Below are 57,671 nucleotides of genomic sequence, written 5' to 3' on the forward strand. Positions count from 1 at the left end.
TCAGTACATGGTTTCTGTGTTGGCGGCGGCTCTCCCAAACTCAACACAGGAGCTAGAATCCATCTGTCAATAGGGTTTGAGACGCGCTAACCCTGTGATTGGAAGAGCGATCGCTTTTACTTTCTTCGCGATTTACTAGTTAATTAAAGATAGTACAATATATCTCTTTTCTTCTCTCTGGTTCTCTGCGTCTTGGCGGTTAGTTAAAAAATAACTGAAGCGTGTAGACCTAGCTAAAGCCAGGAGATAATTAGCAGTAAACTCAAATATCAACTTACTCATCTGATTCTGCAAATAAAGATTCTAAATTTTGATAACCACTAACTACACGGACAATTTCAATTCCACTATTTATAAGTCGATAAAGAATAATATAATTATCCAAAGGAACGCCGCGCAAATCAGATTTAATATTTCCGTAGCTACGTCCCATATTGGGAAAATTGGCTAAATATTTACACTTTTTCTCAAACTTATTAATAAAATCCTCCCCAGCATCAATATTTATCTTGATAAAATAATCAATAATTTCTGATAAATCTTGACTGGCTTTTGGAGAGATAATATGTTGCTTCATCCTTGTAATTCTCTCGCTTTACGCAGTTTTTCTCGCAATTGTTCAACTACAACTCCTCCATCAATACCTTCCCCTCTATCCAGTTGATCGATAGCAACCTCAACTTTGTCGCGTGTTTCTTCAACCCATTGCTGATAACCTTTTTCCCACTCTAATAGTAACTTCAAGGCTTTACTAATAACTTCTTCGGGATTTGCATATCTACCTGTAGCAATTTGCGCTTGGATAATTTGCTCAAGTTCAGGTTTAATTTGGATATTCATGATTTATATTTCTGTTTATTGACAGTTTTAACCTTATTGTAACAATATTTAAAATCAAATAATTTGAATAGCGATCGATTGACCTATTAATTAAAGATAGTACAATATATCTTTTTTTTTCTCTCTGCGTTCTCTGCGTCTTGGCAGTTCGTTTAAAAATAACTGAAGTGCGTAGGCGTAGCCAGCCATAGGCATCGCATTTATCTTAAAGTTAAGATACAAGCCTGATAATTCACTAACCCCATTTTTTAATGCTGCTTTAATTTTAGTTTACAGGAAGATACAGGCGATCGCTTTTATCTTCTAAGCAATTTTACTAAAAAACTAGCAACAAAATATACTTTTTATTTATCTCTGTGCTTTCTCAAAAATACAGTATACTTAGCTTTCTTCTCCGTATGAGTATGCGGCTCTTTTCAAAATAACTAAAGTGCAGATTGCTTTGCAATTAATTCCTTCATGAATAATTAATACTATCTATTGACTTAATTTTATTTTATGAGAAGCAATAAAATCTTAGTTGTAGCCTATCACAAGGCATCGCAAGCTTTGATTTTTTCTCAGTAAATACTATTTGTGGTTATAAACTTTACAAAAAGTTCATACTTAGCCACTGTGTAGTTTCATTTACAGGCTTAGTACTGTCGAAGAAACACATTATACTTACTACACTGGTGTTCATTAATGATAAATCCCTAACAAGTTGAAAACTTAGGCAAGATGACCCATGTATTATCAAATTTGGAATTTCTTTCTTAAAGAAGATAAATACATCTATTGGAAAGAAAAAATAAAAGTTAACAAAAACTTTGACAAAGTGACATGGCAAAAGATTATTGATTTCTTGTCATTAGTAGAGCAAACTTTCCAGTTAAAAAGTCAACTAGCAGAAACAGATAGCCTTGAGCCATTTCTCAAATTAGCAAGAGAAAACGGTTACAATCTGACCGCAGAAGAACTCGCCTGGTTTCTAGTTACCAGAAGACAGATTTGGGATCTTTTTGATATTGCCCAAAAAACGCCATCTCTCAAAGAAGAATTACTAATAGCTAAAGAGCCACAGCAATTCATCGACATCGCTGCCGAAAATGGCTATTACTTTTCTGTAGATGAGTTAGCTTGGCTATTAATTGACATTAAATCATCATCAGATTTAGTATCTATTAACAACAGCGTTGGTGAGATTCTTACGGTCTCAAGCTACGGCAAAATTGAAACCGGATACTGGATTTGGCTAGCAGAACACTGGGGAATTGTGCCACCATTTTGTCATCGGGATAAACCCAGTACTTTCTTATCTCAAAATCTCAACAATCCTTTTTTACTCGATCGCTGTTTTTTACCCAAGAGTTACTTTAATCAACGCCTGATGGCACTTCATAATTAAAATAATTCGTAATTAGGCAAAGGAAAAGAAAAAAGCAATACTTATACCATTTTGGATTTTAGATTTTAGATTTTGGATTGTGAAACATCCATTGGATAAGTGTTTCAATTTTCCATCTGTCGCAATCATTTTTCAAATTGGTATTAGACGAAACGGTATTGAGTGATAAAACTTAATTACGAATTATACAGTGAAGCATCCTAGACAGAAGATATATCTTCTATTTAGGATGCTTCACAATAAAAAATTGTTGTTGAGACAACAATTCTGGACAAAATCTGAGATTTAGATTATGGCTATCAGCTAGCAGAAACGGTCAAACTACCGGGTTTCTGTAGATCGCCTTGTAAAACTACACCCCGCTGATTGGCATGGATGTGACGCAAAATCTTGTAAATTGCCTCAACTTGGTCTGATGCGCCTGCCTTCTCGGCGAGTTCGTCAAGAGTAAGGGGAGTTTTTTCTTTTTGTAGCACTGCTACCACTCGTGTTTGCAAATCGAGAATGGAGGCGGCAGCTTTTTTGCCAGCTTCTACACCTGGTTGATGGTAGGCGTTGATGTTGACCAAACTAGCATATAAACCAACAGCACGTTCGTACAAAGCAATTAATGCCCCTACAGTTCGGGGATTAACTTGGGGAATGGTGACTGTAATTGAATCGCGGTGATTTTCATAAAGCGCTTGTCGGGTTCCTTGGAGAAAACCGGAAAGATAATCGCCTGATGTAACTCCAGGATTTATTTCAGTAGATGGCCCTTGACGATCTTCCAACACTTCGATGAAGGTAGCAAAGAAATTCGCTACACCCTCGCGTAACTGCTGGACGTAAGCGTGTTGATCTGTTGAGCCTTTGTTGCCATAAACGGCGATACCTTGATGGACAACGTTGCCGTCTAAGTCTTTTTCCTTGCCCAAGGATTCCATCACCAACTGTTGCAAATAGCGACTGAATAAAAATAAGCTGTCCTTGTAAGGTAGAACAACCATATCTTTTTCGCCCTTTCCATTACCTGCAAAGTACCAAGACAAAGCAAGCAAGGCTGCTGGGTTATTTTTCACATCTGGGACGCGGGTAGCGTCATCCATCTCTTTGGCGCCATCTAGCATAGCGCGAACATCAATGCCTTGTAATGCCGCTGGTACTAGCCCTACAGCAGACATTTCTGAGGTGCGTCCACCTACCCAGTCATACATCGGAAATCTGGCCAGCCAACCTTCATCTTTGGCCAGCTTATCGAGGTTGCTATCAACGCTAGTAATTGCTACCGCATATTGGGCAAACTCCAAATTGTGTCCGGCATAAGCTTTTTTAACTTCAATCATGCCGTTGCGCGGTTCCGGCGTTCCCCCAGATTTGGAGATCACCAATACCAAAGTGCTGGCGAGGCTATTTCGGAGATGATTGAGAACGCGATCGATACCTGCGGGATCGTTGTTATCGATAAAGTGAATTTTCAGCGGCGGGAAATCAGGAGCGAGAGCTTCCGCAACGAATTGGGGACCGAGAGCGGAACCACCAATACCAATGGAGATAATATCCGTAAAGCGGCTTGCTCTAGGAGGATGAATAGCACCTGTTTGGACTTTTTCCGCAAAGGCTTCGATTTGTTCTAAAGTTTGAACTATTTCTTGTGTAAGTTCTGGAGCTGGCGCTAAATCAGGATTTCGCAGCCAGTAGTGTCCAACCATGCGGTTCTCGTCGGGATTTGCGATCGCACCCTTCTCTAGTTGAGCCATATCCGCAAACGCCTTGTCAAACTTCGGCCGCAACGAATCCACGAAGGCATCATCGAACCGCATCCGACTTATGTCTAAGTACAGTCCCAATCCCTCGTGGAAATATAACCAGTTTTGGTATCGTTGCCAAAGTGCCCTAGCATCCATAGGGAAATCTCAAATAAAGTGTTTTTCAAAAACCAGTTTAATGTAAGGTTATAGCGATCCCTGCCTAGCCTTATACAGTTTACAGTTTTAAGTGTTCCCTTGACTCTTGACTTTAAACATCTGGCATAGGGATGACACGCAGAAATTTCACAATTTCACCCCTAATTTCTATACCAATCAGGTAATTATCCAGGGTGAAGCGGTGAAAAATGCCTTCATTATCAAGCTGTCGCAGTTCTTTTAAATCAGTCAGTTGCCACTTTTGGGCTAACTCTATAAAAACAAAATCATGCACCCGCTCGTAGGCGGCAGGTTCTAAATTCTTCAGGTCTAGCAAAAAAGACCTGGCATAGCGCATTTCCAGACTCACTGGGCGTTACCTTCACCAAAACTTGAGGGGTCAAAGAGTGCTGAGTTGAAAGTGCTGAGTGCTGAGTCAAGAACCAGTACTAAGACTTACAATTCAGTATATGGATCTAAATCCTCTGACTTTAGTTCTAAATAATAAATAAATTTCTTCTTAATCCTAACTAATCCCTTAGTTGTAACTATGGGCTACTGCTGGGCACTCAGCACTCCTGACTCAGAAAAACATCAACAGTCTGACCGCTTCTTCATGGGTTAAGATATCCCACGGTTGCTGCGATCGCTTGACTTTTTGTATCGCTTTGAGCATATAAAAGTCATAATGTAAAGCTTCAAGAACATTCCAAATGTCTTGCAAATCGTCATCGCCTAATTGCTCGATTAAGTGATGCATTCTAAGTCGCAGCAAATTCATACGTCAATTATTCCCTACCACCAAACACCAACAATAAATAGTATTCCCATAAAATTAGCTACGCTCAAGCTACGCTAAAATTTATTCGCCCAGGGAAGAGGGCAGGGGGGCAGAGGGGCAGGGGGGCAGGGGAGAGGGAGAATTCGTAACTCCTAACTCTTCACTTAGCACTCCTCACTCAGCACTCAGCACTCCTCACTCAGCACTCGGAACTGTTTTGCCCAATTCCTAAATAATTTAATATGGTTGACTATCTAATTTTCTTAGCAATTTCTACGGCACTTTTTGCTCTATTCGCACTAGGACTGAATTTACAGTGGGGCTTTACGGGATTAATTAACTTTGGTCATATTGCTTTCATGACTCTGGGAGCATATACAACGGTATTGTTAAGCTTAAAGGGCGTACCCCTACTTGTATCAGCACTGGCTGGGGCAATTGTTGCTGCCTTATTGGGTTTGATAATTGGTTTTGTAACTCTCCGTTTACGAGAAGATTATCTAGGAATTGTCACCATTGGGACGGGCGAATTAATTCGTTTGGTGGTGAATAATCAGGAATTACCTGTGGGTGACACCTGGATTTCTGGTGCGTTTGGCGTACAAAGTTATCCCATACCCCTATCTACAGAGCCAAGTTTGTTTGTGAGATTAGTAATGATTGGGCTTTTAACGCTGCTGGCTGCTGTAACTTTCTTTACGTTGTGGCAATGGATTCGTACCACTCAAATATCTCGGACTACTGATTTAGGCAAAAGGACAACTAGCAAGCAAGAATTTATATCCCGCTTGGGTGTGGGAATTGTGTTAGCACTTTTGGCAGCAGCGATTTATATTTCTGGAGTTATTGGACTGTATAACTACAACCCAAAAGCGGGTTTAATGCTGGTGTTGCTGCTGGTTTTAGCATTTGTATACTGGCGCTTAGAAATTTTGGTGCGATCGCCTTGGGGTAGAATTCTCAAAGCCATCCGCGAAGATGAAGAAATTCCCAAGGCGCTAGGGAAAAATGTATTTTGGTATAAATTACAATCTCTCATGCTTGGAGGTGCGATCGCAGGTATCGCTGGTGCTTTCTTCGCTTGGCAACTCAGCGCCATTTACCCCGATAATTTTCAACCGCAGATAACCTTTGACACTTGGATTATGGTGATTTTAGGCGGTTCTGGGAATAATGTTGGCACAATCGTAGGTGCGGTAATTTTCTTTGCTTACGATGCGCTGACGCGAGAAGTCTTACCCAGAATCGTTTCTCTTGACGAAGCACGTTTGGGTGCATTTCGCATCATGGTAATCGGATTAATTTTGATGGTACTGATGATTTGGCGTCCTCAAGGTATCTTAGGGAAAAAAGAGGAACTCACCCTTGGTAAATAACTATTCATCCCCACTTCCCCTTTTGGCAGCCACTGGACTTTCTAAAAGCTTTGGTGGTGTCAAAGCAGTTAATGAGGCAAGAATCGAAGTTGCTAAAGGCAGTATTACGGGCTTGATTGGCCCCAATGGTGCTGGTAAAACTACTTTATTCAACTTACTCTCAAACTTCATTCGCCCTGATAAAGGAAGAGTAATTTTTGATGGCGAACCGATTCACAATTTACAACCATATCAAATCGCCCAGCAAGGAGTAATCCGCACTTTTCAGGTTGCACGGACTCTCTCGCGGTTGTCGGTGTTAGAAAATATGCTACTGGCGGCGCAAAAACAAACGGGTGAAAATTTTTGGCAGGTACAGTTGCAACCGCACATTGTTGCTAAGGAAGAAAAGCAACTGCAAGAGCGAGCAATGTACCTATTAGAATCAGTGGGCTTGGCAAAAAAAGCACACGATTACGCTGGTTGCTTGTCTGGTGGACAACGTAAGCTGCTGGAAATGGGACGAGCGTTGATGACGAATCCCAAGTTAATTTTGTTGGATGAACCGGCGGCTGGGGTAAATCCGAAACTGATTGATGATATTTGCGATCGCATTATCACTTGGAATCGGCAAGATGGGATGACCTTTTTGATTATCGAACACAATATGGATGTTGTTATGTCCTTGTGCGATCGTGTTTGGGTGCTTGCTGAAGGGCAAAATTTAGCTGATGGTACACCCGCAGAAATTCAAACTAATCCCAAAGTTCTAGAAGCTTATTTGGGAAAATAAAGTGTGATTGACTTTCTCCTCCAAAGCTCTCCCACACAGGGAGAGGCTTTTATTCTTGCTCTGATTCACTGGTAGGGAACTTGTCCCTGACTTGGTGGTAGAAATTAAATCTCAGAGCGATAAAATTAAACTTATAGCAGCCAAAATTCTGAAATTTATAGAATTAGGAGCGATCGTCGGTATTCTAATTGACCCGGATGAAGAGACAGTTACAATTTATCGCTCTACAGGCGAACCAACAGTTTTAGAAAATGGCGATATTTTAACCATACCAGAACTTTTTCCCGGTTGGGAATTGCCCGTTACTGAATTGTGGCCTCCTATCTTTACCGAGGAAGAAACACAAATTTAGTCAAGGATTTTGGTAGCTACTCGCTTAACAATTCTAAGTTAATTTTGTTGGATGAATCAGAGCTTTATTTTTTAATCTTCGTTATTTTCAGTAAAATTTACTTGCTCATATAGGTCGCGCAATTCAATTTGAAAATTAACCGTTTGCAGTGATAAGGTTGCAGATTCGTGTTCAAGTTCAGTGAATGACCATTGACTTTCCGCGGTTTTTACATACTGCATCACATGATACTGATATTGGTCAATTAAAATATATTCCTTGAATTCAGCAATAGAGCGATAATAAAGAAACTTATCACCTTGGTCATAATTATTAGTCGATTTCGATAAAACTTCAGCAATTAACATCGGGTTCATAACTGTTGTTGTGCTAGTTCCTGTATAAATAGGCTGTCCCTCAATCACCATCACATCAGGATAAGTATGCTGCCGATAACGGGGTATCCATAAACGCACATCACCAATATAAACATCATAATTTTTACGCCTTAAAGCAATTTTTAAGGATGCAGCTAAATTTAAAGCAATTTTATTATGATTTGTAGTGCCACCCGTCATCGGTACAATTTCTCCATCACGGTATTCGCTTTTATATTCTGCTTTTTCTTCAATTTCTAAATACTCTTCAGGTGTATAAGAAAATTTTTGTGTTTCTAACTGCATAAAAATACAACCTATGATTGTGCGGTTTATTCATCTTTCATATCTATGTTGTACGCCAATAAATCCCATTCTCTCGCTGCATTAACTGGCAAGCGATGAACTCTCGTCGCAGGGTGGCGCAGTCGGGATGGTAGCGTTTAAGAATGTCATTTACCATGCGTTCAGGGTAGTTGACTCCTACATCAAACTGGTTTGCTAACCACTTGAGAATTACTAGACGCTTTTTGCGACTAGCAGGGATTTCCTTAAGGTATTCACCCTCGAAATAGTTTTTCAACACTTTGCTTTCCCAAGCTTCAGTATCCACATCCTCAATCAAGGATGCCATTTTCTCAGGTGTGAAAATTTCCTTACTGATGCTTTGCAAAGCCTCGCTATCCAATTGATATAGACGGCTATTACCTTCAGGACGCATTATCACCAAATTTAGCTCTTTAAGTTTCGCTAAATGATGAGATACCGTCGGTTCCTTGAGTTGCAGTAGTGCCGCCAATTCTTCGACGCTGCACTCCTGATTTGCCAGGATACCTACAATCTTCAATCGGCTATCATCCGCTAATGCCTTGAAAAAGCGCAGTAAAATATTAAATTGCTCTGGTTGCATAACTAACTTCTAATTAGACATCTATCTAATTAGAAGTATATCTAATTGAAAGCTCAGATCCCCAACTTTTCACAGAAGCCGGGGATTTTGTTGTTAAATTTAACTAAATTGTTCCTCGGCATCGAGGTTGAACAGCATTTGCAGAGTTTGCATACAGCGCCGTCTAGCTTCAACATCTTGCTGCGATCGCAATTGCACCATCGGGTCATGTAAAATTTTATTGACAATTCCCCGCGTTAATGCTTCGATTACCTCTTGATGTTTTTCGGCGAATTCCGAACCCAATCTCGACAAAGCTTTTTCTAACTCTTGTTCGCGGATGGTTTCGACTTTATTTCGCAGACAGCTAATAGTGGTAACAGTTTCCAGACTGCGCCACCAAATATCAAAGGCTTCCACTTCTTCTTCTAAAAGTCTCTCGGCTTCCTGTGCAATCTTGCGACGGCTTTCGTAGTTTTGCGCTACTACTGCCTTCAAATCATCCACATTAAACGCTTGCACATTTTCCAATTCATTTACATCCGCATGAACATTACGCGGCACAGAAATATCAAATAACATTAAAGAGCGCTGAACTTCTAAAACCATTTCTAATTTGGCACGGTCAAGTATTGGCTCTGTTGCCGAAGTACTTGTAAACACCAAATCGCTATCGGCAATTACGCTCATCATTTCCGATAGTGGATGAATATTGATCGGTTGTTGAGGGAATAGCTTTGCTAATTCTTGGGCGCGATCGCGAGAGCGATTTACAATACTAATTTCCACAGCACCTTTAGAAATTAGATGTTGCACCAGTAGCCGCGACATTTTACCAGCACCGAGAATTACCACTCGGCAAGCTGCCAAATTTGCCACTTTCATCTGTGCTAATTCCACAGCTGCCGAACTGATAGAGACAGCACCAGTACCAATACTAGTTTCAGTGCGAACCCGCTTACCAGCTGTCAGCGCTTGTTTAAATAATCGATTCAAAATGGTTTTTATACCACTATATTGCTGTCCCAGTTTGTGAGTAGTCTTCACCTGAGCCAGAATTTGACCTTCTCCAAGTACCAGACTATCTAAACCACCTGCTACCCGCATAACGTGCATCACGGCATCATCATGCAGCAACATAAACAAGTGTTGTCGCAGAGAAAACACGGGTAATTTACTGTATTCCGCAAGAAACTGCGTTACTTCCCGGATACCTTGGTCTGCTTCACTGGTGACAATGTAAATTTCTAGACGGTTACAAGTACTAAGAATTGCAACTTCATCAATATGGGGATAGCTGGCCAGTTGAGCGATCGCACCTTCAATTTGTGGTTCTGGAATGCTCAGTTTTTCCCGGACTTCTACTGGGGCTGTTTTATGGCTTAACCCCACCACTGCTATATTCATTTGCTAAATCGTAGTTACTAGTTGGTAGTTGAAAATAGGGCATTGAGTGAGAATAGGGAATGGGGAATTTTTGTTTATTGGTTGATAATTTTTCCAACTAATAAACAATAACTAATCACTAAATACTAACTACTAACTAGTGTAACGATGAAGCATTTGGTTGACTATTTTTCCATTTTATAGAAAGATTTATTTCCTAATGCTTCACCTCTACTTTTACCATTCCCCATTCCCTAAAAATTAGTTCAGTTGGAGAGTCTTGGGTTCGCCAAACAAGTGAATTGTGTCAACAAATCGAGCAGTTTTCGACTGGTTGGAAATTACCAAGCTTTGAGTTCTGGCTCCGCCGTTGAAGAAACGTACACCTTGCATGAGATTACCACTGGTAATGCCGCTAGCAGCAAACAGAATAGTTTTACCAGATGCCAATTCATGAGCATCATAGACCTTATCGGGGTCATTGATATTCATAGACTTTAAGCGATCGATATTGGCTTCTCTGCTTTCTCCAATCAGACCTGTTTTTACGACTGCTGGATCGTAAATCAGTTGACCTTGGAAGTGTCCACCCAAAGCACGCATTGCTGCTGCTGAGATTACACCTTCAGGAGCCGCACCAATACCCATCAGCGCGTGGATATTAGTTCCAGCAAAACCGCAGCTGATAGCTGCACCCACATCACCGTCTGAAATTAGGGCGACTCTCGCTCCAGCCTCACGAATTTCTTTAATTAAATCGTTGTGGCGTTCGCGCTTCATAACTACTACTACAAGTTCATCAATACCCCGATCTAAAACCTCAGAGAGAATCTTCAGGTTTTCTGTTGCTGACTTGTTGATGTCTACCTTGCCCTTGGCTGCCGGAGGTGCTGCTAACTTCTTCATGTAAAAGTCAGGAGCAGCAAATAATCCACCCTTTTCAGAAATTGCCAACACAGCCATCGAACCAGGTTGTCCATAAGCTACCAAGTTCGTACCTTCACAGGGGTCAACGGCGATGTCAATTTCGATTAATTCATCAGGGTTACAGAGAGCTTCGGCATTTGGTTGAGTACAAATACCAACTTCTTCCCCGATGTATAACATTGGCGCGTCGTCGCGTTCGCCTTCCCCGATCACAATGCGACCCCGCATATAGATTTTATTCATCCGCTCCCGCATAGCTTCCACAGCTACCTGGTCAGCGATGTTTTTTTCGCCTTTACCCATCCACTTTGCGGATGCGATCGCGGCTTGCTCTACTACTTCAATAATCTCTAACCCAAGTGTATTTTCCACAGAGTCTGCCCTCTCAGCTGCTTGAATTTCCGTCGTTTCATCTGGCTATTTCAGTTTTCAAGTCTACCAAAGGGCGGATACACGTGGAAGAAAGTTAAGTTTTACTGCTAACTCGTTAAAAAAGTGCCAGTTAACACATCTTAATTTTTCACTCCTAATTACTCCAGTATAAAGCCTGTTCAAAAGCAACTAAGTTAAGAACTAGCACAAATGGGTAGCAATGTATATCTAGAACATTACTGTTATTCAGTGTTTATCTTTAGGTATAAAATAATAAAGAAAAAAAGATGGTAAATTAACTAAAAACTAAAAAACGAGGCGCAGAGTAAATAGCTTGTCAAATTCAGAGGTGAATCGTGTTTATCGACTACATCACACTCATGTTGATCAATATGGTAGCTGGGCTATTTCTACTGGCTGACTATGTGTATCGTGGTATAGATAGTTCTAATCAAAGACAGTGGATTCCCGGTTTCGGGATTACGGGTGCGATCGCACTCACGACTGGTTTACACATGAGCTTCACCTGGCCAGTAATGGGCAGCTTTAACATTGCCTTCGGTGAGACGAGTGTCCTATTTGGAATCTTGTTTGTGGCAGCTGCGATTTCTCTTGCTCAAGGTTGGGATTTATTGACAATCGCCATTTACGGCTTCTTTGCTGGTGCAGTTGCGATCGTAGTCGGTATCCGTATCATCAACTTAAATTTGACAAAGCAACCGCTTTTATCGGGAATCGGCTTTATTTTAACTGGATTAGGCGGTATTTTTGCAGCACCAACTCTTTATTGGAAAACCAACCGAACTTGGCGGCTCATTGGCGTAGCAGTGCTGATATTAGCCGCTCTAATTTGGGCATTGACTGGATATTTAGCTTACTGGAATCATTTAGAGGGTTTCCAAAAGTGGGTTCCAGCGCCGATGCGGTAAGCAATAGACTTATTGTAGAAGTAGGGAAAAGGGGCAGGGGAAAAGGGAAAAGGTATGGAATTTTCCCAAACTTAGTAACCTTTAACATGCACCTCAATATCTTGGCATTTGTTACTTTTGCAAGGTGTCTAATGATCTAGGCTAGAGACATAGTTAAAATCTTGTTTAAAAAAATATGCTGGACTTTCTTAATCCCCTTTTAAATCGCCATCCAGAGCGAGTCAAAGCCAACGTCGAACTTTACACCTGGCAAACTTGTCCTTACTGCATTCGAGCCAAAATGCTGCTGTGGTGGAAAGGTGTAAATTTCACTGAATACAAAATCGACGGCGACGAAGCAGCCAGAGCGAAAATGGCAGAACGCGCCAACTGTCGCCGTACCGTACCACAAATTTTTATCAATAACCAGCACATTGGCGGCTGCGATGACCTCTATCAGCTAGACACACAAAGTCAACTCGATCCCCTTTTAGCCCAAGCCGTTATTTAGAAATCAAATTAGCCCCCAATGGCTGGTTTGGTAACGCTAAATTTAAGAATTTTGATTTGTTTAGCCCCAGACTTCTAGCCTGCGGGCTATATGCTTTTTATAAAGAAGGGGAAGGGGGACTGGGGTTGGGGGAAAGGTAAAAACCTCGCCTGCAAGTGGGGCGAAATAATCCAAATTTTATGGGGAAGGTAAAAACCGTACTGCGTCCCGCTCCGCTAACGCCCGCAAGTGGCGCGACAATCATCATCCCTTTCCCCTTTCCCCTTTAACCTTTTCCCTTTTATTTCTTGTTGGATAGGAAAGATACTCATCCTAGAAAATGTGTGGAATTTTGAAACTTTTATATTGATAAGAATATGCTAACTAAATACACAGAATATCTTATACATCAACAATGGATGAGTTATGCCTTAGAATTAGCAAAAACAGCAGGAGATGCAGGTGAAGTCCCTGTAGGTGCTGTTATCATTGATTCAACAGGCAAATTGCTAGCACAAGGAGAAAACAGAAAAGAGCGTGACAAAGATCCTACCGCTCATGCGGAAATTCTCGCTATTAAGATAGCGGCAACAACTTTACAAAATTGGCATCTTAATGAATGCACCCTCTATGTAACTCTTGAACCTTGCCCGATGTGTGCAGGTGCGATCGTCCAATCACGACTAGGATTACTGGTATATGGAGTAGACGATACAAAAACTGGCGCAATTCGTACAGTTATTAACATCCCCGATAGTGCTGCTTCTAACCACCGTCTCCAAGTCATCGGAGGCATTCTAGAGTCAGCTTGTCGTCGACAATTACAGGCTTGGTTTGCTACTAAGCGACGTAAGGTAAACTAACGGACAGAGGTAAAACTGTCCATCTAGTGCCAGACAAGTCACGCAAGAGAATCTACGGTGTAACTAATCAGACTTTTCGTTAAATTTTACCCGTCAATCAGCTGCATCCGTCATGATGGAATTTTACTCTTCATCCGATACCTGCCAGCACACACCAGCAAATCATCAGGTAGCTGGTACTACCTCAAGGGTTTCTCCTTGGTTAAGTCCTCTGGCATATTTATTAGGGCGTCACTGCCTATTACCATTATTCTTTGGACAAATTAGAATAACCGGACAAAAAAATATCCCCACAACTGGGCCTGTAATCCTCGCACCTACCCATCGGGCGCGTTGGGATGCCTTGCTTGTACCCTACGCTACCGCTTGTCTGAGAAAGCAAGACTTGCGATTTATGGTAACAGTTGACGAATGCCAAGGTTTGCAAGGCTGGTTTGTCCAACGTTTGGGGGGGTTTCCTGTAAATTCTAAGCATCCATCAATCCGCACACTACGACATGGAGTAGAGCTACTTCAGCAGCACAAAACCCTGGTAATCTTTCCAGAAGGCAACATTTTTCGTGATGGCCAAGTTCATCAGTTGAAACCGGGAATTGCTCGTCTTGCTTTGAGTGCTGAATCTAGTCATTCCGGGCTGGGAGTGAAAATTATACCTATAGGAATTAACTACAGCCAACCTTATCCCAATTGGGGTACAGATGTAAGTATTGACATTGGCTCCCCAATTAAAGTCGCGGATCATATGAATGGCTGTATAAAACAAGATGCAAAAAGCATCACAACTGATTTAGCAAAGGCACTGCAACAATTGAGCCATCAAGAAACAAAAGTTACTAATCACGCATTTGCAGAAATTACTAATTCTTGATGTAGTCAAACATCAAAATTATCTCTTAATCATTGACCGTGCATAATTCGGAAACTGCACCTTTTCAATATTTGACACTAATTGCTAACTGCTATATTCATCCTGAGTAAGTCAGAAAAGATTAGTAGTCTTTTGCAACCTTTGAGGATGTATATATATAAATATAAATTACCCTCTATTGATAATATATTCAGCCAAATTGGCATTTTTTTGAGCCAATAGCTAATTAATTGTCTGCCAACTACTGAATTGCTGGATGATAAATATTTTCACATTTGGTCAGACAGTTAAATAAAAGTTGGGAAGCGCCGACTGAAGACATGGCTATTCTGAACTAGTTTGGTGCGATGCCTACGGCGGTCACTGAGCGACTTGCCTTGACTTGTGCCGAGCGGAGCCGAGGTAGCGAAGTCGAAAGGAAAGGAGCCGAAGTGCGGGCTACGCCCACGCAAATACTTCAAACAGTGCTTTGAGAAAATTCTCCTGCCAAATATCCCAGTTAACCTGAGATAATTATTGGGGAGGAAAGCTGGTAGTTAAGCAGATGGTAACGCACTCTCCCGTAGGTATCACTCATCACAGCGATATAAGTTAGTTGGTATACAGGGGTAATGGGAACTCTATTAAACTGATTTTTAGTCTAAATCAGAGATACTTAGGATGTAACTTTGCTTTGTCCAAGGCCAAAACAGAGTTAAGATACCCGAAGTTTCCATAACTCTTTTGTATAGTTGTCGCACTAATTGATCCCATGAACACTGCTGTCGCTGTTACCTTGATGCACCGTACTGTTTTATCAGTTATAGCAGTCCTCAGCCTGCTATCACCTGTGAATGCTCAGGTATCACAGTCACCAGGCACTACCAGCCAACCACAACCCATTGACCCCAACGATCCTAATAACCTCCGCCCTATAACCGAAAGTAACAGCCTTTTGAGCATTGCAGGTGGCGATCGCTTAGTAAAAGATGCAGAACAAGCCGTTTCTGCTCAAAACTACACCTTAGCTGCCAAGAAACTGCAAGAAGCACGTCAAGTTTATAATCAGCTATCTAATTTTTATCAAGAGTTAAATTCTAGCTTTTCGGGAATTGACAACAGAGTTTCTGATTCTCAGCGTCAAAAAGCTCTATTAACAGCCCAAAAGCGAGATGAAGCCACCTTTCAGCTAGCATTGGTACATCGGGCACAAAATCAGCCAGAATTAGCTGTACCATTGTTGATTCAAATAATTAAGAGTCAAAATCCGACGCGGGATTTAGGCAAGAAAGCCTATAAACAGTTATTTGAGTTGGGTTTTGTTGATTCTCCCTATCCTAGAGAAGGTGGTAGTTCATCCTCTTCATCCCCAAAAAAATAAATTAAATTTTTGTTGCCTGTTTTTCCCTATCCCCATCTCCCTAATCAGTCGCTTGGGAACGCCCCAGTGCTAGGATAGAGCTATCCGCCGTAACCAAAACCTGAGCGTTCTCAAGCAATACACCTCAGAAGCGGGTTTATCTACAGCCTTGCCAAAGCCTGAAGTTGGCACAGGCATTTGCGCTATATCTGTTAATAATAGAAAAGTAAGTTTTTTCAGGAATTGCGATGATTAGTCCGCAACAGGTTGAGGAAATGATCAAGGCGGGACTGCCAGACGCACAGGTTCAGGTGCAAGACTTGACTGGTGGCGGCGACCACTATCAGGTGACAGTAGTTTCATCGCACTTTGCAGGTAAAGGACTAGTGCAACAGCACCAGTTAGTTTATGGTGCGTTGGGTCAAGCTATGTCAACTGAAGCGATTCATGCCTTGGCGGTGAAAACATACACTCCCGAAGCTTGGCAAGCAACAGCAGCTTCGTAAATAAGAGTCAGAAGTTAGGAGTTATGAATTTTGACTCCTCACTTTTCACTTCTCACTGTTGAATCCAACATAGGAAACATAAATACCATGACACCAGAACTCAAAGACAAAATTGATAGCTTGCTACAAGAAAACAAGATTTTAGTTTTCATGAAGGGAAACAAGTTAATGCCCCAATGTGGTTTCTCCAACAACGTTGTGCAGATTCTCAATACTTTGGGAGTTCCCTTTGAGACAGTTGACGTTTTATCAGACCCGGAAATTCGTCAAGGTATTAAAGAATACTCTAGCTGGCCGACAATCCCCCAAGTGTATATCAATGGTGAATTCCTTGGCGGTTCTGATATTTTGATTGAAATGTACCAAAAAGGTGAATTGCAGCAAAAGGTAGAAGTAGCATTAGCTTCTTAAGCTCTCTTTACCCAAAATAAAGGGTATGTTGCTGAATTTGCACTTCGCAATCAAGGTAATGTGCCGTTTTTAATATCCTTGAAAGGAGAGATACTATTTCTTTCCCCTTTCAAGGGTTTTTTAATCGGTTTCTGACAAAAATACTCTTTGTTGCACTTGATTTTATTGCTAGACAACAATCCCCTCAGTCTAATTGGCAAAACCAATATAGGGCTGAGGGGATGCGTTTAATCAATACAATATCTCCAAAATTTCACACCACGACAGCCGTTGACCAATACAGATAATCTGCTATAATCATCTGCGGTAATTAACGGTTACTAGCAATGACCAGGTAAATGGTACTTAGTAGTAATCGGGTTGTGGCTGTGGTTGCGGCACTGCAAAGTTCGATCCATCGTACAAGAAGCGGCTGGCTTCCTCTTCTAGGCGATGAATCAGATAAGGTTCAATGACATTGCTATGTCGCAGTGCGGCTAGATATCCATCCAAATACATCCGCATATCATCCGTGCGATAACCGCGATTCCATAGCTCGATGAAGGCATCGGTAAGTCTTTGGTAATAGCGGATGGTTTGTGTGTCTTGGAGCATAACTGCTGTATTAATCTCTTTGGAATGAGAATTGTAAATGATTCACGCTAAAAAGTGAAGTGTAATTTCACTTTGGCATAAACTCAAAGTCAACACATCTACTTTGGGTATTACCCTCATAGCAGCTACAAGCTACTTTAATCCTATTCCAGAAAACATCGATTCTAGTTAGCTGTTTAAGTTATTTTTTTGATTTTCACAATCACAGCCCAATTGTATTGATGTTATATTCCTGGATGGGAGTACTAAGTTTTTGCGAAAAAATCCACTTGTACCATCAGGTTGAAAAGCTGTTGTTGTTAGCTGGTTGGGTTATAGATATTTGCCACATTACCCCCATCTAAAAGCAAAATGTTAAGTTAAAAGAACTTTTCATTAAGTCTAACAAAACTTTCGAAAAATTTAATAAAAATTTAATAATATTTCTAATCGCCTATTGGCAAGGCATAAATTAAATATATTGCCACTGATTTTATTAGGAAATGTAAAGTTAATGGCAGTTGAAGTAACAAAGGCTACAAAACCTTAGAGATGGGCTTGTTACTTTGAAAGTCATCGACGCTAAGGGGTCTTGCCGCCGTGGGTTCGGTTTGTATAGAAATCATTGAGGGGAATCCCCATTTGAGGTCGTTGTTGGGTTGGCACTTGCAACAACTGGAATACCGCGTGCATCAAGCTGCCAGTATTTATCAAGCAAGGGAAGTATTTTTAAGCCATCAACCAACACTGGTAGTTTTAGATGCAGACCTGCCTGATGGTGATGGCATTGAGTTTTGTCGTTGGTTGCATCGTCAGCAACAGCCTCTAATCTTAATGCTATCTGCCCGTAATAGTGAAGCTGATATAGTCGCAGGTTTAAAGGCGGGTGCAGATGATTACCTGAGCAAACCTTTTGGGATGCAAGAGTTTTTAGCACGGGTAGAGGCACTGATTCGCCGGAAGCGTACACCTACTGCACCAGCTTATCTGGATTATGGCACTTTGCAAATCGATTTAGTTCAGCGTCGTGTCCGTTTCCAAGGGGAGTTTATTGACTTAACGCCCCAGGAATTCAGTTTGCTGTACGTTTTAGCACAAGCTGGGGGAGTACCTCTAAGTAGATCGGAATTGCTGCGTCGTGCTTGGCCTGACGCTATCGATAACCCTCGTACCATTGATACTCACGTTTTATCGCTGCGGAAAAAGGTTGAACTCGATCCTCGGCAACCTAATTTGATTCAAACTATCCGCAATGTTGGATACCGTTTTAACATGGAAATTTTGAATACCAATATTTCACAGTCACAAACAACAAAGTTAGCTAGAGAGAGATTTAATAATCAACGTTCAACACTTACTAGTAGTCAAGTGTGAATGGGGCATTGGGCATTGGGGTGACGGGGAGTAAGAGAACGATTCCTGATTCCTGTCTTATCCAAAATTTAAAATCCAAAATCGTCTTGAGCTGCTGCTTGAATCAGGCTTTTCCGTAATTCAATCCAGTCTATCTCTGAGGCTCTTTGATTTGCGAATAAATGACCTTGTTGTAGGTGTAATAACCGAGTGCAAAACATCTGGGCTAGTTCCAGTTGGTGATTTACCATCAGAATTGTGGTTTGATGAGTTTGACTCAACTGGGTTAAGACTTGCATTAGATGAGAAGCCGTACCAGGATCAAGGGCAGAGGTTGGCTCGTCTAATAATAATATTTTAGGCTGGATGACTAAGGCACGAGCGATCGCTACTAGTTGTCGTTGTCCCGCAGAAAGTTGCACCTCTGTTCGCTCTAACCATTCATTGGGAATATGCAATTGGTCTGTCCAATGATTAACTCGTTGCTGAATTGTCTGTTTGGGCAAACCACGCAAGACTAAAGGATAAGCCAAGGATTGCCCAACTGTCATCCCCAACAGCTTTGACTCTTGCAATACAAGTACAAGCATCTGCCGTAGCTGGATGACGGGAACTTGGCGATATTCTTGATTTTCTAGATAGAGCTTACCACTGGTGGGTTCAATTAAGCGGTTGATGAGGCGTAATAACGAAGTTTTCCCAGCGCCTACTGAGCCTACAATGGCAATGCGATCGCCCTGAAATACCTCTAAGGAAATATCCTGCAATATGGGATATCCTTGCTGATTGCCGGGAAGTTGGGTTTTCAGCTTTGTAAACAGATTAACTTGCTCTAGCCTGAGTATGGCTTTTGCTGTATTCAACGGGACTGAGGATTGCAGAGAAATAACCTAAGTTAATTGTGTACTAGTTAAAGCTGTAGCGATCGCCCAGCCATCGACTAATAGTAGCAGCAGTGTGAATACTAGTAAAATCAGGTACATCCAGGGCTGCGCTAAAGGGCGAACATCTGTGGTGTCAATACTCGTTTTTGCTTGGACAATTTGCACCAAACGGGCAAATCCAGCTACACGCATCGGTAGTAAATAAGCTTTCCCGTCCTGGCTGAGGAAGTAATAAACTAGCCCTCCTTGTCCAGTACTGCGGGGTTTTAACTCTTTCACCTCTGACCAAGGTAAAGACCAGCCTTTACGAAAAAAGCTCGGCACCCAGGCGGGGTAAGTAACCTGAATTCCTTGGTCATCTACCATTACTTGTTCAGTTAATACCGCGTACAAGGCAACTAAACCGATGCCAATCCCTACCCACAATAATTCTGGAGGTACGGGTGCCGCTGTTACCTGCGATAAAAAAGGTAAGGGGACTGTGAGTGCTATGTATAGACTCAGCAACGTTATCCGAATCAAAGGAGACAGACGAAAAACAGAAGCTGAGATATTGGCTGAGTTTGCTGTCACGGCTCAATTACAATGCTTTCCTTCATTGTAGGCTAGGTCTATGTCCCTGGTAGTTGATGTATGGCAATTCACGGTAAATACTTCTGCACTACAATCCAACCAGTAAGAGACACCCAGGCAAATCCGATAAATAGAATAATATTTACGCCGATGTGTAAGGGTCTAGCCCAAGGTCGTCTGACACTAATTTGGGTGGCACTGAAAGCAGATAGTAAAACTAATGCTACGACTATCAATCCAGCGATTAAGTGTGACGAGTGACCTAAAGAACCAAAGTGTCCCCAAGTGCCAACGATGCCGATCGCTAGCAGTAGTAGCACTAAACTTACCATGCTGATGCCCATTGTATAGTGAAGCGATCGCACCCCTTTATTACCGCCCATAAATGGCGTAATAAAAGGAAATTGTTGCGAAGTTCTCGCCCGAAACATCCAAACGCCGGTGATTGCTAACATTAGATATGCCAGCAGGGACAACCCCATCGACCAGGCCGCTATTTTCCACAACCAAAGAAATGAAGGCAGATTCATAAGAATGATTGTAAATGAGATGAGGGCAACAAGAGAGACAAGTAAAATAACCAATGCCCCATGCCCACTTGCCCTGAGCGGAGCCGAAGGGATGCCCAATTCCCAATAAATAATAAACAAAAAGGGCTGCTAAATTAGCAACCCTTAAATTTAGATAAAATTGTTTTTTTTAATCAACCGAGGCTAAACCAAGGATTTGCAAGGGTTTTGTAGTATCTCCAATTTTTGTATTAATTTGCTGCACCATTAGTTTGGTATTAAAAGGGTCTTTTTCATCTGATGAGTCTGTATCAAACTCATTAGTACTGGGTTCTTCGAGCATCAGGCGATCGCACGGAATCTTATCGGATAAAATTGCACTTGCCATCATCCCTGTATGAATCTCCACTTGACCTTTTAGCGGAGCTTCAAAAACTAAACGTTGTCCAGGGAAAACAACCCTTTCAAAATACCAGTTGGGAATATTGGAGATGCGAGCTACCTGTATTTTGCTCGTGGCATTAATGTAGCAGCAGAGAATTTTTCCTGATTGCTCAGGTGGTAGAGGATCTAATATTTGAGCCATAACTGCTGAGGAGCTTTACGCCACAATTTTACATTACACTAGCCAAGCCTAGCACCCACTGATCCCCAGTTGTTGTAACTGCGAATACCAACTGAGTCTTTGTAGATTATTTCTGTCTAAAGATATATTTTCAGTTATGAAATTTTTGTAATTATTCACACCTTTTTCGGAATTATACACTATAAATAAAAGTTTTTGATATTTTTTGCTGGTATAAAAGTTTCAATTCTCTGAAAGCAGATTGTTAGGGAATTGACATAACAACGATCCCCTAGCTTTTAGCATAGCGAGGAAGTGGGTTTTGCTCTTTCATCTATCCCAGGATTAATCGGCAGGGATCATCGCTTAATGAATAAACTCGATGTTATGGTAAAGCTATATGAAAAAATATCTTCATAAAGCTCTCTATAGATTCCATGTATGTTTTATGCACAGCAATTTTAGCGTTTTCCGCACTTGTTAACGGCAGGTGAGGGTGTATCAATAATCGGCTGAAATGTCAAGCATGATTGCGATAAATAAAACCAAATAAAACAAGCACACACTTTAAAACTGAATGTTTTTCTCGCTTTCTCCACAGATTGGCAAGATGGAAGTTAAAACACAGATGATGGAAAATCGAATTCTTTACGTTCGCCTTCCTTGTAACCCCATCTTTCCTATTGGGGTTGTCTACCTGAGCGATCATGTCCACAAGCAGTTTCCTAATATTGAACAGCGCATCTTTGATTTGGGAACAGTGCCACCTTTAGATTACAGTTCGGCTCTGGATCGCTGTATTGATGAATTTAAACCGACACTACTAGTATTTTCTTGGCGGGATATTCAAATTTATGCCCCAGTTGGCGGACGTGGTGGCAACCCGTTGCAAAACGCTTTTGAATTTTACTACGCCAAGAATCCTCTATTGAAACTACGCGGCGGATTGGGCGGTTTGCGAATCTTCATCGCTTATTATGTAGAGTTGTGGCGAAACCAGGGCTTAATCAAACGCGGTTTAAACCGTGCCCAAAAATACAATTCTGATGCTCGTGTAGTTGTCGGTGGTGGTGCAGTCAGCGTATTTTACGAACAATTGGGTAAAAGCTTACCCAAAGGGACAATTATTTCTGTGGGTGAAGGCGAAACCCTGCTGGAAAAACTTTTAAGTGGCAGAGATTTTCGAGATGAACGTTGTTACGTTGCCGGAGAAACTCAACCACGTCAACGGCTAATTCACGAACAACCCACCCCAATAGAAAAAACAGCTTGTAACTACGACTATATCGAAAGCATCTGGCCAGAATTTAACTTTTACCTGCAAGAGCAAGACTTTTATATAGGTGTACAAACTAAGCGTGGTTGTCCTCACAACTGTTGTTATTGCGTCTATACTGTCGTCGAAGGCAAACAAGTACGCATCAACCCAGCAGATGAAGTAGTTGCTGAGATGCGCCAATTATACGATCGCGGCATTCGCAACTTCTGGTTTACTGATGCCCAATTCATCCCCGCGAAAAAATTTATCGCCGATGCCGTAGAACTATTGCAAAAAATCGTCGATTCTGGTATGACAGATATTCACTGGGCAGCATATATCAGAGCCGACAATTTGACACCCGAATTGTGTGAGTTGATGGCGAAAACCGGGATGAACTACTTTGAAATCGGGATTACTAGTGGCTCTCAAGAACTTGTGCGAAAAATGCGGATGGGGTATAACTTGCGAACCGTTTTGCAAAACTGCCGTGACTTAAAAGCCGCTGGTTTCAACGATTTAGTTTCCGTCAACTACTCCTTTAACGTCATTGACGAACGTCCCGAAACCATCCGCCAAACCATCGCTTACCACCGCGAACTAGAACGGATTTTTGGTGCAGATAAAGTCGAACCTGCCATCTTCTTTATTGGACTACAACCCCATACCCATTTGGAAGAATACGCTTTCAAAGAAGGCATCCTCAAACCAGGGTACGATCCAATGAGCTTGATGCCGTGGACAGCCAAAAAACTTCTCTGGAATCCCGAACCCCTTGGTTCATTCTTCGGCGAAGTCTGCTTGCAAGCTTGGCAACAAAACCCCAACGATTTCGGGCGCGAAGTCATGAAAATCTTAGAAGAAAAGCTGGGTTGTGCTGACTTAGAAGCAGCACTGACAGCACCATTAGAGACGAAAGAAAAACAGTTAGCAGGTGTATCCTAGAAAACACTAAAATGTGAAGAAATTCAGAATTTTGAATTTCTCCCTCTATCTTCCTCAGTGCCTCTGCGGTTATTTTTACCAAATCCCATGTTAGAAGGTTCAATCCTACAAAAACTAGAAGCAGCTCATCGCCATACCACCAGGCCAATTCGATTCGGTGTTTATTACAAAAATACCTTAGTTGCCCTGTGCCACGCTTTAGAAGACCATATCTTAACCGATGACGGTACACCCTTAGTCATCACAGCCTTTCAACAAGGTAAATGGTATCTACAAGAAGCCGAACGATATGCAGACATCGCCCAATGTAGTTGCCAAATTGCCATCATGGCTGCTGTTGAATCTGGCTTTGCTGAACATCCTACCAGCCAGCTACCCAATGTAGACTTAGTGGGATTAGATGCAGGCGATCCAGTGGCGCAAGAGTGGCACTTAATTATTTTATCGCCTAAATACACAGCAATGGTAATTTGTCAAGAATTATCAGAGGCTGATTATGGCAGCGCTGGAGTACCGACATCGGACTTAGAGCGCAAATTCTATGGCTTGTGGACATTTGAGCCAGAGTTGGTACAAGAGACAGCAGAAATCGCGATCGCTCACATCAAAAAATACAACCCAGAACTGGCGGAAAAACTCACAGGCAATAAACAGCAAATTGTACCGTCAATGGACAGATCCCAAAATTTAGGTGCAGTTGTCTCCCGTGTAGTAGATTACCTCCAGACTGGGCAAGAGAATTTATCCATCCCTACAGCACTTCAGAAACAAACGCTGGATCGCAACTTGGTTTCTAACGAAATTCAAGCCTTTTTGCGAATGGCGCAACTGATGGATATGGCAGATGTCAACAATCCAATGGCAGCTGCGGAAATAGTAGTTCTGGCTGAAGCGATCGCCCAACTTTTGGATCTTCCCGCATGGCAGATTAAGAGGTTGCGGCTAGCGGCTTTGTTACATCGCATAGATCCATTACAAAAAGCAGAAAGCGTACTCACAGGCGGTATATCCACACGCTACCAAGAAGATGCTCCCAGTTCTCCCTTAACTTGTCCCTTAGTACCAGGGGCGCAAGTATTGCGAACCATGCCAAGATTACGAGCAGTTGCCCAAATTATCACTCACCAAAGCGAGTGGTGGAATGGTACAGGGGAACCAGCAGGTTTAGCTGGAGATGAAATCCCTTTAGAGTCGAGGATTTTGGCATTATTGGCAGATTTTCAGTGGCGACTCAATCAGCGAAAATCGTCAAATCAAAGCCGGGAACAGATATTTACTCAAGCTTTAGATGAGTGCAGACAGCAACAATCTACCCGCTTTGACCCTAAACTTGTAGATACCCTAGCTTTATTAGTAATGGGTTTACAACAGGGACTTGACTTACCCTTGATGACACCCAAATTCAGCGCCGGCATCTGGATACTTGATTCCCAATGGGATAGCCACAGCAAGATAAGCGAGCAGATTGGTAGTTATTTTACATGAATATTGAAGCCATTAGATTAGGAAAACTCAAACAACTTCCAGGGGCAAATTTAGAAGACGAGGAACTCTCCCAACTCGATTTAAGCCGGATTAATCTTGCTGGCGCTACCCTTGTCGGCACTAATTTTGCTGGTTCTAAACTCGAAGGAGGGCATTTGGAGGGGGCAAATTTGATGGGAGCCAACCTCCAAGCAACTGACTTGCGGGCAAACTTGATGGGAGCCAACCTGATGCAAGCAGATTTAACAGGCGCTGACTTGCGAGGTAGCAATTTGCGTGGTGCTAACTTAATGGGAGCTAGACTCAGTGATGTGTCATTAATCGGTGCTTTCTTGAGTGGTGCAAATTTGATGAATGTGAACTTGCAAGGCGTTGACTTGCGGGGCGCTGACTTGCGCGGTGCAAACTTGACAGGGGCAAATCTCAAAGGTGCAGACTTGAGTCGCGCCGATTTGCAAGGGGCTTTGTTGAGTGAAGCAAACCTCGAAGAAGCTGACTTGCGGGGGGCGAATTTGGCAGGGGCTAATTTTTCAGGAGCGAATTTACTCTGTGCAGAGTTAGAAGGTACAAATTTGAGCGGCGTTAATTTGAATAAAGCTTGTGTGGTGGGGACTGTGGTTGAAACGCTTGCGTGAAAATTTGTGTAGCCGTACCTAGTCGCAGTCCCGATTAAGGAATCAAAGCATGACCGATGACAGCCAATCAAACAACTCAGATGAAGAAGAGTTTGACCCGGTAACAGATCCAAGGGATTGGTCGGCAGCAGAAACAGAGTTAGCCTGTTTTGCGCTTGCCAGAAGCAAGGGTAAACGGTTGGTTAAAATCATCAACACCAAAAAACCACCCATGCCGATTATTTGTATTTTTGAGGACTATCCAGAATGACACCCGTCGCCGCCCAAGTCTCAATCACCGCAATCATTCCCATGTTGACCGCGATCGCCAATCGGCAATGGGAACAGTTTAAAGAACTGGAAGCAGATTTTGTATCCCAGTATGGAATAGAGGTATGGCAAGAGGTTTTTAACTTCCGTCTCAAGCCAGCACTGGATAAAGATTCTGACAGATGGCTACTAATCCAGTGGTGTGGTGAAGGAATTATCTCAGTCAAAAATGTGGCGTAGGTGCGATCGCGCAAGGTGAATTATGGCGATCGTTTAATTAAAAACTTCTCCTAAGTGCGCTCTTAATGCATCGATACTGCCCCACTGATTCATCAAGCCTTCACTAGACAACAATTTAGCTTTAGTGTCATACCAACTCCAGTTGGCTCTCATTTCCTTCTTATCAAGAGGAATACGGCTGGGATTATTGAAATCAGCAATCCAATGAACCTTAACCCATCGGAAAATACCCCATGTACCTATTTCCCATTGAGGTTTATCTTCACTTCCCTCATTAACCAGTTCAACTACGTGCGTCAAGTATCGCTCGTCGTACCCATCCGGTTTTTGAGAAAGGATGATAAGAGATCCTTTTGGTAAGTTAAAGGCGTGAGTATGTACACCCTCACTCTCTTTAAAGTTTTTAAAGTTTAACTGAAAGTAAGCTCCAACAGGATAGCTTTCATACGCCCAATCTTTATCATCATTGACATTTTTGATATATTCCAGACGACTACAATCCATTATTTTTAACCCTAAATATTTATTTGATGTTTAATCTCTAAAAAACTTTTGGCTAAAGTCTGACACTTTGTCCAAATGGAATATTAATGTAGTTCCTTTTTAGCCGATATTTTATTTTTCTACAAGTTCATTACCCATTTTTAATTTTTCACTGTTCGCCCTCGTATCCCCAAAGCTAGTACACTCATCAACAACACCCCCATCACTCCTTGTAGGGGATTATTATTCACACCAGTTACCCAATCAGGAACTTGGCCAGAATATTTCACTAATTTACCTACATTAATAATGTAGTAACCCCAAACTAAACCACCATGCAAACCAATTGGAAAACCCAAGCGTCCCCTCCGCCAACGCTTTCCCCATACTTGCGTTAACCCCAGCAGTACTAAAGCTGGAAATTGCGGCAGTGTATGAATAATTGCCTCCAAGGGTTTAATAAAGTGCAATGTAGCAAAGGCAGTTGCATCTGTCCACAGTGCCACACGCAGACTGTAATCTCGTTGTAATTCATCTAGCAACCAGCCTCGGAATAACAATTCCTCAGCAAATCCAACACCTAAGCCAACAAGTAAACCCTCTAAAACAACTTTCAATAAAAAAACTTTCGGTTGTTGCCACACCAACCAACCCAATAAACTTTCTATTCCAAAAAGTATCAGAATATTAATTATCCCCAGAGCCAAGCCACGCAGTAAATCCACACCATTTTGCCGCGTGAATTCTAAGCCATAATGCCGCAGAATTTGGGGCTGCTGGTAGACATATTTACCCCATAATCTCAGTAAAAAAATAAATATTGCATATAACAATACCAATGTCAATATACTTTCTAGGTTTGAATCATGTACTAGTAAATATATTGGTGTAGCCAATGGCAACCATAGCAACAGTAAAGTCAAAATAAAACAGCCCAGCCTGATAGGGGCAGGGCGTTCAGCTAAACGGATAAGGTTTTCTTTCATACCAATGTTAAGTCACTAGCCAATACTCTATACTTCGACTAATGACTATTCATCAGGTTCAATCGTGCTACTTAAACCATGACTTTTCAATGTTTCGCAATAAAACTCAGCGTGTTCCAAGGCGCAAGTAATGACTAAAGCTAGCCCGTTAGTATGGGCTTCCATCATGATGCTCACAGCTTGGGGTTGGGTAAGGCTAGGTACAGTGGCTATTAGCGACTGTACAACATGCTCCATAGAGTTGTAGTCGTCGTTATGGAGCAAAACGCGATACCGAGGCGCGAGCTTGCGGGTTGTGGAAGGCTTTTGAATAGTTTCAACTGACACGGCTCTTTGCTCTTTTCTCGTTACTTCACTACAACAAAGTCTCTGTTTTGCGATCGCTCAACAGTTATTTTCCTATTCTATAGTATTTTTGCTCATATACTATGCTAGGAAAACCCTTTGCTGGCAGGGATTGGTTGTATTAGTTTTGCGTAGCCACTTGATAAGGCACACATCTAAGACATGGCTGCCGTAAGAGTGCTACCCTAATCTTACAGAAGCTTTTCTTAAACGTAGCGCATTTTCACTTTTAAGATAAAGAAAGTTGCAAGCAAAACAATCCTTGCCCTTGCCCAAGATGGACATGAGCCTAGATTTTCTTCAAACGGGACAAATTGTGTCTCTAGAGTATGGCGACAGGAACCTGTATGCAGAAGTCATTCAATTTGTAGTTTCTCGCCAGTTGTGTTGGGTGCGTCCTTTATTAATGGTTACTTTCATAGAAGAATCACCCCTAATTACCGATTTGCGAGACGCATCTGACTTACTTTGGCCTGCTAATTTATTTCGCCCAGCATTAGACACAGAAGTAATTACCTTCTTGAGCCAACTTTTAGCAAAAGAACCAAAAACCGAACCTGATTCAGCCGCAAAGCAGCAACTTAATCAGTTTATTCACCAACTTTGGCAAGCCTATCAAGAGAGATTGGTGATTGGGGATTAGGCATTAGGCACTTGTACTGAGCGACTTGCCTTGAGCGGAGTCGAAAGGAGCCGAAGTATTGGGCATTGGGAATAGACAATATAGAGACTTCTTGAATAATTCTTCCTTGTCTTCCTTGTCTTCCCAGTCCCCAGTCTCTAATTCTCAACATCTTCTTCAACTGTAGCGAATACCAGCATTTTTCATACGTTGAAGACTGTGAAATTCGATTGCTACATCCTTCGCACCAGAAATTATTTCGTCCTTGTCGTAAGGTGAATAATTGTGGTTAGTACCGTCGTCAATCGCTTCATGCATCACCTGAAGGATATGACTAGACTAGAAGTTAGTTTATCTGGCTCGCCAGTAGCCATATTGATGATATCAACTCCCTTAGCAACGAGTTCATTCCGCTTGTGGACAAATTCAGCAAACAGATTGGGAGGAATTTTTTTAGGCGTTTAGCGAACTGTATGGCGATTTTCGATAGAATGCACAATGTAGAGGTTTTTTAGTACAGTTTACGCCACTTTAAGTATTGAAATAATCAACCTCATCGAAAAATACTAGCAAAATCATATCGCCCTTTTATCCCCCTTGCTAGATTTAATTACGAATTACGTTAGGCAGTCCTCGTCTTCTTACAGAGAAGCAAGCTACACAGAACTTCTGTCTGCGACACCCTGCACGAACGTAGAAAGAGCGTCATTATGAATTATTTTAAAATCCCAGACTAGGAACCAACTGGATTCGCCCAGCATCCATCTCTGCCATTAATAATTCTAAGGCTTCGTAATCAACATCAGAAATGTAACCCAGTTCCGTCAATTCTGAGTTAATTTCATTCTCTATCTCAGGAGTTAGTTTTTTAATGTCAAGAGCTTTTTCTACCAATTTACGAATAGCGTACTGAGTTCTCATAAGTAATAACCCAACTGTAATATGACACTAATCATCCCAGATCAGCCTCAGTATAAAGAGTGATCCAAATACTAATTTACCAGTGATATATATCACAATTTAGTTAGTTAGATAGATAATTCACTATGACTTTGCTGTATGCCATCAGCAAGGCTAAAGTGTAAGATTTAACCTACCGTTAAGACTTGGCTAAATTAGCTTTAGTTATAGACTAAGCAAGGTTTATCAGCATAGTTACTGATAATTTGTCTGCTTTATGGCCGTCTATAGTTGATTGTTTTTGAACTGAGATAAAAAAAAAGTATACATAAACACATTTTAACCTGGAATTATAACAATCTTTAAACAGACATCCTAAAGCAATAAAGATTCAGCAAAGAGAGCTAAGACGTATGGTCGATGCAACAAAATAGAGTTTATGTTCAAATAATCCTTAGTTTGACGCTTCAAAATTCTTAATAGGATGTAACTATGCAGGCAGTGCTTAACTATCCCAAGATTGCAGTTATTCGCCCCCAAGGGTGTTTAAATGCTGCAAACGCCTTGGAATTTGAACGAGATATGACTACAGCGTTGGCGCAAAATGGTATTTCCATCTTGGTAGTAGACCTCGCAGCAGTAGAATCTTTAGATAGCGCGGGGTTGATGGCATTGTTATCTACACATAAGCTGGCTCTTACTTTAGGAAGAAGTTGTCAACTTCGCGCTGTTACTCCACAAATCAGAATGATTTTTGAACTGACGCAACTTGATAGGGTATTTGAAATATTAGACGCTGAAGCCGAATTGGCCCAAACATAATTTTATGTAAAAGCACAAAGGTTCAGGCAATAAGCGGACTTTATGTAAAGGAGTTGTAAGTTGCAACGATAAAATCTGTTAGAAGACCTAATTCAATGCTAATGTTGGGGTTGGGTAGCTGTAATTAAGGTAGCTAGAAGATAGCACAGTGGTTGTTGCAGTTGAAAAATTAATAACATCGGATATTTTAAAACCAGCCCGTTACCTGGGTAACGAACTGTTAGCAGTACACAAAGATTGGGATACGGCAGCAATACGTTGGGTTTTAACCTACCCAGAAGTATATGAAGTCGGTGCATCTAATTTAGGGCACATCATCCTTTATAACATCTTGAATGCCCAACCGCGTCAATTGTGCGATCGCGCTTACCTCCCAGGAAAAGACCTGGCAGCCAAACTACGCGAAACTAATACGCCATTGTTTGCGGTAGAGTCAAAGCGATCGCTGACAGAATTCGACATTTTAGGCTTTAGCCTCAGTTACGAACTGGGTGCAACTAATATCCTCGAAATGTTGGATTTAGCTGGAATTCCCTTGACGTGGCGGGAGAGGCAGGGGAGCAGAGGGGCAGAGGGGCAGGGGGGTAGAGAATCTACTGATACCCAGTCGACCTTTCCGTTGATTTTCGCTGGTGGGCAAACAGCAACATCAAATCCTGAGCCTTATGCTGACTTCTTCGACTTTATCGCCCTTGGAGATGGAGAAGAACTGCTGCCAGAAATTGGTTTGGTGTTAGAAGAAGGCAAACAAGCAGGATTAAGTCGGGAACATCTGTTACTGGATTTGGCACAGATACCAGGCGTATATGTGCCTCAGTTTTACGACATGGCAGAGGATGGCTCAGTTCACCCTCGTCGCCCAGACGTGCCAAAACGAATTCTGCGAAGGGTTGCAACTCCCATACCAGCATATTCCATAGGTTTAGTTCCTTATGTAGAAACGGTGCACGATCGCTTGACCATTGAGATTCGGCGTGGTTGTACTCGTGGCTGTCGCTTCTGTCAACCAGGAATGCTGAATCGACCAGCACGGGATGTAGAACCCGATAAGGTTGTAGAAGCAATTGAACAGGGTATGCGGGCAACTGGTTACAATGAGTTTTCCCTCCTATCTCTGAGTTGTTCTGATTATTTGTCCCTACCAGCAGTGGGGATGGAAATCAAAAATCGCTTAAAAAATGAAAACATTTCTCTGACTCTACCAAGCCAACGGGTAGACAGATTTGACGAGAACATTGCCAACATCCTGGGAGGTACGCGCCAAGGTGGACTGACTTTTGCTCCAGAAGCTGGTACTCAGCGGATGCGAGACATCGTGAATAAGGGGTTGACGAATGAAGAATTGTTGCGGGGTGTAAAAACCGCTTGGGAGCAAGGCTGGGATAAAATCAAGTTGTATTTTATGATTGGCTTGCCGGGTGAAACCGATGCTGACGTTGTGGGCATTGCGGAAACGGTAAGCTGGCTACAGCGAGAATGTCGGGGTAAGGGCAGAAAACCCCTAAACTTTAACCTGACGATTTCTAACTTTACGCCCAAGCCCCATACACCATTCCAGTGGCACTCAGTTTCTACAGTTGAATTTAAGCGCAAACAAAACCTGTTGCGGCAAGAGTTCCGCCGAATCAAGGCAGTGAAGGTAAATTTTACCGATGTCCGCATTTCGGCAATGGAAGATTTTGTGGGACGAGGCGATCGCAATTTGAGCAAAGTAGTCCGCCTTGCCTGGAAATTGGGTGCAGGTATGGATTCCTGGTATGAAAATTTAGATCGAGCTTTTGGCGCTTGGGGATCTGCGATCGCCCAAGCCGATTTAGATTGGAAATACCGCAAAGTAGAAAATGGCGAATGGAATTTGTTTCACGTAGAGACGCAAAAGGGCAAAGAAGCAGAGGATAATACCCCACTTAGTACTCCCCACTCCCTCGATATTCCCCTACCTTGGGATCATATTGATACCGGGATTGACAAAAAGTGGCTCAAAGAAGACTTGCAACGCGCTCTAGAAGCTGCAATTGTACCCGACTGCTCTTTTGAAGGTTGTTCTCATTGTGGCGTCTGTGGCACTGACTTTGGGCATAATATCGTCATAGAATCACCTGCTATCCCAAAATTTGCTGGCGAATTTGTCCCTAACACAACTAAGGCGCAAAGACTGCGAGTTTGGTTTGGCAAACAAGGTAATATGGCTTTGATGAGCCATCTAGATTTAATCCGTCTGTTTGACCGGGTTGTGCGGCGAGCAAGCTTACCAATTGCTTTTAGTGGTGGGTTTCACCCAATGCCACGCATTTCTCTAGCAACTGCTTTGGCTCTAGGGGCTACTAGCAGCGGTGAAATTGCAGATTTTGAGTTAACTGTGCCAGTGGAAGTTGATACTTTCTTCAGAAAGTTGGCTCATGAAATGCCCACAGACATACCTATATATAATGTGGAGCAAATAGATTTAAAAGCTAGTGCCGCTACCCAACTGCTAGAGTCCGCAGAGTATTTAATTACTGTGGCAGCACTTGCAGAAACAACACCCATACAATGGCAAAACTGGATTGATACAATCAAAGCAAAAGAGGAACTTTGGTACGAGCAAATAACTAAATCAGGCAAGAGCCAGTTAATAAATCTGCGCGATCGCTTATTTGAACTGGAGTTAGTAGAAAACTACAATTGCGTTGCAGAATCTATGTCATCTGTAATCCGTTATCTAGGTAGCTATCGCCAAGACGGTTTGGTGTTGCGTCCCGAACAAATCCTGTTTATGCTAGAGACAGTGGCTGGTGTAGAATTTCAACTCCTGCACATCCACCGCAATCGGCTAATTTTAGGGGTATAATCCCTGTAGGGCAACTTGCTAGTAGTTGTCCTAAGAATGGCAGCTCACAGGAATTGATTTTTAGCAAGGTTGCGTTAGAATAGGGTGAAGAGAAATTTTCTGGCGCTGCATTGAATTAGCTGGTTCACTACCCTGGTATTCAGGGGGCGAAAGCAAAGATATTAGAGTGCAACTTCTAGGATTTTATCCTAGACAAACAAAAGCAGATTAAAGAATGCACACTCTCTCTATAGCTACCTTGTGAATCAGTAACTAACAGCAGGCTCGGTTAGCTTCTCTAAATCCATGCTTTTAAACAACTGCTGAATGTCTAATCCAGGTAGTGCCCAAGAGCTAGTGCATTACTTTTTTAGAGTTAAAGCAACTGATGTCGGTTATGCCGACTTGTTGTAGACGTTCACGAGACGCGCAAAGCGCTGCTTGTCTTAGGCTAGAGCCGCTCAAGGCAGATTAGCGATTGGCGAATCTGAATATAACCCTAAGAGAAATCCGGGGAATGGAAAATAGAAATAGTTTCTTTTTCTTAACGAATTCAGTAGGTTACTCTCAAATAAAGCATCCTGAGTTAAAATGCTCACTCAGGATTTAGAACTTTCAACTCAGAACTCTCAAGATTTGAGGGTATTGCATCACAAATCAACCACGGACGGTTGATTTAATTGCTTAAACGATATGCAGCAGTTCTGGAATAATCAGCCGTAGAAACGCTCTTAAGAGCGCCAATAGCTATTTAACTTAGAAGCTCAGATTTGCAATTTTTATTATCAGTAGCGCCTTTTGAGGGTTGCGAGGGCAGCGAAAGTATAATATCAAACCGAGAAAACATTGGTAATTAAAACTAACGCGGAGACGCAGGTAGTTTTGAATTATTAAGTAATTAACCGGACTTGATACAACGAACCTCAAACCTGTAAGTGCTGCCAATTTTTGAGGAAATTGAATGCCGAAACAAATTATCATCGCGGAGCAGCACCAAATTGCTGCGGTTTTTTCTGAAGATCAAATACAAGAACTCGTTGTTGCTACGGGTCATCATCAAATAGGTGATATCTACTTAGGAGTAGTAGAAAACGTATTACCTGGGATAGATGCGGCTTTTGTCAATATTGGCGATCCAGAGCGCAACGGTTTTATTCATGTTACCGACTTGGGCCCATTGAAGCTCAAGCGTACCGCAGCGGCAATTACAGAATTACTTGCACCACAACAGAAAGTTTTGGTGCAAGTAATGAAAGAGCCAACGGGGACAAAAGGGCCCAGGCTCACAGGTAACATAACCTTACCTGGACGTTACGTAGTACTGATGCCTTATGGTCGGGGCGTAAATTTATCCCGACGGATTAAAAGTGAAAGTGAGCGCAACCGCTTGCGAGCGCTGGCGATTTTGGTCAAGCCGGCGGGAATGGGTTTGCTTGTGCGTACAGAAGCAGAAGGCAAACCCGAAGAAGCGATTATGGAAGATTTGGAGTTACTGCAAAAGCAATGGGAGGCTATCCAGCAGGAAGCTCATTCTACCCGTGCGCCAGCACTGCTCAACCGAGACGATGACTTTATCCAGCGCGTATTGCGAGATATGTACGGCGCGGATGTCAATCGGATTGTCGTGGATTCTAGTACTGGTTTGAAGCGCGTCAAACAGTACTTGCAGAATTGGAGTGGCGGTCAAACACCGCAAGGATTGTTGATTGACCATCATCGCGATCGCTCCCCAATTTTAGAATACTTCCGGATCACTGCTGCCATTCGAGAAGCCCTGAAACCAAGAGTAGACCTACCTTCTGGCGGTTACATTATCATCGAGCCGACAGAAGCATTAACCGTAATCGATGTTAACTCTGGTTCGTTCACGCGATCGGCAACAGCTAGAGAAACAGTTTTGTGGACAAACTGCGAAGCAGCAACAGAAATCGCTCGCCAGTTGCGTCTGCGAAATATCGCCGGGGTGATCGTCGTTGATTTTATTGATATGGAATCGCGACGCGACCAACTACAAGTTCTCGAACACTTTAATAAAGCACTCAAAGCAGACAAAGCTCGTCCCCAGATTGCCCAACTTACCGAACTGGGTTTAGTAGAACTAACCCGCAAACGTCAGGGTCAAAATATTTACGAATTGTTTGGTGAAACTTGCCCCACCTGTGGCGGTTTAGGACATACTGTGCGTCTGCCTGGAGAAATCGAAAACCGATTGCCAATACCGGCAGAGACACCAGAGCGCGAACGTTTTGTATCCTTGCCTCACCGAGAACCACGTCAGCCATCTGCTCGCATCCCGGAACCACGAGAAACATACGATGGATTTGGGGAAGCATTTGAGGGCGATTCGGAATTGAGTAACCTAAATCTAATCAATCATCCTAGTTATCAAGAACTGAATGATAAGCGCCGTACCCGCACTCGTCGCAGTCGAATTGGTGTTAATGGGTTAAACGGAAAAGATGAAGCTCGGATTGTTCCCAATCCCCTGGCTTTTGTTAACGAGCCAGATTTAGACCTGGATGTAGAACCAGAACTAGGAGTTGCACCAGAAATTCCCTCGCCCACCCTTGGCAAACCAGGCTGGAGTGAAAGAGTAGTAGAGCGCACTAAAATTATCAAAGCAGAACCAGTTAAGCCAGTGGTAGAACCACCGGAAATTAGAACTGTAGAAATGAGCCTCCAAGAACAGGATATATTTGCCTTGATGGGAATATCTCCCTTGGTGAAGTTAGAGCAAGAGGTGAAAAATACTAAGTCTGTGATTATTAATGTGATTCAGCCCGGTCAACAGCCAACGACCCCAATTGAATCAACCTCAGAATCACCTATTGTTCAAAAAGCAACACCTGAAATAATCACTATTGCCCAAAAGTCAACACCTGAAATAACTGCAAGCAAAATACCGACACCAAAAGTTATTGAGCCAGAACAAAAATCTTCGATCGAAGAGACAACTGAACCATCGGAGTTGACTGTGAATCCTTCGGGACGCTTGTCTGCAAAAGCCGCCGCCGCGAACGAAATCGCAGATGAAAGCGAAGCTAATAGCAGCGCCACTGCCAGCCGTCGCCGCCGCCGTCGTTCCTCAGCGATCGAGGATAATTAATTTGCTTTATGGTAGAAACATCACCAACGCCTTTGGAACAATCCACTTGGCTGGAGTTTTCTACCTTATCAGAGATTCCAGGGTTGGTTGCAGGTGTGGATGAAGTAGGGCGAGGTGCTTTATTTGGCCCGGTCGTGGCGGCAGCAGTGATCTTACCAAATCGCGCTTTGCCAATACTGATGGCAGCTAAAATCAAAGACAGTAAAAAGTTGTCTAGTTCTCGGAGAACTCAGCTAGCGCAGCAAATTTGTGCGCTGGCTATAGACTGGAAAATTGGGTTTGCTTCTACTGCCGAAATTGACAAGATAAATATTTTGCAAGCAACGCTGTTAGCAATGAAGCGGGCTGTGCTGAAGTTAAAGGTACAGCCTGAACTTTGCTTGATTGACGGCAATCAGTCAATCAAAGATTTGCTATTGCCGCAACAAACAATAGTTAAAGGGGACGAGCGATCGCTCGCTATTGCCTCTGCTAGTATTGTCGCTAAGGTTTGGCGTGACGATCTGGTAATGCGTCTAGCATTAAAATACCCTATGTACAACCTGGAGTGTAACAAGGGTTATGGTAGCCAGCGGCATTTGCTGGCTTTGCAACAATACGGGCCGTCGCCTCTGCATCGTCAGTCTTTTCGTCCTTGCCAAATCAAAGGTCTGAATGTTGAGTGATTGAAGAAGAATACGGAATTCAGAATCAATTAGTTTAGTAGGGGATAACCTGCGGGAAGCAAGCTACAAACCTTCTACTAATTACAGAATTCAATTCTGTAGCTTGCTACCCTGAAAGGGTATTCTAGCTCTTGACTCCTGAATTCTGTTTGTTAACAAATTACTCAGCATTCAGGATTGGTAATTCAGTACTATCACTCTCAAGTCCTCTATCTTTGGTTTGTGATATCACCCAGTAGCGATAATCCGTCAAAAGTTGATTCAATAACCTTTGCTTGACCGACAACAGTACGCTTTTAAGCAAACCATTGCCAGTAGCTTCTAAAATCGGCTTAGGAGTAAAAGAAAACGGCGGTGGAAAATCCACCACTACTTCTAAATCAGCTTTCCCTTGCAGGCGAGTGCCAGTGCTAAACTCTTTGGGAGACAAATAGCCTTTTAAATTGAGAGCAAAGCGCTGGTTAATATACTCGAAACCTAAAATTTCACAGTTTAGCGATCGCAAATAAATTATTCCATTTGATTCTGCCCAGACTCTCATGTCTACAGTAGGTTGAATACTCAATGACATAAAAGTCAGCGGACGCATTTTCAAGCGAAATACTTCCTCAGAAAGCTGCTGAATCCGACTATTGTCAACCAAAGCCTTAACCAGGCGTTGAGGCTGACGCAAGTAGTGCTGAATGGGAATAGGCTGCTCTGGAACAGCGATTTCAACCGATTGGGAGGCAGTAAACCGGGTAGCCATGAGCTAATAAAAATATCTGTTTCTTAATTTTAATATTTTTTAACAACTTAGTTTTGATTATTAGAAAATTACAAAATTTATTGACTATAAAAACGATTGTTGCTTATTAGCTATAGATTAATCAGCAAAAAGTTGGTACGCTCGTTCTATCTTGAGTTCAAGAAATATAAACTAGGATTTAACTCTTGACACAAAATCAAGAATATGCTTAGTCGTTTGGATATAAACCATTATTATTACTCTTAAATCTTCAGAGGGATTTAGTAAAAAAACTGCTAGGAAATCTATCTGCTAGAAGACTGATTTCCATGACTTGTTTTCTTGGATACATATTTCCTTCTATCCCTTTAATCTGTAAATTTTAGAGATAACAGTGTTTAGTAACAGTAAATGTTGGATATATTTGCCAAAGCAAAATATCATAATCTTTGTTTAGGCATTAAACTCGTAACTCAAGGCTAAAAGTATGACTTTATCGATCGCACATTTAGGGCCTCCTGGCACTTACACAGAGCAAGCATCTGTTTTTTATGTCAACTGGCTAATTAAAAGTAGGGGAGTAGAAGCTAGATTATGTCCCTATCCCACCATCCCTCAATCACTGCACGCTGTTGCTGATGGTCAAGCTCACTTGGCTGTTGTGCCAGTAGAAAATTCTATTGAAGGGAGTGTGACTACCACAATGGATACACTATGGCAGTTGGACAATTTGCGAATTCAGTTAGCTTTGGTATTACCCATTGCCCATACATTAATTTCTTGCGCGTCTACTTTAGATAGGATTAAAACTGTTTATTCTCACCCACAAGCTTTGGCACAATGTCAGGGATGGTTAGAGCGGTTTCTCCCAACTGTACAGATTATTCCCAGCAATTCCACAACCGAAGCACTACAGCGATTAGAGCAAGAGACAACAACGGCAGCGATCGCTTCTAGTAGAGCAGCTCAACTTTACAACCTGCCGATACTTGCTAGTGGTATCAACGACAATCCAGAAAACTTTACTCGTTTTTGGGTAGTAAGTCAGGGTGAGGTGGACGCTGGATACCAAGCAACAAAAGCGCTTGCTAGTCACACATCGCTGGCTTTTAGTATGCCTGCCAACACACCCGGAGCATTGGTCAAACCTTTGCAAATATTTGCTCAACGAGGGATTAACCTCAGCCGGATTGAATCTCGTCCGACGAAGCGATCGCTAGGCGAATACTTGTTTTTCATGGATTTAGAAGCGGATGCCAAAGACGCACAAATGCAATCTGCTTTAGCAGAATTAGCCATCCACACAGAGATTTTAAAAATTCTTGGCGCTTACAATGTTTTACCGATCGGCGCCGTTACTTAAGAAGTTAAGAGTTATCATTTAGGATTTACCAATTATCAGCTAGGAAATATAAATTATAAGTTGTCGATCTTTTATTTTTGTTTTTTCTTCCTAACTCCTCACTTTTAACTCCTAACTCTTAACTCCTCACTTTTCACTAAATGTATCTTTGAGAACAGCCCGAGCTGCCAAGTGATTCCGAGTAGAAGTTAAAATTTCAGCTTCTCGCTCTAGACGAGTTACAGTATCTTGCATTTCTAACAATAATTGCTGCTCTGCCGCGACACCATAAAGATTACTGGCTACCCAATAAGATAACTCTGTTGGTAGATCGGGCAAATCTTCTGGCAATTCAATATTTTGTTCGGTTAATTTGGCTGAGAGACGCACCACATCTCGCAGTAGTTGTTCTACTTCAGTTGATAAAGGTCGCAAATCTTTAGTCGGTGGTTGGTCTTCAATCCATTCAACTAAGCCAACGCGATATGGCTTTTCACGAACATACTCTAATACACGAAATCTTTGCTGCCCTAAAGTCATCATCTTGATCCGATCGTCTGGCAGCCTTTGGTGATGAATAATTTCGGCACAGCAACCAGTGTTTGCAATTGTACCTTTGACTGGATCGAACATCAAAACACCGAACCTGCGATCGCTTTCCAAAATCGTGTTCATCATGATTCGGTAGCGAAATTCAAAGATGTGCAGGGGTAATGGCCTGGTAGGAAACAGAACTACTTCGGGTAACGGGAACAGAGGTAGTTCGCGAACTGCAATTTTAGAAGATGATGTCATTGTTACTTTGGTATAAACTTAATCTTTAAAATTTCTTTTCTCTGCTTTTCCCGTACTTTATCTACATTCTATCATTTGTTTCCTAGCTAAATAAAAGCCCTGAGATATATTTCTTCAGGGCTGTGTAAATATTCATACTAATGTCATTTGTCTTTTGTCCTTCGTCCTTTGGCAATGACAAATGACCAATGACTAATGACTAAATTAAAGTTTGACTTCAATATCTACACCCGATGGTAGATCCAATTTCATCAGGGCATCAATAGTCTTGGAGGAGGGCTGGTAAATGTCAATAATCCGGCGATGAGTACGGGTTTCAAAGTGCTCCCGTGAATCTTTATCTACGTGGGGCGATCGCAGCACACAATAGATCCGGCGTTTTGTTGGTAAAGGAATTGGGCCTATAGCTGTAGCGTTGGTGCGGTTAGCTGTGTCTACAATCTTCTCGCAAGATGTATCTAATAAGCGCCTGTCAAAGGCTTGTAAGCGAATTCTAATCTTCTGCTGCTGTAGAGTTGCCATCTTTAATTTTCCAGGTTCTGCGTAATTAGGGGAGTATTTACAGGTTAACGGTTACAAGTTATCGGTTACAGAAAACTATTACCTGTCCCCTGTAACCTATTACCTTATTTATAAGAGGGAAGAGAAAGGAGCAGAGAGGCAAAATAAATACCATCTCTGCTCCTTTGTTATGAGCAAAAAGGTGCTTGCTACTTGATAATTTTGGAGACGACACCAGCACCGATGGTGCGACCACCTTCGCGAATAGCGAAGCGCATTCCTTGTTCAATCGCGATCGCATTGATCAATTCTACTGTCATCTTGATGCGATCGCCTGGCATTACCATTTCTACTTCTTTACCTTCATCAGAGGTGTAGGCTTTGATGGTACCAGTTACATCGGTTGTCCGCACGTAGAACTGGGGACGGTAGCCTGCGAAAAATGGAGTCTTACGACCACCTTCTTTTTCTGTTAGAACGTAGACTTCACCTTCAAATTCATTATGAGGTTTAATTGAACCTGGTTTGGCAATTACCATACCCCGTTCAATGTCAGCCTTCTGGATACCCCGGAGTAGTACGCCAGCGTTATCTCCAGCCATACCTTGCTCAAGACTCTTCTTGAACATTTCAATCCCAGTTACGGTAGTAGCGCGAGTATCTCTAATACCCACTAGTTCAACGTTATCGCCAACTTTGACTACACCCCGTTCAATCCGACCAGTGGCAACAGTACCACGGCCTGTGATTGAGAACACGTCTTCTACAGCCATCAGGAAGGGTTTATCAACATCCCGCTCAGGTGTGGGGATGTAAGAATCTACAGCATCCATCAGTTCATAGATTTTGTCTACCCAAGGATTTTCACCGCGTTGGGTCTTCGGATTCTTGGTCATTGCTTCCAGAGCTTGCAGACCAGAGCCTTTGATAATAGGGATATCATCACCAGGGAAATCATAGCTGCTTAACAGTTCTCTCAGTTCTAGTTCCACTAGTTCCAGGAGTTCTGGATCGTCCATCAAGTCTTCTTTGTTCAAGAAGACAACCAGACTGGGAACACCAACCTGTTTTGCCAACAGAATGTGTTCGCGGGTTTGGGGCATAGGTCCATCGGTAGCAGCAACTACGAGGATACCTCCGTCCATCTGTGCAGCACCAGTGATCATGTTCTTCACATAGTCAGCGTGTCCTGGACAGTCTACGTGAGCATAGTGTCTATTTGCAGTTTCGTACTCTACGTGAGCGGTATTGATGGTAATACCCCGTGCCTTTTCTTCTGGGGCATTATCAATTTGGTCGTAGCCTTTAGCTACAGCCTGACCCATAGCTGCCAAGGTCATGGTGATGGCTGCTGTCAAGGTAGTTTTACCGTGGTCAACGTGGCCAACTGTACCGATATTGATGTGGGGTTTATTCCTTTCAAACTTTGCGCGTGCCATGAATACTCATTTCCTTATTTTAACTAAGCGTTCCCTTTGCTTTTTGCAATGATAGTTTCAGCTACGCTGCGAGGCACCTCTTCGTAGTGGCTGAACTCCATCGTGAAGATACCCCGACCCTGCGTCTTTGACCGGATATCAGTGGCGTAGCCAAACATGGTCGCCAGTGGAACTTTGGATGCGACCTTAGCAAGTCCCTGTTCGGTGCTTTGACTTTCAATTTGCCCTCGGCGAGCAATGAGGTCGCCAATAACGTTCCCGATATAATCTTCAGGAACTTCAACCTCAACTTTCATCATAGGCTCTAAGAGGACGGGTGAAGCTTTCAGCACAGCCTCTTTCATCGCCATTGAACCAGCGATTTTGAAAGCCATTTCCGAAGAGTCCACATCGTGGTATGACCCATCAATTAGCGTTGCTTTAACGTCAATTAACGGATATCCAGCTAGAACACCGGATTCGCAGCTTTCTTTCATTCCTTGTTCTGCGGGGCCAACGTACTCTTTAGGTACTGAACCGCCGGCAATTTTGGAGACGAATTCAAAGCCAGTACCGGGGTCTCCAGGTTCCAAATTGATCACAACGTGACCGTATTGACCTTTACCACCACTTTGGCGGATAAATTTGCCTTCAATTTTGCTCACAGCTTTCCGAATTGTTTCTCGGTAAGCTACTTGTGGCGCACCTACATTCGCTTCCACCTTGAATTCTCGTAACATCCGGTCTACTAGAATTTCTAGGTGTAGCTCTCCCATCCCCGCGATCACGGTTTGGTTTGTTTCCGGATCGACACGGACACGGAAGGTGGGGTCTTCTTCTGAGAGAGATTGCAGAGCCTTGGACAGCTTGTCCATGTCGTTTTTGGTTTTGGGTTCAACCGCCACCGAGATCACAGGCTCAGGAATGAATAGGGATTCCAGAATTACTGGCGAGCCATCATCACAGAGCGTGTCACCTGTCAAGGTGTCTTTCAATCCCAAAGCTGCTCCCAAATCACCCGCTCGCAGTTCATCGACATCTTGCCGATCGTCTGCTTTCATAAGAACTAAGCGGGAAATCCGTTCTTTTTTATTCTTACTAGCGTTGAGAACGTAGCTGCCCTTTTTCAGGACACCAGAATAAACACGAACAAATGTGAGGCGACCATAAGGGTCAGCCATAATCTTGAATGCCAGAGCTGCTAAGGGTTCGTTGTCATCAGCCCGCCGCTCAACAGTATCGCCATTGGGCAGCAAGCCTTGAATTGGCGGTACTTCACTTGGCGCTGGCAGGTAATCGACAACGGCATCTAGCATCAGCTGTACGCCTTTGTTTTTGAATGCCGAACCACAAAGTACTGGTACAATTGTCCCCGCAATTGTGCCTTTACGCAGGGCAGTCCGAATTTCCTGTTCTGTAAGTTCTTCGCCCTCGAAGTACTTAGTCATCAGAGCATCATCTGTTTCTGCCGCGGCTTCTATTAGCTTGGTGCGGAATTCCTCTACCTGCGCTTGCAATGCTTCCGGGATATCAGTTTCCTGGATATCAGTTCCTTGGTCATTAGCGTAAATATACGCACGCATCCGTACTAGGTCAACGATTCCTTGGAAGTCGTTTTCACTACCGATTGGTAGTTGAATGGCGATCGCATTTGCCCGCAGGCGATCGCGGATTTGGTCGTGAACTTTATAAAAGTTCGCTCCGGTGCGATCCATCTTGTTGATAAAGGCTATCCGAGGAACTTTGTAGCGTTCTGCTTGCCGCCACACTGTCTCGGATTGCGGTTGCACGCCGCCCACAGAACAAAATACTGCGATTACACCATCCAACACGCGCATGGAACGCTCAACTTCAATTGTGAAGTCTACGTGACCCGGAGTATCGATAATGTTAATTTGATGATCTTTCCAACTGGTACTGATAGCAGCGGCAGTAATGGTAATTCCCCGCTCCCGCTCCTGCTCCATCCAGTCTGTGACGGCAGTTCCTTCATGAACTTCGCCAATTTTATGAATTATCCCAGAGTAAAATAATATTCTCTCTGTTGTTGTTGTTTTGCCCGCATCTATATGCGCCGCAATACCAATGTTGCGTACTTTCTCTAGCGGGATCGTGCGTGCCACAGGTGCCTCCTATCGTTTTTGCCTCATGATATCTTGTATATTACTCTTTGTTAAGATTCTATACTTTTACGGAAAACCGTCTTTTTTTGTAAATCTACGATATACCACTTCGGCAAGGCGATATATCGCTTTTTTACTTAGTAACGATAATGTGCAAATGCTTTGTTTGCTTCCGCCATCCGGTGCGTTTCTTCCCGTTTGCGAATGGCATTGCCAGTTTCGTTGGCAGCATCCATTAACTCATTTGCCAATTTGCTAGCCATTGTCCGGCCTGGTCTTGACCGGGAATATTGCACCAACCAACGCAGTGCTAAAGTAGTGCCCCGTTCTGTACGCACTTCCATTGGGACTTGGTAGGTTGCTCCCCCAACTCGCCGAGCCTTTACTTCTACTAAAGGCGTGGCATTTCGCACTGCTCTTTCAAAGGTTTCTAAGGCACCAGCACCAGTGCGTTCTTCAATAGTTTTTAATGCATCATAAACAATGCGTGCGGCAAGTGATTTTTTGCCATGACGCATGATCCGTCTGATAATCATGCTCACAAGGCGACTGTTATATACGGAGTCAGACGGAACTGGGCGCCTTTGAATAACACCACGACGAGACATACTTCACCTTTAATTCGGAATTGGCAACGAAATTATATGCTATCAGACACCGGAAACTAAAAGCGGTAGAACCCAACCCTCAGACTTCCTCTATTTTTTCGACCGTTGCAGCAAGGCTGACTTAATTTACTGCCAATTCTTGATTTTTGATTTTTGATTTTGGATTAAAAGTTTTTGGTATACATTCCGATCGCAAGGATCTGAACAAATCAAAAGTCTGTAAGCCTAATTCCCTTGTGGGTTCGACCAATCCAAAAGACGTTCGATAACTCGCTAACGCTACGCTATCGCAAATCTAAAATCAAGAATTGTTTGACTTACTACCTGCAACGAAATACTCAAGGCGACAAGATTATAAACTTTAATGTTCAGATGAGAAATTAGCTGTAGATTACAGCATTTTTCTCCTCAGAACTTCTACACTTGCTCGCTTAGTGTAGATGTAGCTCGCTTGATTTTTGGAAACAGACTTTAGCAGCCTTCATCACTACTGTTTAGAACAAAGACGGCGCTCCTTCTTTTGTCCTTGGGCGTTTTTAAGGTAGACGATTAATCGTGTTGGATGCGATTAATCGCCTAATCCTATTTTTTCGCTTCTTTAGGACGCTTGGTTCCATACTTGGAACGGCCTTGCTTGCGGTCTTTGACTCCGGCTGTATCTAGGGTGCCACGGATAATGTGGTATCTCACGCCTGGTAGATCCTTAACCCGACCGCCACGAATCATCACAACTGAGTGTTCTTGTAAGTTGTGACCAATGCCTGGAATGTAAGCTGTGACTTCAAATCCAGAGGTAAGTCTGACTCTTGCTACTTTGCGTAGGGCTGAGTTAGGCTTTTTTGGTGTGGTCGTATATACTCTGGTACAAACTCCCCGACGTTGGGGACATTGTTTCAGAGCCGGGGACTTGGTTTTCTGACGCGCTTGTTCGCGCTCATTTCGTATTAGCTGCTGTATTGTTGGCATGAGTTACAGCGCGTAAAGCTGCTTATGGTCTAAGTTTTAACAAATCCTGATTATATCTTTTTTTACGGCTTTATGTCAATTGCTATTTTTCCTTAGCGATCGAACATCTGTTTTTTGATTAATGCTTAATCACTAAGGACTCAAGGAGAAGGAATTGCCACAGCCACAGGTAGCGATCGCTTGGGGATTGTGGAAGCGAAAACCACCACCCATTAAGTCTTCTGAATAATCAACTCTCAAACCGTTGAGGTAATTTAAGCTTGCGGCATCTATGACCACTTGAATCTCATCCAAGTCGAAAACCTGGTCGTCTACTTTTATTGCTTCATCGAAGGACATATCATAAAAGAACCCAGAACAACCACCTGGTTTTACTGCCAATCGAAACAAGACATTTGGCTGCTTGGACTTTATTCGCCCAATCTCACTTACGGCTGCTTGACTCAGATGAATCATGGAACTCGTTTTTTGCAATTGAATACCCCATCTTCCATTTTACAGATAGGTTGACCCTTGCTTGTGCAAAATTCCAAATTACCCAAGGCATGAGCGCGATCGCTATTACTACATTTATAACACTAACATGCTTCAGTCCCCACCTTGACTAGGTAGGGACTTCTGGGGTGTAGTAGTTCGTTTACAAAGACGGTTTACACAAAAATGTATTCAGCTTTGGGGCTAGAGCTTTAATAGCGTTCTTTTGGTTTTAATCTTTGGTACGGGCATAGTCATCTTGGTAGCGAATAATATCATCTTCTCCCAAGTATTCGCCATTTTGGACTTCAATCAAGACCAAGGGGATCACGCCAGGATTTTCTAAACGATGAGATGTACATTGGGGTACATAAGTTGACTCATTATTGCTTAGTAGTACTTCTCTATCACCACAAACTACTCTAGCTGTACCAGAGACGACAATCCAATGTTCGCTGCGGTGATGGTGCATTTGTAGACTGAGGCGGTGTCCAGGCTTAACTTCGATGCGCTTAATTTTGTATCCGCGCCCTTCTTCTAAAACCGTAAAAGCACCCCAAGGACGTAATTCAGTTGCAGCAACGCCCCTGGAAGTTATGGTTGGAGGTAGATGTAGAGTTTCAGTCTGTGTAGTTTCTTGATATCGAGCCATAGTTACCTCATTTGAAGACATAACAAACCGTTGGTACTCTTAATTTATTGATAAAAATCTGGCGCTATCTTGCAACCTTGAAAATCAGCAATTTTGTCGCACTTTGATAAACATAGCAAAATCAAACCTTATGGTGTAAACCATCACTACTAAAATTCTGATGTCTACACCAAGTCTTCATCAAGCAAAATGACGGCTTGTTCTAAACTTTAAAAAAGGATGGGGCATTGGGCGAAACAGTTCCTTTAGCGGAAGCGGGGCGTTTAACCCGTTCCGAGTTCTGATTTCTGAGTAAATAAGTGAGATTCACAACTCAGCACTCAGCACTCCTGAAGGGCATTGGGCATTGATAATTAAGATCCCTATTCCCTGTTTTCCATTCCCTCATTTTCGTGGTTGCAAGAAAATACCAATTCCATTATGAACACGAGCTGCGGTACTAGGCGATCGATCGAGTAATTGTCCTCCTAAATAAAGGCTGGTAGAACTACCACCGTCCAAATTTAGGGCATCTACACAGCCCATTTGTTGCATCAATTGAGCATGTTCTGCCAAATTAGGCCCATAACCACCGACACGATTATGTGTGGCAGTAATCATTAATGTCCCTGTTGCCGTTGTGCAAATACCGCTACGAATAGCCTTTTCGGCAATAAAGGCATTGCTGAATTTTTCGCCTTTGGCATCAAGGACAATTTGACGATTTTGGACTAATAGCGGCCCAGCACCGATAATGTAGGGATAACGACTAAAATCAGCCGGGGCAGTGGCGCTGGAAATACTTACTGCGCTTCCAATAGGTAGCTGGGAGGCAGCACTAGTAGCGTTAGCGCGTAAAGTTAGCAGGTAGCCATCCTGGGGAATGGGAATCGGCGTCTCACCAACTTTGCCGCCTGGTAGCTGATTAGTAATTTGGTCTTTCTGTACCACTAGGATAATTTCGTTATCGGTCAGAGGCGTGTAAGTTGATCCCCAAGCTGGGGTGTAACGAGCAATCCCACTCTGGACGTAGCCGCTGTTGAGAAACAAAATTGGTAGGCGCTGGTCATTTGCTGCAATTAAAGTTTCTTCTAAGGTGAGACGACCGAAGTAAAATTGACCTGAATCATTCCAAGCGATCGCACCTCGGTTCAGAATAGGCGCTGATAACCACTGATTATCCCGACGAATCGCACCTAATGGCAATTTGTTATTACGGTTAAAGTAACCACCATTAATTCCTGCTACTGCTAAGTAACGTTGTGCTGTTTGAATTAAGGGAGCAGTACCCGCAAGCCCATCAGGACTAGCCCACATAGGTTTCAAGGTTAGTCCAAATTTGCGGGGATTAACTTCTAACCAGACGACTGGAAAGCGTTCTGTGCCTAAGTTGACATAATGCTGTCGCCAAAGCAATCCTGGGGCCCAAGTAATATCTCGTTCTTCTAGAGGATCGGGTCGAATGTCGATAATCAGGCGATTGGGGTTATCTACAGTACTAACTTTAGGTGATAGACCAAAGGGAACGCTCAGACTAATAACGGTTTGGTTTTTCACCACCTCTACTTGTTGAATCAGTGGTTCAGGGGTTGGGGCTGGTGCTAATGGTATTGGTTGTGTTGGTGTAACTGGTAATAATTGTTTGAGCAAGTTTGGCAGCAATGTTGGTGGTGCTGTCGGTGCTGGTGGTGGCTGGGGGGTATAGCGTTCTATCAAAACGGGAGCGGCTATTCCATCCAAGGTAATTGTCCACTGTCTATTTGGTGGTGCAGTGGATTTTGGGGTTGGCGTGTCTGGATCGGAAGATGGAGTTTGCGGTTTTGCGATCGCTGACCCTTGTGCAAGTTGCCAGGGAGTGGGACGATCTAAATCGACAATAATCCGCGACTGTTGCAAAGGGGCGCTCGCTTCTGGAGGTTCCTGGCTCTGAACAATATTTGTGATTTGTGTTTTTGGGGTAGCAATCACCAAAATGTTGCCATTGGTTCGGATTTCCCATCCAGATGTTTGAGCAAAATTGCTAATATCCAGATAGCGATATGCTCCTAGTAGTCTGGTAGATAAAACCAGTGGCGTTGTCACCGACGAAAACCACTGTATTGGTTGCTTTGCTGAATTACTACTGTTTAAGAAATTTACTCCAATTAATTGCCTAAATGCCCCGTCACTGAGATGAGTTATCACCTGACCAGATTTTCCAGGCCGCTGTAACCAAGTTCCAGGTAAAGTACGCCCATTGAGGGAAATTTGATTCCCAGAGGATGCTACACCTGTTAAAGGAGGTGCAGGTGATTGTGAGATTAACCTGGGTATAAATTTGGTGGTTTTCGGGGACTCTTGGGCGCTGGTAGCACAAGTAGTCGTTAAGCACAGTACTGTTAAAAGTATTGGTGACACAGTAGCCCGGAAAAATCTGCGATCGCCCTTGGCGTTTGCAGAGCCATCGCTAATCTTTGATTGGCAACAATTCGGCATTTTTACCATAATTTACTAGGTACTTTGGAAAACTATTACCCAAGGTTTAAACTAACCAATTATTTGGAAATATAAAGGAAACATGACTTTATTTTTGAATTAATATGGTAATCTATATATTGGCTAGTTATCTCTTTTAGACACACATTAATTTATTTAGACGCAAAAGCCACTGCAATCAAGCTTTTTAACTCCCACTAATTCTAACCACACTATAGACGGTAGTTTTGGTTATCCAAATTGGATTAAGATATTTAATCCAAGATGAACGTTGCTACTGTTATTACTTCAGTAATGTCTAGTTAATAGTAATACATACAGCAACTGGTAAGCGACAAAATTCTAGACAACAAAAATATTTGGGAATTGTCAAATGGGTATATATTGTAATACGCTGATTTTATTGCTGGATCGGGATAACCAAATAATTACTAATTCGTAATTCGTAATTAAAAGGGTACACCAGCTCAGACTCAATTTTTAATTCAATGGTTAACAAGACAATGGAGGGTAAAACCCCTCACTGATTGCAACCACGAATTAAGGTAGCGTAGCGTAAAGCCTTTAGCATAGCTTATTTAATAAACGCAACGCGACTGCTTAGAGTGAGTTCTTGATTGTCACGATCGATTACAAATTATCTGGGCTTTGGCTTTAAAAAATAGTGCAGCGTTCAGTTTTAGTTTTGTTTCAGGTGAGCCGAAATAGGCTCCATGAGTAGCTAGTGTGCATCTGGAAAAAAGGGATTGAAAAAATACTTAACTTCAAAATATAAAAAAGAAACTGTCAGGACAAAAATAATGTCTTGGCGGAGGTAAATTATCTAACACCGCATAAACACATAAAAAACACGCAATCATTTTAACACGGGAAAACTGAGAAAGTAAAACCGAAGTTAAAATTTTTTTTCCCTAAATTTCGGTGCTTATATATTTTTCCATCGCTGAATTTAGAAATTTTTTCCCACAATGTAGTGGCAAAATTGGTAACTCAATACTTCAGGAACAGGGTATGAATAATAAACCGATGAATCAAGGCCAGAAAATCACAGCGAATATCAACTCAAGAGATACCTATCAGGGGCAAAAGTGGTTAGTAGAGGAACGAGATGCCTGTGGTGTCGGTTTTATTGCTCATCGCCAAAATCATACCAGCCACGAAATTGTCGAAAAAGCCTTAGCTGCTTTAGCCTGCTTAGAACACCGAGGAGGTTGTAGCGCCGATCGCGACTCTGGTGATGGTGCTGGAGTATTGACCGCAATCCCTTGGGAGTTGTTTCAACAAGACTTTGCCCAAAGAGGGAAGGAATTTCCATCTAGCAATAATATAGCTGTGGGGATGATATTTCTACCACAAGACCAGCAAGCTGCACAAAAAGCGAGGGTGACTGTCGAGCAAGTAGCTGCTGAAGAGAAATTAATTGTATTGGGTTGGCGAGTAGTACCAGTGCAATCTGATTTACTTGGGATACAAGCAAGAGAAAATCAACCCCAGATTGAACAAGTTTTGTTAGCTTCCGTTGACAAAAGCGGTGATGAATTAGAACGGCAGTTGTACATTACCCGCCGCCGCATTAGTAAAGCTGCAACTAACATCTCAGAAGAATTTTATATCTGTTCGTTGTCAAGTCGCACAATTGTCTACAAAGGTATGGTGCGTTCTGCTGTCTTGGGCAGCTTTTATGACGATTTAAAAAATCCAGCTTACAAAAGCGCCTTTGCTGTTTATCACCGCCGCTTTAGTACCAATACAATGCCCAAGTGGCCCCTAGCGCAACCGATGCGGCTTTTGGGTCACAACGGCGAAATCAATACCTTATTGGGTAACATCAACTGGATGATGGCACGAGAAGCTAGCCTGAATCATCCTGTATGGGGCGATCGCATCAAGGAACTCAAGCCATTAGTTCATATTGATAACAGCGACTCAGCTACCCTAGACAACGTAGTGGAATTACTGGTTTGCTCTGGACGTAGCCCCTTGGAAGCTTTAATGATTATGGTTCCAGAGGCTTACCAAAATCAGCCTTCTTTACGTGAATCTCCCGAAATTGTTGATTTCTACGAATATTACAGTGGTTTGCAAGAAGCTTGGGACGGGCCAGCACTTTTAGTATTCAGCGATGGCAAAAAAGTTGGTGCAACTTTAGATCGTAATGGCTTAAGACCGGCTCGTTACGCGATCACCAAAGATGATTACATTGTTGTAGCTTCCGAAGCTGGTGTGGTGGATTTCCCAGAAGCCGATATTGTCGAGAAAGGTAGACTTGGCCCAGGGCAAATGATTGCCGTGGATTTAGAAAATCATGAAGTGCTGAAGAATTGGGATATAAAGGGACGCATTGCCAAGCAGCATCCTTATGGAGAATGGTTGCAACAGCATCGTCAAGAATTAAAGTCATTAGTCATTGGTCATCCGTCATTAGCAAATGGCAATGGCAATGGACAAATGACAAATGACCAAGGACAAGTGACTATTGACAAGCAAACCTTACTTCAGCGTCAAACTGCCTTTGGCTACACCACAGAAGATGTAGAAATGGTGATTCATCCAATGGCAATCGCCGGTTCTGAACCGACTTTCTGCATGGGTGATGATATTCCCTTAGCCGTACTGTCACAAAAGCCCCACTTGCTTTATGACTATTTCAAACAGCGCTTTGCTCAGGTGACGAACCCGGCGATCGATCCCCTGCGGGAAAAGCTAGTGATGTCTCTGAAAGTCGAACTGGGCGAACGGGGTAACTTATTAGAACCTAAGCCAGAATATGCTCGGAGATTGAAGCTTGAATCGCCAGTGTTAACTGATAGTGAATTAGAGGCAATTAAGCTGTCAGGATTTGCCACGGCTGAGTTGTCAACTCTATTTGCGATCGCTAGCGGCCCAGAAGGATTGAAAGCCGCAGTGCAATCTTTGCAAGCACAAGCAGCTGAGTCAGTCCGGGCAGGTGCAAAGATTTTAATATTGAGCGATCGCGATCGGGTCAATGACAGTCTCAACACAGAATATACCTACATTCCTCCCCTATTAGCAGTAGGTGCGGTGCATCACCATCTGATTCGCGAAGGGTTGCGAATGAAAACATCCCTGATTGTGAATACTGCTCAATGCTGGAGTACCCATCACTTTGCTTGTCTGATTGGCTATGGTGCTGGCGCAGTTTGCCCGTACATGGCTTTAGATACGGTGCGTGATTGGTGGTCCGATCCCAAAACTCAAAAGTTAATGGGTGTGCAAAAAATTCCCACCCTCACCCTAGAACAAGCTTTAGGAAACTATCGCAAAGCAGTAGAGTCAGGTTTGCTCAAAATTCTCTCCAAAATGGGAATTTCTCTGCTATCTAGCTATCAAGCAGCCCAAATATTTGAAGCTATTGGCATCGGTGGAGATTTAATCGACCTGGGATTCCGTGGAACGACTTCCCGCATCGGTGGTTTGAGCATTACCGAACTTGCTGATGAAGTGCTTTCCTTCCACGTCAAAGCTTTCCCAGAACTAACGACCAAGAAGTTAGAAAACCTGGGCTTTGTGCAGTACCGTCCTGGCGGCGAGTACCACATGAATAGCCCCGAAATGGTTAAGGCGCTGCATAAGGCTCTAGATGACAAAAACTACGACCACTACGAAGTTTACAAAAAGCACCTCCAAGGCAGACCAGTAACAGCCTTGCGAGATTTGCTGGACTTCCAAGGCGATCGCACCCCAGTTCCTCTAGAAGAAGTGGAATCGGTGTATGAAATAGTCAAACGCTTCTGCACAGGCGGCATGTCTTTAGGCGCTTTGTCAAGAGAAGCCCACGAAACTTTAGCGATCGCCATGAACCGCATTGGTGGTAAATCAAATTCTGGAGAAGGCGGCGAAGATCCAGTGCGCTACACAGTTCTAGATGATGTAGACGAATCTGGTTACTCGCCAACCCTACCTCATTTAAAAGGATTGCGAAATGGCGATCGAGCTTATAGTGCCATTAAGCAAGTTGCATCGGGACGCTTTGGTGTCACCCCAGAGTACCTAGTTAACGCCCAACAAATTGAAATCAAAATTGCCCAAGGTGCCAAGCCTGGGGAAGGTGGACAACTACCAGGGCCCAAAGTGAGCCAATACATTGCGATGTTAAGGCGCTCCAAAGCAGGTGTGACGCTGATATCGCCACCACCGCACCACGATATTTATTCGATTGAAGACCTAGCACAACTGATTTTCGATCTGCACCAAATTAATCCGAAAGCAAAGGTGTCGGTAAAGCTAGTTGCAGAAGTTGGCATTGGCACGATCGCGGCTGGTGTAGCCAAGGCAAACGCTGATATTATCCAGATTTCTGGACATGATGGTGGTACAGGTGCATCGCCACTAAGTTCGATTAAACATGCTGGTTCACCGTGGGAACTGGGTTTAAGCGAAGTGCATCGCGTCTTGATGGAAAATGGCTTGCGCGATCGCGTGATTTTACGCGTAGATGGCGGACTCAAGAGTGGTTGGGACGTGGTAATAGGTGCATTGATGGGTGGTGAAGAATTTGGTTTCGGCTCCATCGCCATGATTGCTGAAGGCTGTATTATGGCGAGAGTTTGCCACATGAATACCTGTCCTGTGGGTGTTGCTACTCAAAAAGAAGAACTCCGCAAGCGGTTTACGGGAATACCGGAACAAGTTGTCAACTTCTTCTACTTCATTGCGGAAGAAGTGCGTAGTTTGTTAGCCCGACTTGGCTACCGTTCTTTGTCAGAAATCGTTGGACGTGCAGATTTATTAAAACTGCGCCCAGAGGTAAATCTCACCAAAACACAATCGTTAAATCTCGACTGTTTACTTCAGCTGCCAAATACCAAAGACAATCGTAGCTGGTTGGTGCATGAAGAAGTTCACAGCAATGGTGTGGTTTTGGATGACAAGTTCCTTGCCGACCCTGACATTCAGGCTGCTATTAGGAATCAGTCTACTGTCACTAAGACTTACCCAATTATCAATACTGACAGAACAGTGGGCACAAGATTAGCGGGTGCGATCGCTTCTCAATACGGTGACAGTGGCTTTGAAGGACAAATTAATCTCAACTTTACAGGTAGTGTTGGGCAAAGCTTTGGTGCTTTTAACCTCCCAGGCATAATTCTCAGCCTAGAAGGAGAAGCAAATGACTATGTAGGTAAAGGGATGCATGGTGGTGAAATCATCATCAAACCTCCAACTGATGCTACCTATAACGCATCACAAAACGTGATAGTTGGCAATACCTGCCTTTATGGTGCTACTGGTGGCATATTATTTGCCAACGGTCTAGCAGGAGAACGCTTTGCTGTAAGAAACTCCAAAGGCATAGCAGTGATTGAAGGTGCTGGGGATCACTGCTGTGAATACATGACAGGTGGTGTGATTGTCGTCCTCGGTAAAGTAGGACGTAACGTAGCAGCTGGAATGACTGGTGGACTGGCATACTTCTTGGATGAAGACGACTCATTTCGTGAGTTAGTCAACCCAGAAATTGTCAAAATTCAGCGAGTGATTACCGAATTAGGTGCAAAGCAACTGCAAGAATTAATCCAAAATCATGCAGAACGCACTGGTTCACCAAAGGCGAAGAAAATTCTGCAAAACTGGCAAGAATTTTTGCCGAAATTCTGGCAGTTAGTTCCGCCTTCTGAAGCTGATAGTCCAGAAGCCAATCCTGAAAAAACAACTGAGTTAAGTTTGGTAAGCAGTCATTAAGAGACTTCTAACAAATAAATTCAATCTTGTGAGGCAGGCCTTCCAGTCTGCCTTTTAACAAAACAAGGTTTTCAGCGCCAAAAAAATTTCGTAATAGTCATGTAATAATATCAATACAGTATCAATATTTGGGCGATCGTTCTTTGGAGAAAAAATTTTTGGTTCGCTGCTAAAATGCCCTTAATTATCAGTCTCTAACCAAATGCAAAAATAACCATGTTAACCAAAAAAGATAATTTTAGTATTTAGCCAATTACTATTGACTATTTACCTATAATTAATAATTATTACTTTTTGTTAGCAAGCAACTTTTGGTCTGCATCTTCCATTTCTAAAATTTCTGGAACAGTCACAAAACGATAGCCTTGCTTTCTAAAGTTACTAATAATTTCTGGTAACGCTTGTATAGTTCTAGAACGGTTTCCACCACCATCATGCATTAGTACAATCCCACCAGGTTTTGAATCTTTAATCACATTATCGATCAACTTTGGTACAGCTGGCTGCTTGTAGTCTGTGGAATCAGCTGACCACATTACCACAGCATATTTTTGGCCTTTAGCATAAGCAGCTAATCCATTGTGCAGGAAGCCGCCAGGCGGTCTAAAAAGATTTGTTTTAACACCTGTAACTTGATATATTAAGTCTTCTGTACGATCTATTTCAAAAGCAGCAGCTTGTGGATTTAAGAAGTGATACCAGTGATGCCAAGTGTGGTTGGCAATGACGTGACCTTGAGCGACAATCTGCTTTCCTAACTCTGGATAATTTTTCAGGTTCTGCCCAACGACAAAAAACGTCCCTTTGATATTATTTGATTTCAGGATATCTAGTACTTGCTCTGTAGTCTGAGGCCAAGGACCATCATCAAAGGTGAGAGCAATAACTTTTTCACCCTGAGTCAGTTTTGCTGCTTCAATTATTGCTCCTTGAAAACGTGACGCTAGAGGGTAGCCTAGACCCTTTGTTTGTGCTTCTTGCTGCCAACTTGTAAGCATCGCCGCCTTTAATTTCTCAATGCGCTGCTGAGTTCCTACGTTTGCAGATACATCCTTGATATTTATACTTGGTCTACTCTGAGCATCCGAAGCATTTGGTCTTAGAAGCATCATAAAAGCAAGACTAAAAACACCACCTAAAGCAAGTAGCGCAATTAATATTCCTTCTGGCCACAGAAACGACTTATTGTTTTCCACCTCAAAGCTCCTTCAAATATCGAACCATCACCACGGTTATGACGGTACGTTATAGCACATTTTTTTTAGATATTTAGATACCAGTTACTTTCTGGTAATCATGAAAATTAGAATTGGTACTAACGGGAATTCGGAATTGATAAGAGAGACTATATTGCTTTAAATAAAATCTATATGCTCTCGATTTGGACAGCTTGAATATACAATACTTGGTACTGTTTAATTTTAACCCAGTCATAAAAGGTAAGCTCTGCGTTTCCACATTCTTACCGCTAGCTCTAAGAAGGAGAGGAACACAATCAGATAATTAACCACACCCCAAAATCCTCTTAAATAGGAGTTATAAATTAGTTGCTGTTTTTCAATTCACCCCTAAGGCAGCATTATGCTTTCAAGTTTTATAGCTTTTCAAATAAGATGAACTTAGTTGTCATACCTACAATTTGCACTTTTAGCAGACTAAAGTTTTTTTAGCCAGACTTTCTCATGGTAAAACTGTATAGTTTACAACTTAAGTGTAATTATTTGATTAACATACAAAACTACTTAAAAGGTCGAAAGCTCTTTAAAAAAGAGTCTGGTAAACTATTAGTTCTATTCTTGATAGGATTTATTTTACTGCCTGTTGCCATTGTTTCCTTTTTAAGAAAAAGTTAAATTTTCAACTGACAGAATGTTACCTGGTACTTTCTATGAAATAGAGCAGACGAAAATTGATTCAATATAGTTTCTTATTGCCAAGGGGCATTTATTCTTTAAATCTAGTCACCTTTGACTTATTCAAGAAAAATAATTCTATCAGCAGCTTACTTCTCTTTCGGATGCTGATACTTTAGCTCAAATTGCTAGTAGCTTTCTGTCTGTGAATGTTTTTCTCGATAATTAAGTATGTTTATATCTTAATTAATAGTACAGTTTAATATGCGCTGTCACCGTGTAATTACGGAAATTAATTTCGTCTATGTAAGTAAGTGATTAAAATCACAATAGAATAGCATTTATCCATTAAAGTAAAAAAGTCTAGATTTCATCTTTAAAAGTAGTATTTTTTACTAAAAACCCTGTATTTAACCATATTTATGCATTTAAAAATACATTTAAATTTTGGTTAGGTTTATGTAATTTTACTTAAAAATATATTTTCTTGTAACTCAACCTCCAGCAAAACTGCCCGACGCTCTCTGCGAGACGCTGCGCGTAGCTTGCTTCCCTGTAAGGGTACGCGGACTCGCTAACGGTGGGCTATCTGCCTTTTTTCAGTAAAGTGAGGTAGACTATTTTGCAACTCTACGACCAATTTTCTGTTTAAAGAAAAAACCTATTGGTTGTATCGCTTTAGCAGTCTGTAACTAGCTTATTTTGCAGGAAGAAACAAAACTTCCAATTGTCTCATAACTTGCCTTATAATTACAGCAATTAGAATTTTTTATTTTTATCTATTTAGCAATCCTAACTATTAGCTTATATTACCTTAGACAAGTCATAGTTTCTTTACAGTACTTTTGCTTATCTTTAGCAGATGGGTCAGTGTATTATTTAATGTCTGTATAGGTTGACCTTAAACCCTGTTTTCCTATTAATATAACTTTTGAGTCAAAATAATCAAGGTATTTGTCTCACTTCTGAAACTGGCTAGAAACTTTTATGATTCCTCACGAAAGTGATGCAAAAAAAGAGCGTGCGTCGTTAAAAGTATGGCGTAGTTCGCAAGAAAATCTGATTTTAATTGCGATCGCACTGTGTTTGGCATTCTTAATCAGGACTTTTATCGCCGAACCGCGCTATATACCTTCTGACTCGATGTTACCCACCTTACATACTGGCGATCGCTTGGTAGTTGAAAAAATCTCCTACCATTTTCACCCTCCCATAACTGGCGATATTATTGTTTTTCAGCCACCCGCAGAACTACAACGTCGAGGATATCCCAAAGACCAAGCGTTTATCAAGCGAGTTATTGGCCAGCCTGGTGAGGTAATTAGTGTTGCTTCTGGCA

At 42.5% G+C, this 57,671-nt stretch carries 54 protein-coding genes and 1 pseudogene (1 of these 55 running past the window's edge); 25 read left to right on the plus strand and 30 right to left on the minus strand.

What is annotated here, in order from left to right; all coding sequences use genetic code 11:
• Nucleotides 1–274: 274 nt before the first annotated feature.
• Together V7K45_RS01135 and V7K45_RS01140 are read right to left on the minus strand one after the other, a co-directional pair.
• The gene (locus V7K45_RS01135; protein WP_334999587.1) at nucleotides 275–577 is read right to left on the minus strand and encodes a type II toxin-antitoxin system RelE/ParE family toxin; all 303 of its coding nucleotides are present in this window, start codon (nucleotides 575–577) and stop codon (nucleotides 275–277) included.
• On the minus strand, nucleotides 574–840 hold the full coding sequence (locus V7K45_RS01140; protein ID WP_334999589.1) for a ribbon-helix-helix domain-containing protein: 267 nt from the start codon (nucleotides 838–840) through the stop codon (nucleotides 574–576). The genes V7K45_RS01135 and V7K45_RS01140 overlap by 4 nt, the downstream gene beginning before the upstream one ends.
• 727 nt (nucleotides 841–1,567) lie before the next feature.
• Here V7K45_RS01140 and V7K45_RS01145 point away from each other — a divergent pair.
• Nucleotides 1,568–2,227 (plus strand): Nif11-like leader peptide family natural product precursor, encoded by a 660-nt coding sequence (locus V7K45_RS01145; protein ID WP_334999591.1) that lies wholly within the window; start codon nucleotides 1,568–1,570, stop codon nucleotides 2,225–2,227.
• 299 nt (nucleotides 2,228–2,526) lie between these two features.
• On the opposite strand, the gene V7K45_RS01150 is transcribed toward V7K45_RS01145, so the two are convergent.
• The 3 genes from V7K45_RS01150 to V7K45_RS01160 form a co-directional block, all read right to left on the minus strand.
• Nucleotides 2,527–4,113, minus strand: a complete 1,587-nt coding sequence (locus V7K45_RS01150; protein WP_334999593.1) for a glucose-6-phosphate isomerase — start codon at nucleotides 4,111–4,113, stop codon at nucleotides 2,527–2,529.
• Between the two features lie 112 nt (nucleotides 4,114–4,225).
• The gene (locus V7K45_RS01155; protein ID WP_334999595.1) at nucleotides 4,226–4,483 is read right to left on the minus strand and encodes a cytotoxic translational repressor of toxin-antitoxin stability system; all 258 of its coding nucleotides are present in this window, start codon (nucleotides 4,481–4,483) and stop codon (nucleotides 4,226–4,228) included.
• 213 nt (nucleotides 4,484–4,696) lie between these two features.
• Complete coding sequence (locus tag V7K45_RS01160) at nucleotides 4,697–4,894, minus strand: hypothetical protein (protein ID WP_104907481.1); 198 nt, start codon at nucleotides 4,892–4,894, stop codon at nucleotides 4,697–4,699.
• A 242-nt stretch (nucleotides 4,895–5,136) separates the two neighbouring features.
• Between V7K45_RS01160 and V7K45_RS01165 the strand changes: the two genes are divergently transcribed.
• From V7K45_RS01165 to V7K45_RS01175, 3 genes and pseudogenes are all read left to right on the plus strand, one after another.
• Nucleotides 5,137–6,270, plus strand: coding sequence for a branched-chain amino acid ABC transporter permease (locus V7K45_RS01165; protein WP_334999597.1), 1,134 nt, complete (start codon nucleotides 5,137–5,139; stop codon nucleotides 6,268–6,270).
• Nucleotides 6,260–7,042: an ABC transporter ATP-binding protein gene (locus V7K45_RS01170; protein WP_334936033.1), complete on the plus strand. Its 783-nt coding sequence runs from the start codon at nucleotides 6,260–6,262 to the stop codon at nucleotides 7,040–7,042. The genes V7K45_RS01165 and V7K45_RS01170 overlap by 11 nt, the downstream gene beginning before the upstream one ends.
• A 76-nt stretch (nucleotides 7,043–7,118) precedes the next feature.
• Nucleotides 7,119–7,394 (plus strand): annotated as a pseudogene (locus V7K45_RS01175) (Uma2 family endonuclease); the annotation flags it as partial.
• A 71-nt stretch (nucleotides 7,395–7,465) separates the two neighbouring features.
• On the opposite strand, the gene V7K45_RS01180 reads toward V7K45_RS01175, so the two are convergent.
• The 4 genes from V7K45_RS01180 to glpX form a co-directional block, all read right to left on the minus strand.
• Nucleotides 7,466–8,056: a Uma2 family endonuclease gene (locus V7K45_RS01180; RefSeq protein WP_334999599.1), complete on the minus strand. Its 591-nt coding sequence runs from the start codon at nucleotides 8,054–8,056 to the stop codon at nucleotides 7,466–7,468.
• Between the two features lie 43 nt (nucleotides 8,057–8,099).
• Complete coding sequence (locus V7K45_RS01185; protein WP_334999601.1) at nucleotides 8,100–8,660, minus strand: DUF2087 domain-containing protein; 561 nt, start codon at nucleotides 8,658–8,660, stop codon at nucleotides 8,100–8,102.
• 99 nt (nucleotides 8,661–8,759) lie between these two features.
• Nucleotides 8,760–10,046, minus strand: coding sequence for a glutamyl-tRNA reductase (locus tag V7K45_RS01190; RefSeq protein ID WP_334999603.1), 1,287 nt, complete (start codon nucleotides 10,044–10,046; stop codon nucleotides 8,760–8,762).
• A 240-nt stretch (nucleotides 10,047–10,286) separates the two neighbouring features.
• Nucleotides 10,287–11,324 (minus strand): class II fructose-bisphosphatase, encoded by a 1,038-nt coding sequence (glpX, locus tag V7K45_RS01195; protein ID WP_334999605.1) that lies wholly within the window; start codon nucleotides 11,322–11,324, stop codon nucleotides 10,287–10,289.
• A gap of 356 nt (nucleotides 11,325–11,680) precedes the next feature.
• Between glpX and V7K45_RS01200 the strand changes: the two genes are divergently transcribed.
• From V7K45_RS01200 to grxD, 7 genes are all read left to right on the plus strand, one after another.
• Complete coding sequence (locus V7K45_RS01200; protein ID WP_334999607.1) at nucleotides 11,681–12,253, plus strand: DUF981 family protein; 573 nt, start codon at nucleotides 11,681–11,683, stop codon at nucleotides 12,251–12,253.
• Nucleotides 12,254–12,428: 175 nt separating this feature from the next.
• Nucleotides 12,429–12,743: a glutaredoxin 3 gene (gene grxC / locus V7K45_RS01205; RefSeq protein ID WP_334999609.1), complete on the plus strand. Its 315-nt coding sequence runs from the start codon at nucleotides 12,429–12,431 to the stop codon at nucleotides 12,741–12,743.
• A gap of 356 nt (nucleotides 12,744–13,099) precedes the next feature.
• Entirely contained in the window at nucleotides 13,100–13,585 is a 486-nt protein-coding gene (gene tadA / locus V7K45_RS01210; RefSeq protein WP_334999611.1) for a tRNA adenosine(34) deaminase TadA, read from the plus strand.
• A gap of 112 nt (nucleotides 13,586–13,697) precedes the next feature.
• A complete protein-coding gene (locus V7K45_RS01215; protein WP_334999613.1) occupies nucleotides 13,698–14,453 on the plus strand; it encodes a lysophospholipid acyltransferase family protein in 756 nt (251 codons plus the stop codon).
• Nucleotides 14,454–15,204: 751 nt separating this feature from the next.
• On the plus strand, nucleotides 15,205–15,813 hold the full coding sequence (locus V7K45_RS01220) for a hypothetical protein (RefSeq protein ID WP_334999615.1): 609 nt from the start codon (nucleotides 15,205–15,207) through the stop codon (nucleotides 15,811–15,813).
• Between the two features lie 227 nt (nucleotides 15,814–16,040).
• Nucleotides 16,041–16,298 carry a BolA family protein gene (locus tag V7K45_RS01225; protein WP_094349510.1) on the plus strand — a complete coding sequence of 86 codons (258 nt, stop codon included), beginning with the start codon at nucleotides 16,041–16,043 and terminating at the stop codon, nucleotides 16,296–16,298.
• A gap of 87 nt (nucleotides 16,299–16,385) precedes the next feature.
• On the plus strand, nucleotides 16,386–16,709 hold the full coding sequence (gene grxD / locus V7K45_RS01230) for a Grx4 family monothiol glutaredoxin (protein WP_334999617.1): 324 nt from the start codon (nucleotides 16,386–16,388) through the stop codon (nucleotides 16,707–16,709).
• Between the two features lie 345 nt (nucleotides 16,710–17,054).
• On the opposite strand, the gene V7K45_RS01235 is transcribed toward grxD, so the two are convergent.
• A complete protein-coding gene (locus V7K45_RS01235) occupies nucleotides 17,055–17,303 on the minus strand; it encodes a DUF6761 family protein (protein WP_194042008.1) in 249 nt (82 codons plus the stop codon).
• Between the two features lie 579 nt (nucleotides 17,304–17,882).
• On the opposite strand from V7K45_RS01235, the gene V7K45_RS01240 reads away from it, so the two are divergent.
• Complete coding sequence (locus tag V7K45_RS01240; RefSeq protein ID WP_094349507.1) at nucleotides 17,883–18,656, plus strand: response regulator transcription factor; 774 nt, start codon at nucleotides 17,883–17,885, stop codon at nucleotides 18,654–18,656.
• Nucleotides 18,657–18,724: 68 nt separating this feature from the next.
• Here V7K45_RS01240 and V7K45_RS01245 read toward each other — a convergent pair whose 3' ends face one another.
• The 4 genes from V7K45_RS01245 to V7K45_RS01260 form a co-directional block, all read right to left on the minus strand.
• A complete protein-coding gene (locus V7K45_RS01245; protein WP_334999621.1) occupies nucleotides 18,725–19,498 on the minus strand; it encodes an ABC transporter ATP-binding protein in 774 nt (257 codons plus the stop codon).
• Between the two features lie 27 nt (nucleotides 19,499–19,525).
• Complete coding sequence (locus V7K45_RS01250) at nucleotides 19,526–20,092, minus strand: hypothetical protein (protein ID WP_334999623.1); 567 nt, start codon at nucleotides 20,090–20,092, stop codon at nucleotides 19,526–19,528.
• Between the two features lie 68 nt (nucleotides 20,093–20,160).
• A complete protein-coding gene (locus V7K45_RS01255; protein ID WP_334999625.1) occupies nucleotides 20,161–20,622 on the minus strand; it encodes a DUF4079 domain-containing protein in 462 nt (153 codons plus the stop codon).
• 169 nt (nucleotides 20,623–20,791) lie between these two features.
• Nucleotides 20,792–21,187, minus strand: a complete 396-nt coding sequence (locus V7K45_RS01260; protein WP_322663524.1) for a DUF1830 domain-containing protein — start codon at nucleotides 21,185–21,187, stop codon at nucleotides 20,792–20,794.
• A gap of 589 nt (nucleotides 21,188–21,776) precedes the next feature.
• Here V7K45_RS01260 and V7K45_RS01265 point away from each other — a divergent pair.
• The 5 genes from V7K45_RS01265 (at nucleotide 21,777) to V7K45_RS01285 (ending at nucleotide 25,978) form a co-directional block, all read left to right on the plus strand.
• Nucleotides 21,777–23,369: a photosystem II high light acclimation radical SAM protein gene (locus tag V7K45_RS01265; protein WP_334999629.1), complete on the plus strand. Its 1,593-nt coding sequence runs from the start codon at nucleotides 21,777–21,779 to the stop codon at nucleotides 23,367–23,369.
• An 87-nt stretch (nucleotides 23,370–23,456) separates the two neighbouring features.
• Nucleotides 23,457–24,854: a DICT sensory domain-containing protein gene (locus tag V7K45_RS01270; RefSeq protein ID WP_334999631.1), complete on the plus strand. Its 1,398-nt coding sequence runs from the start codon at nucleotides 23,457–23,459 to the stop codon at nucleotides 24,852–24,854.
• Nucleotides 24,851–25,489, plus strand: coding sequence for a pentapeptide repeat-containing protein (locus V7K45_RS01275; protein ID WP_334999633.1), 639 nt, complete (start codon nucleotides 24,851–24,853; stop codon nucleotides 25,487–25,489). The genes V7K45_RS01270 and V7K45_RS01275 overlap by 4 nt, the downstream gene beginning before the upstream one ends.
• A gap of 49 nt (nucleotides 25,490–25,538) precedes the next feature.
• A complete protein-coding gene (locus tag V7K45_RS01280) occupies nucleotides 25,539–25,739 on the plus strand; it encodes a hypothetical protein (RefSeq protein WP_334699277.1) in 201 nt (66 codons plus the stop codon).
• Nucleotides 25,736–25,978 (plus strand): hypothetical protein, encoded by a 243-nt coding sequence (locus tag V7K45_RS01285; protein ID WP_334999637.1) that lies wholly within the window; start codon nucleotides 25,736–25,738, stop codon nucleotides 25,976–25,978. Before V7K45_RS01280 ends, V7K45_RS01285 begins: the two co-directional genes overlap by 4 nt.
• Nucleotides 25,979–26,011: 33 nt before the next feature.
• Here V7K45_RS01285 and V7K45_RS01290 read toward each other — a convergent pair whose 3' ends face one another.
• The 3 genes from V7K45_RS01290 to clpS form a co-directional block, all read right to left on the minus strand.
• The gene (locus V7K45_RS01290; RefSeq protein WP_181931906.1) at nucleotides 26,012–26,482 is read right to left on the minus strand and encodes a hypothetical protein; all 471 of its coding nucleotides are present in this window, start codon (nucleotides 26,480–26,482) and stop codon (nucleotides 26,012–26,014) included.
• A gap of 140 nt (nucleotides 26,483–26,622) precedes the next feature.
• Nucleotides 26,623–27,447, minus strand: a complete 825-nt coding sequence (locus V7K45_RS01295) for a CPBP family intramembrane glutamic endopeptidase (RefSeq protein ID WP_334999640.1) — start codon at nucleotides 27,445–27,447, stop codon at nucleotides 26,623–26,625.
• A gap of 45 nt (nucleotides 27,448–27,492) precedes the next feature.
• Entirely contained in the window at nucleotides 27,493–27,774 is a 282-nt protein-coding gene (gene clpS / locus V7K45_RS01300) for an ATP-dependent Clp protease adapter ClpS (protein WP_069070124.1), read from the minus strand.
• A 295-nt stretch (nucleotides 27,775–28,069) separates the two neighbouring features.
• Between clpS and V7K45_RS01305 the strand changes: the two genes are divergently transcribed.
• A complete protein-coding gene (locus V7K45_RS01305; protein WP_334999810.1) occupies nucleotides 28,070–28,435 on the plus strand; it encodes a hypothetical protein in 366 nt (121 codons plus the stop codon).
• A gap of 156 nt (nucleotides 28,436–28,591) precedes the next feature.
• Here V7K45_RS01305 and V7K45_RS01310 read toward each other — a convergent pair whose 3' ends face one another.
• Both V7K45_RS01310 and V7K45_RS01315 read right to left on the minus strand, forming a co-directional pair.
• Nucleotides 28,592–28,732 carry a hypothetical protein gene (locus V7K45_RS01310; RefSeq protein WP_334999642.1) on the minus strand — a complete coding sequence of 47 codons (141 nt, stop codon included), beginning with the start codon at nucleotides 28,730–28,732 and terminating at the stop codon, nucleotides 28,592–28,594.
• A 402-nt stretch (nucleotides 28,733–29,134) separates the two neighbouring features.
• Complete coding sequence (locus V7K45_RS01315) at nucleotides 29,135–29,335, minus strand: hypothetical protein (RefSeq protein WP_094349495.1); 201 nt, start codon at nucleotides 29,333–29,335, stop codon at nucleotides 29,135–29,137.
• 471 nt (nucleotides 29,336–29,806) lie between these two features.
• Here V7K45_RS01315 and V7K45_RS01320 point away from each other — a divergent pair, with 471 nt between their 5' ends.
• From V7K45_RS01320 to V7K45_RS01335, 4 genes are all read left to right on the plus strand, one after another.
• Nucleotides 29,807–30,136 carry an STAS domain-containing protein gene (locus tag V7K45_RS01320; RefSeq protein WP_334999644.1) on the plus strand — a complete coding sequence of 110 codons (330 nt, stop codon included), beginning with the start codon at nucleotides 29,807–29,809 and terminating at the stop codon, nucleotides 30,134–30,136.
• A 148-nt stretch (nucleotides 30,137–30,284) separates the two neighbouring features.
• Nucleotides 30,285–32,966 carry a TIGR03960 family B12-binding radical SAM protein gene (locus tag V7K45_RS01325; protein WP_334999646.1) on the plus strand — a complete coding sequence of 894 codons (2,682 nt, stop codon included), beginning with the start codon at nucleotides 30,285–30,287 and terminating at the stop codon, nucleotides 32,964–32,966.
• Nucleotides 32,967–33,906: 940 nt separating this feature from the next.
• On the plus strand, nucleotides 33,907–36,051 hold the full coding sequence (locus V7K45_RS01330; protein WP_334999648.1) for an Rne/Rng family ribonuclease: 2,145 nt from the start codon (nucleotides 33,907–33,909) through the stop codon (nucleotides 36,049–36,051).
• An 8-nt stretch (nucleotides 36,052–36,059) separates the two neighbouring features.
• Nucleotides 36,060–36,716, plus strand: coding sequence for a ribonuclease HII (locus V7K45_RS01335; RefSeq protein WP_334999649.1), 657 nt, complete (start codon nucleotides 36,060–36,062; stop codon nucleotides 36,714–36,716).
• Between the two features lie 160 nt (nucleotides 36,717–36,876).
• Here V7K45_RS01335 and V7K45_RS01340 read toward each other — a convergent pair whose 3' ends face one another.
• The gene (locus tag V7K45_RS01340; RefSeq protein ID WP_334999651.1) at nucleotides 36,877–37,464 is read right to left on the minus strand and encodes a DUF1997 domain-containing protein; all 588 of its coding nucleotides are present in this window, start codon (nucleotides 37,462–37,464) and stop codon (nucleotides 36,877–36,879) included.
• A gap of 466 nt (nucleotides 37,465–37,930) precedes the next feature.
• On the opposite strand from V7K45_RS01340, the gene pheA reads away from it, so the two are divergent.
• A complete protein-coding gene (pheA, locus tag V7K45_RS01345) occupies nucleotides 37,931–38,806 on the plus strand; it encodes a prephenate dehydratase (RefSeq protein WP_334999652.1) in 876 nt (291 codons plus the stop codon).
• Nucleotides 38,807–38,932: 126 nt separating this feature from the next.
• Here the strand turns inward: pheA and V7K45_RS01350 are convergent, their stop codons facing one another.
• The 9 genes from V7K45_RS01350 to V7K45_RS01390 all read right to left on the minus strand — a co-directional run bounded on the left by V7K45_RS01350 (nucleotide 38,933) and on the right by V7K45_RS01390 (nucleotide 48,785).
• On the minus strand, nucleotides 38,933–39,580 hold the full coding sequence (locus tag V7K45_RS01350; RefSeq protein WP_094349488.1) for an LON peptidase substrate-binding domain-containing protein: 648 nt from the start codon (nucleotides 39,578–39,580) through the stop codon (nucleotides 38,933–38,935).
• 204 nt (nucleotides 39,581–39,784) lie between these two features.
• Nucleotides 39,785–40,102: a 30S ribosomal protein S10 gene (gene rpsJ, locus V7K45_RS01355; RefSeq protein ID WP_008232935.1), complete on the minus strand. Its 318-nt coding sequence runs from the start codon at nucleotides 40,100–40,102 to the stop codon at nucleotides 39,785–39,787.
• A gap of 188 nt (nucleotides 40,103–40,290) precedes the next feature.
• The gene (tuf, locus tag V7K45_RS01360) at nucleotides 40,291–41,520 is read right to left on the minus strand and encodes an elongation factor Tu (protein WP_069070114.1); all 1,230 of its coding nucleotides are present in this window, start codon (nucleotides 41,518–41,520) and stop codon (nucleotides 40,291–40,293) included.
• Nucleotides 41,521–41,543: 23 nt separating this feature from the next.
• Nucleotides 41,544–43,622 carry an elongation factor G gene (gene fusA, locus V7K45_RS01365; protein WP_334999654.1) on the minus strand — a complete coding sequence of 693 codons (2,079 nt, stop codon included), beginning with the start codon at nucleotides 43,620–43,622 and terminating at the stop codon, nucleotides 41,544–41,546.
• A 137-nt stretch (nucleotides 43,623–43,759) separates the two neighbouring features.
• Complete coding sequence (gene rpsG, locus V7K45_RS01370; protein WP_069070112.1) at nucleotides 43,760–44,230, minus strand: 30S ribosomal protein S7; 471 nt, start codon at nucleotides 44,228–44,230, stop codon at nucleotides 43,760–43,762.
• A gap of 582 nt (nucleotides 44,231–44,812) precedes the next feature.
• Nucleotides 44,813–45,196, minus strand: a complete 384-nt coding sequence (gene rpsL, locus V7K45_RS01375) for a 30S ribosomal protein S12 (RefSeq protein ID WP_012410236.1) — start codon at nucleotides 45,194–45,196, stop codon at nucleotides 44,813–44,815.
• Nucleotides 45,197–45,328: 132 nt separating this feature from the next.
• Entirely contained in the window at nucleotides 45,329–45,652 is a 324-nt protein-coding gene (locus V7K45_RS01380; RefSeq protein ID WP_292776392.1) for a HesB/IscA family protein, read from the minus strand.
• Nucleotides 45,653–45,902: 250 nt separating this feature from the next.
• Entirely contained in the window at nucleotides 45,903–46,322 is a 420-nt protein-coding gene (locus tag V7K45_RS01385) for a cupin domain-containing protein (protein ID WP_292740138.1), read from the minus strand.
• Between the two features lie 384 nt (nucleotides 46,323–46,706).
• Entirely contained in the window at nucleotides 46,707–48,785 is a 2,079-nt protein-coding gene (locus V7K45_RS01390) for a phosphodiester glycosidase family protein (protein ID WP_442941943.1), read from the minus strand.
• 1,002 nt (nucleotides 48,786–49,787) lie between these two features.
• On the opposite strand from V7K45_RS01390, the gene V7K45_RS01395 reads away from it, so the two are divergent.
• Nucleotides 49,788–54,479 (plus strand): glutamate synthase-related protein, encoded by a 4,692-nt coding sequence (locus V7K45_RS01395; RefSeq protein WP_334999658.1) that lies wholly within the window; start codon nucleotides 49,788–49,790, stop codon nucleotides 54,477–54,479.
• Between the two features lie 287 nt (nucleotides 54,480–54,766).
• Here the strand turns inward: V7K45_RS01395 and V7K45_RS01400 are convergent, their stop codons facing one another.
• Nucleotides 54,767–55,675, minus strand: coding sequence for a polysaccharide deacetylase family protein (locus V7K45_RS01400; RefSeq protein ID WP_334999660.1), 909 nt, complete (start codon nucleotides 55,673–55,675; stop codon nucleotides 54,767–54,769).
• Between the two features lie 1,644 nt (nucleotides 55,676–57,319).
• Between V7K45_RS01400 and lepB the strand changes: the two genes are divergently transcribed.
• Nucleotides 57,320–57,671: the 5' portion of a signal peptidase I gene (gene lepB, locus V7K45_RS01405; RefSeq protein WP_334813911.1), read on the plus strand. It continues 221 nt past the right edge of the window; only the first 352 of its 573 coding nucleotides appear in the window; it begins with the start codon at nucleotides 57,320–57,322; the stop codon falls past the right edge of the window.

This window comes from Nostoc sp., assembly GCF_036917375.1.
Lineage (GTDB): Bacteria > Cyanobacteriota > Cyanobacteriia > Cyanobacteriales > Nostocaceae > Nostoc.

Bases quoted from the DNA above. Each gene is read 5' to 3' on its own strand.
- V7K45_RS01135 (WP_334999587.1), bottom strand. From the start codon at position 577: ATGAAGCAACATATTATCTCTCCAAAAGCCAGTCAAGATTTATCAGAA.
- V7K45_RS01140 (WP_334999589.1), bottom strand. From the start codon at position 840: ATGAATATCCAAATTAAACCTGAACTTGAGCAAATTATCCAAGCGCAA.
- V7K45_RS01145 (WP_334999591.1), top strand. From the start codon at position 1,568: ATGTATTATCAAATTTGGAATTTCTTTCTTAAAGAAGATAAATACATC.
- V7K45_RS01150 (WP_334999593.1), bottom strand. From the start codon at position 4,113: ATGGATGCTAGGGCACTTTGGCAACGATACCAAAACTGGTTATATTTC.
- V7K45_RS01160 (WP_104907481.1), bottom strand. From the start codon at position 4,894: ATGAATTTGCTGCGACTTAGAATGCATCACTTAATCGAGCAATTAGGC.
- V7K45_RS01165 (WP_334999597.1), top strand. From the start codon at position 5,137: ATGGTTGACTATCTAATTTTCTTAGCAATTTCTACGGCACTTTTTGCT.
- V7K45_RS01180 (WP_334999599.1), bottom strand. From the start codon at position 8,056: ATGCAGTTAGAAACACAAAAATTTTCTTATACACCTGAAGAGTATTTA.
- V7K45_RS01185 (WP_334999601.1), bottom strand. From the start codon at position 8,660: ATGCAACCAGAGCAATTTAATATTTTACTGCGCTTTTTCAAGGCATTA.
- V7K45_RS01190 (WP_334999603.1), bottom strand. From the start codon at position 10,046: ATGAATATAGCAGTGGTGGGGTTAAGCCATAAAACAGCCCCAGTAGAA.
- grxC (WP_334999609.1), top strand. From the start codon at position 12,429: ATGCTGGACTTTCTTAATCCCCTTTTAAATCGCCATCCAGAGCGAGTC.
- tadA (WP_334999611.1), top strand. From the start codon at position 13,100: ATGCTAACTAAATACACAGAATATCTTATACATCAACAATGGATGAGT.
- V7K45_RS01215 (WP_334999613.1), top strand. From the start codon at position 13,698: ATGATGGAATTTTACTCTTCATCCGATACCTGCCAGCACACACCAGCA.
- V7K45_RS01220 (WP_334999615.1), top strand. From the start codon at position 15,205: ATGAACACTGCTGTCGCTGTTACCTTGATGCACCGTACTGTTTTATCA.
- V7K45_RS01225 (WP_094349510.1), top strand. From the start codon at position 16,041: ATGATTAGTCCGCAACAGGTTGAGGAAATGATCAAGGCGGGACTGCCA.
- grxD (WP_334999617.1), top strand. From the start codon at position 16,386: ATGACACCAGAACTCAAAGACAAAATTGATAGCTTGCTACAAGAAAAC.
- V7K45_RS01235 (WP_194042008.1), bottom strand. From the start codon at position 17,303: ATGCTCCAAGACACACAAACCATCCGCTATTACCAAAGACTTACCGAT.
- V7K45_RS01255 (WP_334999625.1), bottom strand. From the start codon at position 20,622: ATGAATCTGCCTTCATTTCTTTGGTTGTGGAAAATAGCGGCCTGGTCG.
- V7K45_RS01260 (WP_322663524.1), bottom strand. From the start codon at position 21,187: ATGGCTCAAATATTAGATCCTCTACCACCTGAGCAATCAGGAAAAATT.
- V7K45_RS01265 (WP_334999629.1), top strand. From the start codon at position 21,777: ATGGAAGTTAAAACACAGATGATGGAAAATCGAATTCTTTACGTTCGC.
- V7K45_RS01270 (WP_334999631.1), top strand. From the start codon at position 23,457: ATGTTAGAAGGTTCAATCCTACAAAAACTAGAAGCAGCTCATCGCCAT.
- V7K45_RS01275 (WP_334999633.1), top strand. From the start codon at position 24,851: ATGAATATTGAAGCCATTAGATTAGGAAAACTCAAACAACTTCCAGGG.
- V7K45_RS01280 (WP_334699277.1), top strand. From the start codon at position 25,539: ATGACCGATGACAGCCAATCAAACAACTCAGATGAAGAAGAGTTTGAC.
- V7K45_RS01285 (WP_334999637.1), top strand. From the start codon at position 25,736: ATGACACCCGTCGCCGCCCAAGTCTCAATCACCGCAATCATTCCCATG.
- V7K45_RS01290 (WP_181931906.1), bottom strand. From the start codon at position 26,482: ATGGATTGTAGTCGTCTGGAATATATCAAAAATGTCAATGATGATAAA.
- V7K45_RS01295 (WP_334999640.1), bottom strand. From the start codon at position 27,447: ATGAAAGAAAACCTTATCCGTTTAGCTGAACGCCCTGCCCCTATCAGG.
- V7K45_RS01305 (WP_334999810.1), top strand. From the start codon at position 28,070: ATGGACATGAGCCTAGATTTTCTTCAAACGGGACAAATTGTGTCTCTA.
- V7K45_RS01310 (WP_334999642.1), bottom strand. From the start codon at position 28,732: ATGCATGAAGCGATTGACGACGGTACTAACCACAATTATTCACCTTAC.
- V7K45_RS01315 (WP_094349495.1), bottom strand. From the start codon at position 29,335: ATGAGAACTCAGTACGCTATTCGTAAATTGGTAGAAAAAGCTCTTGAC.
- V7K45_RS01320 (WP_334999644.1), top strand. From the start codon at position 29,807: ATGCAGGCAGTGCTTAACTATCCCAAGATTGCAGTTATTCGCCCCCAA.
- V7K45_RS01330 (WP_334999648.1), top strand. From the start codon at position 33,907: ATGCCGAAACAAATTATCATCGCGGAGCAGCACCAAATTGCTGCGGTT.
- V7K45_RS01335 (WP_334999649.1), top strand. From the start codon at position 36,060: ATGGTAGAAACATCACCAACGCCTTTGGAACAATCCACTTGGCTGGAG.
- V7K45_RS01340 (WP_334999651.1), bottom strand. From the start codon at position 37,464: ATGGCTACCCGGTTTACTGCCTCCCAATCGGTTGAAATCGCTGTTCCA.
- pheA (WP_334999652.1), top strand. From the start codon at position 37,931: ATGACTTTATCGATCGCACATTTAGGGCCTCCTGGCACTTACACAGAG.
- V7K45_RS01350 (WP_094349488.1), bottom strand. From the start codon at position 39,580: ATGACATCATCTTCTAAAATTGCAGTTCGCGAACTACCTCTGTTCCCG.
- rpsJ (WP_008232935.1), bottom strand. From the start codon at position 40,102: ATGGCAACTCTACAGCAGCAGAAGATTAGAATTCGCTTACAAGCCTTT.
- tuf (WP_069070114.1), bottom strand. From the start codon at position 41,520: ATGGCACGCGCAAAGTTTGAAAGGAATAAACCCCACATCAATATCGGT.
- rpsG (WP_069070112.1), bottom strand. From the start codon at position 44,230: ATGTCTCGTCGTGGTGTTATTCAAAGGCGCCCAGTTCCGTCTGACTCC.
- rpsL (WP_012410236.1), bottom strand. From the start codon at position 45,196: ATGCCAACAATACAGCAGCTAATACGAAATGAGCGCGAACAAGCGCGT.
- V7K45_RS01380 (WP_292776392.1), bottom strand. From the start codon at position 45,652: ATGATTCATCTGAGTCAAGCAGCCGTAAGTGAGATTGGGCGAATAAAG.
- V7K45_RS01385 (WP_292740138.1), bottom strand. From the start codon at position 46,322: ATGGCTCGATATCAAGAAACTACACAGACTGAAACTCTACATCTACCT.
- V7K45_RS01390 (WP_442941943.1), bottom strand. From the start codon at position 48,785: ATGGTAAAAATGCCGAATTGTTGCCAATCAAAGATTAGCGATGGCTCT.
- V7K45_RS01395 (WP_334999658.1), top strand. From the start codon at position 49,788: ATGAATAATAAACCGATGAATCAAGGCCAGAAAATCACAGCGAATATC.